The organism is Nitrosomonas sp. Nm132 (genome assembly GCF_900100485.1).
Classification (GTDB): domain Bacteria; phylum Pseudomonadota; class Gammaproteobacteria; order Burkholderiales; family Nitrosomonadaceae; genus Nitrosomonas.
Window position 1 is genome coordinate 173,015 of the sequence record NZ_FNDH01000001.1, and the last position, 43,955, is coordinate 216,969.

At 44.9% G+C, this 43,955-nt stretch carries 36 protein-coding genes and 3 pseudogenes (1 of these 39 cut by a window edge); 14 read left to right on the forward strand and 25 right to left on the reverse strand.

The genetic code is table 11. From position 1 onward, the window contains the following. Positions 1-645: pseudogene (locus tag BLP80_RS00730) on the forward strand (IS630 family transposase) (it extends 239 nt beyond the left edge of the window). A 25-nt stretch (positions 646-670) separates the two neighbouring features. On the opposite strand, the gene BLP80_RS00735 reads toward BLP80_RS00730, so the two are convergent. From BLP80_RS00735 to BLP80_RS00755, 5 genes and pseudogenes are all read right to left on the reverse strand, one after another. Further along, on the reverse strand, positions 671-1,429 hold the full coding sequence (locus BLP80_RS00735) for an ankyrin repeat domain-containing protein (RefSeq protein WP_090539140.1): 759 nt from the start codon (positions 1,427-1,429) through the stop codon (positions 671-673). A 96-nt stretch (positions 1,430-1,525) separates the two neighbouring features. Beyond that, a complete protein-coding gene (locus tag BLP80_RS00740) occupies positions 1,526-2,647 on the reverse strand; it encodes a deoxyguanosinetriphosphate triphosphohydrolase (RefSeq protein WP_090539141.1) in 1,122 nt (373 codons plus the stop codon). Beyond that, the gene (gene aroB, locus BLP80_RS16035; protein ID WP_256324898.1) at positions 2,640-3,740 is read right to left on the reverse strand and encodes a 3-dehydroquinate synthase; all 1,101 of its coding nucleotides are present in this window, start codon (positions 3,738-3,740) and stop codon (positions 2,640-2,642) included. The genes BLP80_RS00740 and aroB overlap by 8 nt, the downstream gene beginning before the upstream one ends. 51 nt (positions 3,741-3,791) lie before the next feature. After that, positions 3,792-4,433: a shikimate kinase gene (locus BLP80_RS16040; protein ID WP_371128794.1), complete on the reverse strand. Its 642-nt coding sequence runs from the start codon at positions 4,431-4,433 to the stop codon at positions 3,792-3,794. 37 nt (positions 4,434-4,470) lie between these two features. Then, positions 4,471-4,661: pseudogene (locus tag BLP80_RS00755) on the reverse strand (efflux RND transporter permease subunit); the annotation flags it as partial. A 296-nt stretch (positions 4,662-4,957) separates the two neighbouring features. Here BLP80_RS00755 and iscR point away from each other — a divergent pair. The 8 genes from iscR to BLP80_RS00795 are packed head-to-tail and all read left to right on the forward strand — an operon-like array spanning position 4,958 to position 11,705. Then, positions 4,958-5,425, forward strand: coding sequence for a Fe-S cluster assembly transcriptional regulator IscR (gene iscR / locus BLP80_RS00760; protein WP_090539146.1), 468 nt, complete (start codon positions 4,958-4,960; stop codon positions 5,423-5,425). Positions 5,426-5,458: 33 nt separating this feature from the next. Next, a complete protein-coding gene (locus tag BLP80_RS00765; protein ID WP_090539149.1) occupies positions 5,459-5,812 on the forward strand; it encodes a HesB/IscA family protein in 354 nt (117 codons plus the stop codon). A gap of 2 nt (positions 5,813-5,814) precedes the next feature. Further along, positions 5,815-7,251: a Fe-S cluster assembly protein SufB gene (sufB, locus tag BLP80_RS00770; RefSeq protein WP_090539151.1), complete on the forward strand. Its 1,437-nt coding sequence runs from the start codon at positions 5,815-5,817 to the stop codon at positions 7,249-7,251. Next, entirely contained in the window at positions 7,248-8,045 is a 798-nt protein-coding gene (gene sufC / locus BLP80_RS00775; protein WP_090539153.1) for a Fe-S cluster assembly ATPase SufC, read from the forward strand. The genes sufB and sufC overlap by 4 nt, the downstream gene beginning before the upstream one ends. After that, positions 8,042-9,343, forward strand: coding sequence for a Fe-S cluster assembly protein SufD (gene sufD, locus BLP80_RS00780; protein ID WP_090539155.1), 1,302 nt, complete (start codon positions 8,042-8,044; stop codon positions 9,341-9,343). The genes sufC and sufD overlap by 4 nt, the downstream gene beginning before the upstream one ends. Before the next feature lie 3 nt (positions 9,344-9,346). Further along, positions 9,347-10,609: a cysteine desulfurase gene (locus BLP80_RS00785; RefSeq protein ID WP_090539157.1), complete on the forward strand. Its 1,263-nt coding sequence runs from the start codon at positions 9,347-9,349 to the stop codon at positions 10,607-10,609. Beyond that, positions 10,609-11,091, forward strand: coding sequence for a Fe-S cluster assembly sulfur transfer protein SufU (gene sufU / locus BLP80_RS00790; RefSeq protein ID WP_090539158.1), 483 nt, complete (start codon positions 10,609-10,611; stop codon positions 11,089-11,091). The genes BLP80_RS00785 and sufU overlap by 1 nt, the downstream gene beginning before the upstream one ends. A 53-nt stretch (positions 11,092-11,144) precedes the next feature. Continuing rightward, entirely contained in the window at positions 11,145-11,705 is a 561-nt protein-coding gene (locus tag BLP80_RS00795; protein WP_090539160.1) for a NifU family protein, read from the forward strand. 49 nt (positions 11,706-11,754) lie between these two features. Here BLP80_RS00795 and BLP80_RS00800 read toward each other — a convergent pair whose 3' ends face one another. Both BLP80_RS00800 and BLP80_RS00805 read right to left on the reverse strand, forming a co-directional pair. Beyond that, positions 11,755-12,783, reverse strand: a complete 1,029-nt coding sequence (locus tag BLP80_RS00800; RefSeq protein ID WP_090539162.1) for an NAD-dependent epimerase/dehydratase family protein — start codon at positions 12,781-12,783, stop codon at positions 11,755-11,757. A 39-nt stretch (positions 12,784-12,822) separates the two neighbouring features. Further along, positions 12,823-14,103, reverse strand: coding sequence for a nucleotide sugar dehydrogenase (locus tag BLP80_RS00805; protein ID WP_090539164.1), 1,281 nt, complete (start codon positions 14,101-14,103; stop codon positions 12,823-12,825). A 309-nt stretch (positions 14,104-14,412) separates the two neighbouring features. Between BLP80_RS00805 and prsT the strand changes: the two genes are divergently transcribed. Next, positions 14,413-17,202 carry an XrtA/PEP-CTERM system TPR-repeat protein PrsT gene (gene prsT / locus BLP80_RS00810; protein ID WP_090539166.1) on the forward strand — a complete coding sequence of 930 codons (2,790 nt, stop codon included), beginning with the start codon at positions 14,413-14,415 and terminating at the stop codon, positions 17,200-17,202. Positions 17,203-17,343: 141 nt separating this feature from the next. Here the strand turns inward: prsT and BLP80_RS15495 are convergent, their stop codons facing one another. After that, positions 17,344-17,622 (reverse strand): hypothetical protein, encoded by a 279-nt coding sequence (locus BLP80_RS15495; RefSeq protein ID WP_176754219.1) that lies wholly within the window; start codon positions 17,620-17,622, stop codon positions 17,344-17,346. A gap of 901 nt (positions 17,623-18,523) precedes the next feature. Between BLP80_RS15495 and BLP80_RS16045 the strand changes: the two genes are divergently transcribed. Next, positions 18,524-19,006 (forward strand): tetratricopeptide repeat protein, encoded by a 483-nt coding sequence (locus BLP80_RS16045; RefSeq protein ID WP_256324899.1) that lies wholly within the window; start codon positions 18,524-18,526, stop codon positions 19,004-19,006. 54 nt (positions 19,007-19,060) lie between these two features. On the opposite strand, the gene BLP80_RS00825 is transcribed toward BLP80_RS16045, so the two are convergent. The 8 genes from BLP80_RS00825 to BLP80_RS00860 all read right to left on the reverse strand — a co-directional run bounded on the left by BLP80_RS00825 (position 19,061) and on the right by BLP80_RS00860 (position 30,941). Then, positions 19,061-20,443 carry an NAD(P)(+) transhydrogenase (Re/Si-specific) subunit beta gene (locus BLP80_RS00825; RefSeq protein ID WP_090539171.1) on the reverse strand — a complete coding sequence of 461 codons (1,383 nt, stop codon included), beginning with the start codon at positions 20,441-20,443 and terminating at the stop codon, positions 19,061-19,063. Beyond that, positions 20,444-20,752 carry an NAD(P) transhydrogenase subunit alpha part 2 gene (locus tag BLP80_RS00830; protein WP_090539173.1) on the reverse strand — a complete coding sequence of 103 codons (309 nt, stop codon included), beginning with the start codon at positions 20,750-20,752 and terminating at the stop codon, positions 20,444-20,446. It abuts the gene before it with no gap. Positions 20,753-20,825: 73 nt separating this feature from the next. Continuing rightward, positions 20,826-21,953 carry a Re/Si-specific NAD(P)(+) transhydrogenase subunit alpha gene (locus tag BLP80_RS00835; RefSeq protein WP_090539175.1) on the reverse strand — a complete coding sequence of 376 codons (1,128 nt, stop codon included), beginning with the start codon at positions 21,951-21,953 and terminating at the stop codon, positions 20,826-20,828. Positions 21,954-22,155: 202 nt separating this feature from the next. Further along, positions 22,156-25,692: an FAD-dependent oxidoreductase gene (locus tag BLP80_RS00840; RefSeq protein ID WP_090539177.1), complete on the reverse strand. Its 3,537-nt coding sequence runs from the start codon at positions 25,690-25,692 to the stop codon at positions 22,156-22,158. Positions 25,693-25,821: 129 nt separating this feature from the next. Beyond that, positions 25,822-27,093, reverse strand: coding sequence for a sulfate adenylyltransferase subunit CysN (cysN, locus tag BLP80_RS00845; protein ID WP_090539230.1), 1,272 nt, complete (start codon positions 27,091-27,093; stop codon positions 25,822-25,824). A 66-nt stretch (positions 27,094-27,159) separates the two neighbouring features. Further along, positions 27,160-28,065 carry a sulfate adenylyltransferase subunit CysD gene (gene cysD / locus BLP80_RS00850; RefSeq protein ID WP_090539179.1) on the reverse strand — a complete coding sequence of 302 codons (906 nt, stop codon included), beginning with the start codon at positions 28,063-28,065 and terminating at the stop codon, positions 27,160-27,162. A 48-nt stretch (positions 28,066-28,113) separates the two neighbouring features. Further along, positions 28,114-28,818 carry a phosphoadenylyl-sulfate reductase gene (locus BLP80_RS00855; protein ID WP_090539181.1) on the reverse strand — a complete coding sequence of 235 codons (705 nt, stop codon included), beginning with the start codon at positions 28,816-28,818 and terminating at the stop codon, positions 28,114-28,116. A gap of 26 nt (positions 28,819-28,844) precedes the next feature. Further along, complete coding sequence (locus BLP80_RS00860) at positions 28,845-30,941, reverse strand: nitrite/sulfite reductase (protein WP_090539183.1); 2,097 nt, start codon at positions 30,939-30,941, stop codon at positions 28,845-28,847. A gap of 358 nt (positions 30,942-31,299) precedes the next feature. Between BLP80_RS00860 and cysB the strand changes: the two genes are divergently transcribed. Beyond that, positions 31,300-32,259, forward strand: a complete 960-nt coding sequence (gene cysB, locus BLP80_RS00865; protein WP_090539185.1) for an HTH-type transcriptional regulator CysB — start codon at positions 31,300-31,302, stop codon at positions 32,257-32,259. Positions 32,260-32,316: 57 nt separating this feature from the next. Here the strand turns inward: cysB and BLP80_RS00870 are convergent, their stop codons facing one another. Together BLP80_RS00870 and BLP80_RS00875 are read right to left on the reverse strand one after the other, a co-directional pair. Beyond that, the gene (locus tag BLP80_RS00870) at positions 32,317-33,609 is read right to left on the reverse strand and encodes a c-type cytochrome (RefSeq protein WP_090539187.1); all 1,293 of its coding nucleotides are present in this window, start codon (positions 33,607-33,609) and stop codon (positions 32,317-32,319) included. Beyond that, the gene (locus tag BLP80_RS00875) at positions 33,606-34,325 is read right to left on the reverse strand and encodes a c-type cytochrome (RefSeq protein WP_090539232.1); all 720 of its coding nucleotides are present in this window, start codon (positions 34,323-34,325) and stop codon (positions 33,606-33,608) included. Before BLP80_RS00875 ends, BLP80_RS00870 begins: the two co-directional genes overlap by 4 nt. A gap of 53 nt (positions 34,326-34,378) precedes the next feature. Between BLP80_RS00875 and BLP80_RS00880 the strand changes: the two genes are divergently transcribed. Continuing rightward, on the forward strand, positions 34,379-34,882 hold the full coding sequence (locus BLP80_RS00880) for a DUF3293 domain-containing protein (protein ID WP_090539189.1): 504 nt from the start codon (positions 34,379-34,381) through the stop codon (positions 34,880-34,882). 7 nt (positions 34,883-34,889) lie between these two features. Here BLP80_RS00880 and ftsH read toward each other — a convergent pair whose 3' ends face one another. Continuing rightward, positions 34,890-36,710: an ATP-dependent zinc metalloprotease FtsH gene (ftsH, locus tag BLP80_RS00885; RefSeq protein WP_090539234.1), complete on the reverse strand. Its 1,821-nt coding sequence runs from the start codon at positions 36,708-36,710 to the stop codon at positions 34,890-34,892. A 760-nt stretch (positions 36,711-37,470) separates the two neighbouring features. Between ftsH and BLP80_RS00890 the strand changes: the two genes are divergently transcribed. Then, positions 37,471-38,790, forward strand: coding sequence for a hypothetical protein (locus BLP80_RS00890; RefSeq protein WP_090539191.1), 1,320 nt, complete (start codon positions 37,471-37,473; stop codon positions 38,788-38,790). 130 nt (positions 38,791-38,920) lie between these two features. Here BLP80_RS00890 and BLP80_RS00895 read toward each other — a convergent pair whose 3' ends face one another. From BLP80_RS00895 to BLP80_RS16540, 6 genes and pseudogenes are all read right to left on the reverse strand, one after another. After that, positions 38,921-39,913 carry a 2-hydroxyacid dehydrogenase gene (locus tag BLP80_RS00895; protein ID WP_090539193.1) on the reverse strand — a complete coding sequence of 331 codons (993 nt, stop codon included), beginning with the start codon at positions 39,911-39,913 and terminating at the stop codon, positions 38,921-38,923. 176 nt (positions 39,914-40,089) lie between these two features. Further along, a pseudogene (locus BLP80_RS16050) lies at positions 40,090-40,481 on the reverse strand (IS481 family transposase); the annotation flags it as partial. Between the two features lie 240 nt (positions 40,482-40,721). Further along, positions 40,722-41,234, reverse strand: coding sequence for a hypothetical protein (locus BLP80_RS00905; protein ID WP_143002201.1), 513 nt, complete (start codon positions 41,232-41,234; stop codon positions 40,722-40,724). A 66-nt stretch (positions 41,235-41,300) separates the two neighbouring features. Further along, positions 41,301-43,322 carry a CopD family protein gene (locus BLP80_RS00910; RefSeq protein ID WP_090539199.1) on the reverse strand — a complete coding sequence of 674 codons (2,022 nt, stop codon included), beginning with the start codon at positions 43,320-43,322 and terminating at the stop codon, positions 41,301-41,303. Then, positions 43,315-43,728, reverse strand: coding sequence for a copper resistance CopC family protein (locus tag BLP80_RS00915; protein WP_090539201.1), 414 nt, complete (start codon positions 43,726-43,728; stop codon positions 43,315-43,317). The genes BLP80_RS00910 and BLP80_RS00915 overlap by 8 nt, the downstream gene beginning before the upstream one ends. Positions 43,729-43,835: 107 nt before the next feature. Continuing rightward, positions 43,836-43,955 (reverse strand): LPXTG cell wall anchor domain-containing protein (locus tag BLP80_RS16540; protein WP_143002202.1); only part of this gene is annotated, 120 nt, incomplete at its 5' end.

Genomic DNA, 43,955 nt, shown 5'->3' on the forward strand with positions numbered 1-43,955 from the left:
ATACCTTTCACCGCCCCAAGGAGCCGGAGATTCTAGCGGATGCTAAGGCTTGGGTAGTCAGCCTCGCCTGCACCAAGCCAAAGGATCATGGTTTGGCAGCTGAATTGTGGACTCTGTCAGCGCTGATGAGAAGCCCGGCGTGCAAGCGATCGGCCTGACTACCCCAGACCTTCCATCCGTACCCGGCAGGGAAACATCATTGGCGCGAGATTACGCATATGTTCGCTTGGTACCCTGTCCATCCTGGCGGCGCTCGATTTGCATACGGGGGAAATCATCGCCAACGTGGAGTCGAAGCACCGCAGCCGCGAGTTTATTGATCTGCTCAAGCGTTTGGACGCTCATTACCCTGCTGATGACGTTATTCGTGTGGTGCTCGACAATCACTCAGCTCATATTTCCAAGGAAACGATGGCTTATTTGGCGAGCCGTCCGGGGCGTTTCGAATATGTTCATACACCCAAACATGGTTCATGGCTGAATCTTATAGAGTGTGCCTTTTCCAAGACGACTCGTACCTTTCTTCGCCATATTCGGGTCTCGTCAAAGGAAGAACTCAAAGAGCGAATCCTCAAAGGTATTGCGGAGTTTAACGAAATACCGGCTTCATTACGTTGGAGAAAGTTCGATTTGGGGCTTGTTTAATTTGCAATTGTTTTAACGGAACGATCTACTGGTTAGCACCTGCTTTCTGCAGAAGATCAATGGCACCCTTATGATCGTATTTTTTTGCCAGCAATAATGCGGTTGCACCATTTTCTGCCTTAGCATTAATTTCCGCACCCACAGCAAGTAGTGTCATTATTGCTCCCTGATGACCATTTTGTGCGGCCAGCATTAATGCAGTCGCACCATTTCTTGCTTTACTATTCACATGGGCGTTTGCTTGCAGCAAATACTGAATCACGATTTGGTTACCCATTTGTGATGCCAACATGAGCGCTGTAACACCTTTATCTGTCGCTGCATTAACATCAGCATTCATCTCGAGCAATAAGCGCACGATCTCCATGTGATTTCTTTGGGATGCCAGCATCAATGCGGTCATCCCATCGTCAGTAACCGCATTTATATCCGCACCAGCAGCAAGTAACGTTCGTACGACACCTGAACGATCATCTTGTGCCGCCAGCATGAGTACAGTCCGGCCTTGGTCTGCCTTCAAATTTGCGTTCACTCCGGAAGCAAGCAGAAGCTTGACGACACTTTCGTGGCCATTCTGCACCGACTTAACCAATGCCGTCTCTCTATCGCGCATCTCGTGACTTTTCTCAGATTGAGCAAGCAGTTCTTTAACTTGAGATAAGCTACCGCGCGCAGCTGCATTGATCAGATCGCTATTCTCTAAGCTAGCCAATGCATGATTTGAAAGATGCAGCAATCCTATCAGCGCGCATAACGTATATAAGCTATTCTTTGACCAGGGCATTTTTTTGTTTCTCCTTCTCTATATTGAATTCACCCAACGCAGGAACCGAGATCAGTTTTCTAGAATCCTCTGTCACCTACCCAAAAAAAATGACTTTCAATTTTCATTAATGGCAAACAGTCGCTGGTATTCCTTTATTGCAAAACGATCAGTCATGCCTGCGATATAGTCAGCAATAGCCTGATGTCCATATTGAGAAAATTTAATCTGATATGCTACAGGAAGCAGCCGAATATCTGAGTTAAACGCATTGAATAACATTTTAATCGTATTTTGCGCTTTATTACTCATGCGTATTACTTGAAAATGCCGATAAAGATTCTCACGCAAAAAGCTTTTTAATTCCTGCTGCTCCTGCTTTATTATTTCGCTGAATCCAATCAGGCATGGTGCTGATCGCACTGCATCCGGGTCATCTGGCCGCATATTTTCGATATTGATTTTACTTTGTAGCGTTAAATCTATAGCGAGACTATTAATCATGCCACGAATCGTTTCATGAATTAAACGTCGACCGACAATATCGGGGTAGTTTTTTTTCGCCTGGCGCAAATGTCTGGAAAATATCTCCACCTCTTCCAGTTGAACCAAGGTTATCAGGCCAGAACGTAATCCATCGTCCACGTCATGATTATTATACGCAATCTCATCGGCAAGATTGGCAAGCTGCGCTTCCAGAGAAGGTCTTTGGTTGATTAGAAAACGTGCCCCCACTTCACCCAGTTTCTTGGCATTTTTCCTGGAAGCATGCTTGAGAATGCCTTCACGGGTTTCAAAACATAAATTCAAACCATCGAAAGCACCATAACGTTCTTCAAGCACATCAACCACCCTTAAAGACTGCAGATTATGCTCAAAGCCACCATATTCCTTCATGCAATCATTCAAAGCATCCTGCCCTGCGTGGCCAAAAGGCGTGTGCCCCAAATCATGAGCCAGCGCTATCGCTTCAACCAAATCCTCATTCAGCTGTAAATTTCGTGCAATAGAACGTCCAATTTGGGCCACTTCCAGACTATGTGTCAAGCGCGTGCGAAACAAATCTCCTTCATGGTTAACGAACACCTGCGTTTTATACTCGAGTCGCCGGAAAGCTGTTGAATGAATCACGCGATCACGATCACGCTGAAATTCACTTCGACCTGAAGGAGCTGCTTCTTTGATGAGACGTCCGCGCGAATTGGTAGATGATACTGCGTAAGGTGCCAAATCACTCATTTGCCATGCAAGTTAGCAATGTCTCTGTCAGGGTCAATGCGGGCACATCATGACTCATGATCGCCTCACCAATACGCTTTAGCAGAATAAAACGCACTCTCCCTCCCTCTACTTTTTTATCAAGCTTCATCAAGCTCAAGTAATCATCTGGAGAAAGTTTAGGCGCAATGATTGGCAGCCCTGCCATTTGAAATACTCCGCATATGCGCTCGAAATCACTTTCACTGATAAACTCCAGCTGTTTTGACAGCGCTGCCGCCATGATGGTGCCAGCAGCAACCGCTTCCCCGTGCAACCACACACCGTAGCCCATGGCGTTTTCAATTGCATGGCCAAAAGTATGGCCAAGATTGAGTAATGACCGCACGCCACTTTCATGCTCATCAGCGGCAACGATCTCTGCTTTAATCTCGCAACTGCGGCGAATCGCTTTACCCAGAATGTCGGCATCGCGCGCAATCAGCCTGGTCATGTTTTGTTCCAACCATGTAAAAAAATGAGCATCGCGTATTAAACCGTATTTGATCACTTCAGCAATCCCGGCTCGCAGCTCTCTGTCAGGTAGGGTGTTAAGCGTAGCGCTATCCGTCAACACCACTCGGGGTTGATAAAACGCACCTATCATATTCTTACCCAGCGGATGGTTAATGCCTGTCTTACCACCCACCGAAGAATCTACTTGCGCGAGTAATGTAGTGGGAATCTGGATAAAAGGCACACCTCGCAAATAGGCTGCTGCCGCAAACCCCGTCAGATCACCGATCACCCCGCCTCCTAATGCAATGAGCGTAGTTTTTCGCTCACAACGCTGCTCCAGCAAAGCATCAAAAATTAAATTTAATGTTTGCCAATTTTTATGATCCTCACCATCAGGCAGAATAATTGCATTCGAGATGACATCATGCCTCTCGAGCGCAGTACGCAGTCTATCCAGATAAAAAGGGGCCACAGTGGTATTGGTCACAATCGCAACCCGTTTTTGTGGCAAATGGGGCAATAATAAATCCACCCGCTCTAATATCCCATTACCAATGTGGATGGGATAGCTTCGATCCTGTTCAGCAGAAAATAACGCTACTTTAACAGTTTGCATATGATTCATATGAAGTAATTAATCTCAGAGAAAAACTTGGTCAACTGGAATTTATAATTTATCTGATTGATAAACCGCTCCTGTACTTTTTTTCCGATTTACCACCTCAGCCCGGATCTTCTTTAGTTTGAAGAAGAGCAGTTTCCGGGCTAGCCTCTGTACCAGTGAGCGCACCCCTTGTTTTCCGCTATCGACAATAATATGTGCCGTCTCGCGGTACAAGGCATCGCGTTGTGCATGCAACTCTGTTAATCTGGCATGCAGGCCCCCAGCCTGAAGTAACGGCCTGTTTTTATCAGAACGCGTCCTGCGCTGCAATTCATTCACGGACGCACTCAAATAAACCACGATACCATGCTGTTTTAGCAAGGCACGATTGCCAGCACTCAACACTGCCCCTCCACCGGTAGCCAGCACAATATTCTCTGCTTGCACCAGTTCTTGTAGCACCTCTGTTTCACGCCTACGAAACCCAGCTTCCCCTTCAATTTCAAAAATCAAAGGAATCTTAACGCCGGTACGCTGCTGAATTTCATGATCCGAATCGACAAACGTTTTACCCATGTAATTTGCCAGCATTTTACCAATGGTCGTTTTCCCGGCACCCATCATCCCTACAAGAATAACATTTCCCTGTAAGAACTTTACATCATGATTTTTTTTGGCTGTCTTGATTAATTGCATAAGAACCATTGTATCGGAAATATTTCCACCTACGCAGGGATTCCGGTCAGTCCATAAAAAATTTTTCCCATTTCTTCTTTACGGATGACTGATGCCGATTTCCAGCGAGCCAGGAAAAAAATAACGGAACAAAAATAGGCGCAACAAAAGCAGCCAGTATCATTCCACCGATCACCCCTGCCCCATCGATTGCCGTGCAGCTGAGCCCGCCCCAGACACGATCACCAGAGGAATAACCCGAATATTTCATAAATTCGCGTGATGATCACGCAGGATTTTGATTAATAGGAAAGTTTTGAGAAAGAGGGGGGGGTAGTGATTCATACACCCGACTGAGCAAAATCTTTCTTATTAATCAAAAGACAAGTGAGGGCACGTGCCAATTTATGAAATATTCGGGATAACGTGGGGAAGTTGTGCGGGCGCCTTATTATTAACCATTATTATAGTTGACTAGTTCAGTCAGGTATTATATAGTTGACAAAATTGATCAAGTATTACTTATAAACTTTAATTGTACTAAGGAATCTGGTATGAGACTGACAACGAAAGGACGATTCGCAGTGACAGCACTTTTGGATCTTGCGATGCAGCATAGCAACGGGCCCGTCACACTTGCCGATATCAGTCAGCGCCAAAAAATTTCACTGTCATATCTTGAGCAATTGTTTGCAAAATTACGCCAACGTGAACTCGTTGACAGTGTGCGGGGCCCCGGCGGCGGTTATTGCTTAGCTAAGAGTCTAGATCAAGTATCTATAGCGGATATTATTCTTGCTGTCGATGAACCGATCGACAATACGCGATGTGGCGGCAAAGAAAATTGCCTGAATGATGGCAAGTGCATGACTCATGATCTATGGGCAGAGCTCAATGACATTATTTTCAATTATCTTGGTGGCGTAACATTAAAGCGATTGGTTGAGGAGCAAAAACAACGCGAGCAACAACGTGAGCAAGCTGTTGTCAAATTATACGATTTGCGCGAAGCAGCATTTTAGTTTTACTAATTTATAGAGTTATAGAGAGAAATCATGGCGATCACATTGACCGAGCGCGCAGCCAAACAAATCCAGCAACAACTGGCAAAACGCGGTAAGGGATTAGCCTTACGGGTAGGTATAAAAAAATCCGGATGCTCCGGCTTTACTTATATTTTTGATTATGCTGATGAGATGCAAGAAAACGACCAGCTCTTTGAGTCGTATGACGCAAGGATCATCGTGAAACACGATAATCTATCTTATTTCGATGGATCGGAAATCGATTTCGTCAAAGAAGGTCTAAATAGCACATTCAAATTTAATAATCCCAATATTGAAAATGCATGTGGCTGTGGTGAGAGCTTCAGTCTCAAATCATCTGAAGAGTCTAAGGAAAATATATAAAAATGAGTGCTGTACTACAAAATCTTGTAAACCAGCCATACAGGCATGGTTTCGTCACAGAAATAGAATCTGATATTGCACCCAAAGGACTTAACGAAGAAATCATCCGATTGATCTCATCTAAAAAAAATGAGCCTGAATGGCTGCTTGCATTCCGGCTGCAGGCTTATGAAAAATGGCTCAGCATGACGGAGCCGCGATGGCAAAATGTCAAGTATCCAGAAATTGACTTTCAATCAATTAGCTATTACTCGGCACCCAAGCCAAAAAAGAAACTAGCCAGCATGGATGAGGTAGATCCCGAGCTGCTACGTACCTTTGAGAAGTTGGGCGTGCCCATGCATGAACGAGCGGCTCTTGCAGGCGTAGCCGTCGATGTAATTTTTGATAGTGTATCCGTTGCAACGACTTATAAAGAAAAGCTCGCTGAAGTGGGGATTATTTTTTGCTCGATTTCAGAAGCTGTACACACCCATCCAGAACTAGTTAAACAATACCTCGGAACTGTCGTGCCGACTGGCGACAATTTCTATGCAGCTCTTAATTCGGCGGTATTTACCGATGGTTCATTTTGCTTCATCCCCAAAGGTGTCAAATGCCCAATGGATTTGTCGACTTATTTTCGGATCAACACTGAAGGATCGGGGCAATTCGAACGCACACTGATCATTGCTGAAGAAGGCGCTTCTGTTTCCTATCTTGAAGGATGCACCGCACCCCGATTTGATACCAATCAATTGCATGCTGCCGTCGTTGAACTGATTGCACTGGATAATGCCGAAATCAAATACTCGACTGTTCAAAACTGGTATGCAGGTGATGAAAAAGGCGTTGGGGGTATTTATAATTTTGTTACTAAACGTGGCCTGGCAAAAGGAGTTAATTCACGTATCTCTTGGACCCAGGTTGAAACAGGCTCGGCGATTACCTGGAAATATCCTTCCTGCATTTTACGTGGTGACAATTCAGTTGGAGAATTCTATTCGGTTGCTGTCACCAACAATTATCAGCAGGCCGATACGGGCACAAAAATGATTCATATCGGAAGAAATACGCGCAGCACCATTGTCAGCAAAAGTATTTCAGCAGGACATTCCAATAGTAGTTATCGTGGATTGGTAAGAGTTGCACCTACTGCCGAGAATGCTCGTAATTACTCACAATGTGATTCGATGCTCATTGGCGATCAATGCGGCGCCAATACTTTTCCTTATATCCAGGTCAATAACAATAGCGCTAAAGTCGAGCATGAAGCATCCACATCAAAGATTGGCGAAGATCAGCTTTTCTATTTCTTACAGCGCGGCATTGGTGCTGAAGAAGCTGTATCAATGATTATCAATGGATTCTGTAAAGAAGTTTTTCAGCAGTTACCTATGGAGTTTGCGGTTGAAGCAACGAAACTACTCAGTTTTAAATTGGAAGGAAGTGTCGGATGATTGATCAGAACAGTAAAACACTCCTTGAGGTGCGAGGCTTACATGCAAATGTAAGCGGCATTGAGATCCTTAAAGGTGTCGATCTCACAGTCAGAAGTGGGGAAATACATGCAATCATGGGGATCAATGGATCTGGCAAAAGCACATTTGCCAAAATTCTCGCTGGCCACCCTGCTTACGAAGTCACTGCGGGCACTATTATCTTCAACGATCGAAATCTCTTTGATCTTGACCCAGAAGAACGGGCTCGTGCCGGCGTGTTCCTGGCATTTCAATATCCAATTGAAATACCAGGCGTCGCTAATAATCAATTCTTGCGGTTAGCATACAACACGGTTCAATCCCAACGTGGCAAAGAAGAGCTTGATCCTCTTGAATTTGATGATTTTGTGCGAGAAAAAATGAAATTGCTCGAAATGAGCCCAGATTTTCTGGATCGTAGCGTCAATGAGGGATTCTCGGGTGGAGAGAAAAAACGTAATGAAATTTTACAAATGGCATTGCTCGAACCGAAGCTCGCCATTTTGGATGAAACTGATTCGGGGCTTGATATTGATGCGCTCAGGATTGTTGCCAATGGCGTGAACCAGCTTACTAATAAAGATAACGCAACCATTCTGGTTACGCATTACCAGCGCCTGCTTGATTATATTGTGCCTGATTATGTACACGTGATGGAATCTGGGCGGATCATCAAAACAAGCGGTAAAGAACTTGCCAAGGAACTGGAAGCACATGGCTATGATTGGATAAATGCCGATGACGGCTGCAGTACAACAGGAGTACGGGCATGAATACAATGATCAGCAATGGTTATCTTGAAAACCTCATTCGATCATGGCAGAAACCAGCAGCAGCTTCATTATCCTGGTTTGATCAACTGCGTGCAAACGCAATGGATAACGTCAATACGCTCAGGATGCCAACAACTCACGATGAAGAATGGCGTTTTACTGACATTTCGCCCCTTAGTCGCCTGCCTTATCCAGCAGCATATGCTGCACCACAACTGCAATCTTCAGACATTAAACATTGCTATCTCGCAGAAGCTATCTGTCGCCTGGTATTTGTAGACGGTCAATATGCACCTGATCTATCGAATATTTCTAATAATGCAGGTGCTATTATTGGCAATTTATCATCGCTCGTTGCTGCTCATGGCGACACGATCGCTCGCTATCTTGGTCAACTGGCAGAATTTCAGAATGATGTTTTTACAGCATTAAATACTGCCTTTCTTCATGATAGCGCCTGCATCATTATCCCGCAGAACGTGTCAGTAACTACTCCGATTCATTTATTATTCATTACCACACAAAAAGAAATCACCAGCTACCCGCGATGCCTGTTAATTGCCGAATCTGGGAGCAATGCAACGGTTGTTGAGGATTATGTCACCACTGAAGAAGCTGCTTATGTTACTAACTCAGTTGTTGAAATGAATCTTGCTGATACAGCGCATGTCAGCCATATTCGCATACAGCGTGATAACCAGCAGGCCTTCCATATTGGAAATTGCACAGTATCCCTTGCCCAGGCAAGTCAGTATTATTCGGTCAGTATAACGTTGGGAGCTTATATTTCCCGTTATAACCTGAATGTAACATTGGCGGGTGAAGGTGCTGAGTGTACAACAGATGGTTTGGTACTGATTTCTGGGCGACAACTTGCCGATACACATACGTTTATTGATCATGTGAAACCACATGGCAAGAGCCGCCAGCTACATAAATGTATCGTCGATGGTATGGCGCATGGCGTATTTAATGGAAAAATCATGGTGCGCCCACATGCCCAGTTAACGGATTCATCGCAATTAAGCCGCAATCTCCTACTGACTAATAAAGCTCGTATCGACACTAAGCCACAACTTGAAATATTTACTGACGATGTCAAATGCGCGCATGGCGCTACAGTGGGTCAACTCGACAAAGAAGAAATTTTCTACCTAAAGAGTCGCGGCCTCTCTGATTTGACCGCGCGTAATTTGCTAACTTATGCATTTGGTGGTGAGGTTATTGATCGTATTTCAATCTCTTCACTCAAAAGAGAACTCGAAGAAATCGTACTTGCAAGAACACAAATATCCTGAAACATGAAAATTGTTGATGCTTTATTAGACACGAATACTTACCCGACTTCAGGGTTAGCAGCACGATATCGTGCTGATTTTCCCATTCTCAATCTCAAAGTAAACGATAAGCCACTCGTTTATCTGGATAACGCCGCATCGAGTCAAATGCCTCAGTCGGTCATTGATCGTCTAGTGCGATATCAAACAACCCAGCATGCAAATATCCATCGTGCAGTGCATTACCTTTCTGAAGTAGCCACGCTGGAATATGAAGCAGCACGACGTACACTGCAGCACTTCATCAATGCTCGTGAAGAAAGAGAAATCATCTTTACCAGTGGTACGACAGATGCCATTAATCTTGTTATGCATGGCTACGGTCGCAAATTCATCAAGAATGGAGATGAAATCATTCTGACAAACCTAGAACATCACTCAAATATCGTTCCATGGCAAATGCTAGCAGAAGAAAAAGGTGCAACAATCCGTGTCGTGCCTATCAATGACGCAGGCGAGTTATTAGTTGATGAATATGAAAAACTATTCAATTCAAGAACCCGTTTTGTTGCGATAACACATGTATCAAATGCGCTGGGCACAATCAATCCAATTAAAAATATGATTGCTTTCGCACACAAGCAAGGTGTACCGGTTTTGATTGATGGCGCACAAGCTGCTCCCCATCTAAAAATCGATGTACAAGATCTTGATTGTGATTTCTATGCCTTCTCTGCTCACAAATTATGCGGCCCAACAGGAATCGGCATCCTCTATGGCAAAGCCGAGTTGCTGGAATCAATGCAGCCCTTTAAAGGAGGAGGTGATATGATTTCCTCAGTAACTTTTGAGAAAACAACCTATAACATCCTTCCGTATAAATTTGAGGCAGGCACTCCTCCTATTGCCGCCGCAATCGGCTTCGGTGCCGCAATAGATTACCTATCGAAGATTGGGCTGGATGCAATTGCAGCTTATGAGCATGATCTGCTCACTTACGCAACCGAGCAGATCGAGACTATTCCCGGTGTTCATATTATTGGTCATACACGTACGAAAGTTGCTGTCTTATCATTTACCATTGATGGTGTTCACCCTCATGATGTGGGAACACTGCTTAATCAAGAAGGAATCGCTATACGCACGGGTCACCATTGTGCACAACCCATTATGCAGCGCTTCAGAATACCTGCTACATCACGTGCTTCATTTGCTTTTTATAATACCAAAAAAGAGGCTGATGCCTTGGTAGCAAGTATTCACTCTGTACAAAAGGTTTTTTCATAATGAATCTAAAATCAATTTATCAGGAAGTTATCCTCGATCATAATCGTAAGCCACGTAACTATGGCACGCTTGACAATGCAAACCATCACGCTGTAGGACACAATCCTCTTTGTGGTGATCGTATCGATCTTGCGCTTCACATGGAAGAGGAACACATTGATCGTATTGCATTTCATGGAGAATCTTGTGCAATATGCAAAGCCTCCGCTTCAATGATGACAACTGTTGTCAAAGGGAAGTCACGAATAGAGGCAGAAACAGTGATCAAAGAATTTCGAGAGATGGTGATTGGCAATCTTGATCTTTCGGGACCTCACCACCTGGGAAGACTTGCTGTATTTGCTGGCGTACGTGATTTACCCACGCGAGTCAAATGTGCAATTCTGCCGTGGCATACCTTGCAAGCCGCACTGAATTCTGTCGCCAGCATCTCAACTGAAACGGCCGACGATTCAATTCAGGCCGCCACGGGTCATGCCTAACCAGAAAACGAGTTATATAGCATGAACAGCACTATACAAATAACTAAAACAAAATGCCAAAAATAGCTGAAATAGAGGGCACACCTAACCCAAATGCATTAAAGTTTGTTCTGAAAGAACCCCTTACTTGGGGCATAAGTCATTCATATGACGGTGCCGAGCAGGCAAAAGATGATCCACTAGCATCAGCCTTATTCGAAATAGATCATGTTACCAACGTGTTTTATGTCGACCGGTGGATCACTATCACTCAAGATGGTGAGGCTGACTGGCAAGATCTCGCACGTGCTGTTGCCGACCCGATCCGTGCAGCACCTGCAGCCAATGCTCAGTCCGCTGAGACAGTAGCAGCAGCAAATGAAATATTGGCTGGCTTAAACCCAGAAGACCAAAAGCGACTTGAGCGCATCAATATATTGCTGGATGAGGAAGTGCGTCCTTACTTACAAAATGATGGCGGAGATCTTCATATCCTAGGTCTTGAGGGAAATGTTTTAAAGATCCATTATCAAGGCGCATGTGGTACTTGCCCCAGCTCCATTTCCGGAACACTTAGAGGTATTGAGCGGCTTCTGAGAACAATAGAGCCAGATATTGAACTTATTTCTGCATAAGATATCTTTTTCCCGCACTACCCCCCACTAAAACCATAAGCAGACCTATTTATGAGAGATGCAATACATACCAATCCATCGCTTCTCTGAGTCCTTGATCAATACGATGCGTTGGTTCATAACCCAGGAATTCGTGCGCTTTAGAAATATCCGCTTGGGAATGACGAACATCTCCCTTACGAAAAGCAATATAGGTGGGTTGATGATTATGTAAATGCGGAAATTTATCGATGAGTAATTCACACATCATCGTATAAAGCTGGTTTAGACTGGTACGCTCATTAAGTGCGATATTGTAGACTTGATTGATCGCTTTGGGTTCATTGGTCAAAGCAGCCAGCAAATTAGCTTGAATCACATTTTCTATAAAACAAAAATCTCGGCTAGTTTCACCATCACCATTAACATAAAGCTCTTTATTTCTGATCAATGCAGCAATCCATTGGGGAATCACTGCTGCATAAGCACCATTGGGATCTTGTTTTGGGCCAAAGATATTAAAATAACGGAGTCCTATTGATTGGGTACCATAACAGCGGTTGAACACATCAGCATAAAGCTCATTCACATATTTAGTTACTGCGTAGGGGGAGAGTGGTTGACCAATAATCGACTCCACTTTGGGTAAATTTGGATGATCACCGTACGTGGAACTCGACGCAGCATAAACAAAACGTTTAATGCCTGTATCACGTGAGGCCACTAGCATATTTAGAAAACCTGAAATATTATTTTCATTGGATAGAATCGGATTTTCAATTGAACGTGGCACAGATCCCAAGGCAGCATGATGCAAAACAAAATCGATATCCCTGCAAGCCTCTAGACAATCTTGTAAACGACGAATATCTCCCTGAATAAACTTGAAATTTAGCCAGGCATTTTGTCCCACTGCCGCCTTTACCTGATCAAGATTATGCTGATAACCCGTTGAAAAATTGTCTAATCCAACTACTTTCTGATTTAGTCTAAGCAAGGCTTCCAGTAAATTGGAACCAATAAAGCCGGCAACACCTGTAATGAGCCAGCAGTATGGATTATTTTTTAAAGTTTGCTGAATCTGCTGGTAATTTGTCATATTTTAATAATAGCGTATTATCTCTGGTGTCATAAAAAATTAGAGCCGCCAGACACTCAATCCTGCTTTGCGTAATAGACTTTCATCAAACTGAGATTTAACATCGATAAAACAACCATATTCCACAATTTTCGATTGAATCTCGCTCAATGGCTTCTGGATAAAATCCTGATGTGATACTGCAACAATCATCGCATGGGCTTGCGGCAAACTTTCCCATGACTGAAGCTCAACATCATATTCGTGTTGTGCATCCTTCGTATCAGCTACCGGATCATGAACAAATACATCAACCCCATAATCGCGAAGCTCAGAAATGACATCGGCTACTTTGGAATTTCTCAGATCAGGACAGTTTTCCTTGAAAGTCAATCCAAGCACAATAACCTTAGCTCCCTTCACATTAAAGCCTGCCTTGATGATTTGCTTAATTGTCTGCTCTGCAACGAATTTAGCCATATTGTCATTGATACGACGACCTGCCAAAATGACCTGAGGCATATACCCCATCATCTCAGCTTTGTGCGTAAGATAGTAAGGATCGACACCTATACAATGCCCTCCTACCAAACCAGGTCGGAAAGGAAGGAAATTCCACTTGGTTCCTGCTGCCCGAAGAATTTCCAACGTATCGATTCCCAGCTTGTCAAAAATAATCGCGAGTTCATTCATCAGTGCGATATTCAGATCACGCTGCGTGTTCTCAATTACTTTGGCAGCCTCAGCAACCTTAATACTGGACGCGCGATAAACACCTGCAATGACCACTGATTCATAAAGTTTCGCAATTTTCTCCAGGGTATCCGGGGTATCTCCAGAAACAACTTTAGTAATTGTCGTAAGCGTACGCTGTTTATCCCCAGGATTGATACGCTCTGGAGAATATCCTACAAAAAAACTTTTTTTCCATTGCATCCCAGAAAACTTCTCTAGAACAGGGATACACACCTCTTCTGTTGCCCCCGGATAGACTGTAGACTCATAAATGATTGTTGCGCCTTGTTTCATGTTTTTTCCGACAGTTTCACTTGCGCTCACGAGCGCGGAAAAATCAGGCTGATGAGCAGGATCAACTGGCGTTGGGACCGCAACGATAATATAGTCTGCTTGAGATAATTCCGCAGGATTAGAAGTCACTACCAATTGATTGGCTGCCTGAAAATCTGATGCTAAAACTTCACCTGTTGGGTCAGTATGACGTTTGTAGTTCTCAATCTTGCTTGCAGAAAGATCAAACCCGATAGTATGTCGCTCTTTTCCAAACTCAACAGCAAGCGGCAATCCCACATATCCTAATCCGACAACAGCTACTGTACTCATAGATATTCCCTTTTACATATATCCTCAATATTTATATTGGAACTGAAAAAGCGTTCAATCAATTGAAAGCTCTTTTCATTGAAAGCTACCCACCAACCACCAGATAGATAATAAAAGAGTATCATGCCAGATGCTGAGGCTAGTTTGTATCAGCATATTAAATAGCCGCTAATTCAACGAATTCAATTTTTATTAAGATGTGTTATAACTAATATTATAAGAATGAATCAATAATCAAAATCAATCCATGGATGAAATATTTCCAAACAGAGCCGGCTAATAGTAATAGCATTAAGGGGTTAATGGAAAATGAATACTTTGTATAAAAGTACCACGAAAAAGAAATTAACAACAGTTCTTGTTTCAATCACTCTTATCATAATAACCGTTACTGCATGCGGAAAAGCCAAAGATATTGAAACGCTCATTGCGGAAGCAAAGCAATATCAGCAAAAAGGAGATGACAAAGCAGCGATTATTCAATTAAAGAATGCGCTGCAGCGGAATCCGGATAACCAAGAAGCACGTTACCTTTTAGGTACGCTATACATCCAAACCGGTGATGCGCAATCTGCCGAGAAAGAGCTGAGCAGGGCAATGAGTCTAGGAATGGATCCCGTCGAAGTGCTTCCTGAATTAGGCCAAGCCTTGCTAAGTCTTGGTCAGTTCCAACAGCTGTTAGATAAAACTGAAACACTTCCTGAAAACATCAATTTCGCAGAAATATTAACATTACGGGGGAATGCCTCTCTTGCTCTAGGAAAAGCTGAAGATGCCAAAGCATTATTTGAACAAGCACTCAAAGACAAACCCGAGTTTCCCGATGCCCTCATTGGTCTTGCGAAATTTTCATTGGTAAAAAGAGATATTGAATCAGCTACGCGCTATACAGAACAAGCAGTTACCAGCAATCCTGAAAATAGCGATGCCTGGTTTTTTAAAGGCGATCTTCTTCGCGCAGCGGGTAAAGTTGATATGGCCTCAGCCGCCTACGATCAAGCAATCAAATTAAAACCTGACCATGTAGCTGCCCATATCAATCGCGCTTCTATTGCAATTGAAACAAGGAAATTTGATGCTGCCCGGGCGGATCTAGAAGCAGCACGCAGAATAGCACCTGGAAATCTGTATACCGTCTATACCCAGGCATTGCTTGACTTCAGCGAAGGCAAACATGCTGTCGCTTTAGAGGCTGCTCAGAAAATAATGAGTGCAGCTCCTAATCATATGCCCAGCGTGTTACTAGCAGGTGCGGCCCACTTTTCATTGGGATCATTATTGCAAGCTGAGCAATATGTCAAGCAATATCTAAAGGCAAATCCCAATAATCTTTATGCCATAAAACTGATGGCATCCATTCTACTGAAAAACCGTCAAGCAAAGCAGGCAATAGAAGTATTGACTCCGGCACTAAATGTAGTTCAGCAAGATTCCCAATTGCTCGCCTTAGCCGGGGAAAGTTATATGCAGGCTCGAGACTTTACCAAAGCAACTCAGTATTTTGAAAAAGCAAATTCCCTTGCACCCGATAATGCAGCACTTCATACCGCATTAGCTATGAGCAAGCTAGGACAGGGTGACAGAAAGAGCGCAATTGTAGAACTGCAAGCTGCAACTGATCTGGATACCCGATCTCCCCGAGCAGGTGTTTTGTTAGTAATGACCCATCTTCAAGCCGGTGAATTCGACAAAGCGCTGTCGACAGTTGAAGCTCTTGAGAAAGAGCAGCCCGACAATCCTCTTTTTCACAATCTGAAAGGTGGCATCTATCTCAGTAAAAAAGATTTGAGCAAAGCGCGCACTAGTTTTGATAAAGCACTTTCTTTGCAACCAGATTATTTCCCAGCAATCTCAAACCTTGCCAGGCTTGACCTGCAAGAGAATAAACCTGATGTTGCCAAGAAACGCTTTGAGGATATTCTGAAAAAAGACAAGAACCATATGCAAGCCATGAGCGCGCTGGCAGATATTGCACTTTCGCAAGGAAAAAACAGTGAAGCAACAGGTTGGTTAGAACGCGCTAGCAATGAGAATCCCGATGAACTTCAACCTGCTTTGCAGTTGGGAGCCCATTATTTACGCATCGGTGAAAATAAAAAATCGCTCGATCTTGCCAAAAAGCTTCAAGGATCCCACTCAGAAAACCTAAGCATCATAGAATTACTAGCACACGCTCAGTTAGCTAATGATAACAAGACTGCTGCTTTAGAAAGTTATCAAAAACTGGCTGCCAGATTGCCTGATTCTGCAGCTGCACAATTCCGCTTGGCTTCCGTTCATGAAGCGATGCATAACTCAAAAGCAGCCTCAGACGCCCTAAAAAAAGCATTAACCTTGAAGCCGGATTATTTAGAAGCAAAATTGGCACAAGCCAGACTCGAGATTCAAAATAACAACTTGGAACAAGCCCTCAAAATTTCGAAGGAGATTCAGAAGCAACACGCAAACTCACCAGCTGGTTATGAACTGGAAGGCGATTTATTAATGAGGCAGAAAAAACCTGCACAGGCATTGAGTACCTATGAGAAAGCGTTCTCCCTTAACAAGAACAGCCAATTAATAATCAAGCAATCTACGGCGCTCAGTCAGAGCGGCAAGGAAAAGCAAGCAGATACCCGCATAACCAAGTGGCTAGAAGAAAACCCAACCGACTCATCCACCCGCCTATATCTTGCTGGAATTTATCTTGCAAAAAAACAATACGATTCGGCCATCAAGCAATATCATATTATTCTGGAGGAACACCCCAATGATGTGCCAACACTGAATAATCTGGCTTGGGCCTACCAGCAAAAGAAAGAACCTGCAGCAATTGAATATGCCGAAAAGGCTTATCAGCAGGCACCGGACAGTCCTGCAATATTGGACACACTTGGATGGATACTTGTTGAACAGGGTAAAACTGATCGAGCACTGCCACTCTTGCAGAAGGCTGCCTCCCTTGCACCAGATGCTATCGTAATTCGTTATCATTTTGCAGTTGGATTGTTCAAATCTGGAGATAAAACAAATGCACGCAAGGAACTTGAGCAATTATTGGCCACCGGAAAATCTTTTCCAGGAATTAATGATGCCAAAGAATTACTGAAAGAATTGTAATTTCGTACGTACCAACTCCCTAATCTCAGGTATTCAGTTTTAATGCTCTTGAACAGAGATCAGACGAATGATACAGCCTTGTAGATCCCTTATCCAGGCAGTATTAGAAATAGGAAATTATCACTCGTTTTACAGGAAAACTCAGATGGTATGGATGTCCGATACTCGCAAAGAGTATGCCCGTGACTGATGGCTACGCAAGCGATATGATAGATACGGAATGGAAAAAAATAGCACCTCATTTGCCGCCGTGTGCAGAAACAGGGTATCCACGCACAACATGCTTTCATTCCATGGGTAAATGCCGCTTTCTACCGCTGCAATCAGATTGCCAGTGGGACATGCTCTCCAAGGATTTTCCACCTTAGCAAATGGTTTACGGTTACTTTCGGAACTAGCGGCAACAGGACATGGAAGCATATTTATGACGGTTATACCTTGCCGTCCACGATCGAGATTGGGAGGAAAGCCCGGCGCTGGCCATTATCGACGCGCAATTCGTAAGAACCGGCCAGAATGCGCATGACAATGTTGGGTTTGATGTCAGAAAGAACATCAAGCGTCGCACAAGTGGCGTATTGTTTAGTACCACAGTGTAGTGGTGTAATATATAGTCAGCTACGGAGGAAATATTTATGGGACAGATTTTACACGGAAACGCCCGCACGATGGAGGCAGCCCATCGAACGATACAGCATCGTCAAAAGTGTCTGAAGGTTGCGGTGTTCCGCAAACACAAGCTGCTACCGCTAAACAATTGCTTATATGCGTGCAACCCGCAATCCCCATCTGCCCCGGTCAGTCTTATATCATCGCCACGACCATTCTGCACCTTCTTCTTGCTTCGCGCTGCCCTCCGAAAAACCACACTCTCCATGCGGCTCGCCCAACTTAAGCTTCTAAGTTGAGTCATCTTATTTTTTATAAAATTTATCAATTGCTTGCAATAATAAGTCTTGCTAGACGAGCGATTTCCATATAAAAATTATCTTTTTTAAAAATACTCGCAGCCATGAATAATCAATGTCCCGAATGCGGCAGTGATCATGCTCACAGATCTCGCCTCAGACCAGGAGAACGCACTGCATTAAATTGGTTCCTGGTACCATTACGCTGCCGAGATTGCAAGGCACGCTTTTGGAGAAAAAATCCATACCTTATAGCGGCTCTACTCTTTTGTAGCGGCCTATTATTAACTGCTTTAGTTTGGATAATGGTTCCATCCGACGAGATTATCGCGAGCAACGAACATCATGATTTAGCCCGGACTACCCCTCTCGGAACAAAAAGAGTTCAACCCCGACCAAAACCTGATTCGAATATGCTGAATGAAGTTAAAGTTATATCGGAAGCAACTAAAGATCAGTCTACTACAATTCCCAACACGGGGCCTAATTCGTTTGCGCCAAATTCAAACGATAATCGCCTCTATACCGCTCATCTCTATCTTGAGAAAGCAATCAAAGGTAGTGCTGATGCGCAGTACCAGCTTGGTTCACTCTATCTGACGGGAAAAGGAACGTTACAAGATTTCGAAGAAGCTGCAAAGTGGTTTACGTCAGCAGCAGAGCAGAATCATGCACTTGCGCAATATGAACTAGGCTTACTCTACCACAATGGTTTAGGCGTTAATCCTGACAATGAAAAAAGCTATGTGTGGTTAAACTTGGCTGCGGCTGCCGGCATTGAGCAAGCTGTCGCAGCCCGAGATAAAATAATGAGATCACTTACTGCGAAACAGCTAACCCAAGCCCAGAAAACAGCACGCGAATGGTTAGCGAATCAGAAAAATAATTCCAATTAATTTTTTGTGAGCGCCACATGAAAGAAGCATAGGAAAATAAGAATCTCATACGTATTACACCACCGCTTTGACCATATCCTCTACAACCTTCTTGGCATCACCAAACACCATCATTGTCTTGTCCATGTAGAATAAGTCATTGTCAAGACCAGCATAGCCAGCAGCCATACTACGCTTGACAACTATCACCGTGCGGGCCTTGTGCGCCTCCAGAATAGGCATCCCATAGATAGGACTGCCTGGAACATTTGCAGCTGGATTGACCACGTCATTTGCACCTAAAACAAGCACTACATCAGTATTAGGAAAATCGCTGTTAATTTCTTCCATCTCCAAAACCTGCTCATAGGGTATTTCGGCTTCAGCAAGTAGCACATTCATATGCCCCGGCATACGACCCGCTACGGGGTGAATGGCAAAACGAACATTGACACCTTTTCGATGCAGTACTTCTGCAAGCTCTTTGACCGAATGTTGTGCACGAGCTACGGCCAAGCCATAACCTGGAATAATAATAACGCTATCTGCATTACCCATCAAAAATGCTGCGTCGTCTGCACTACCGCTTCGATAGGTTTTCTGTGTTCCATCACTCGCGCCTTGGGCACCGCCTTCGCTACCAAAACCACCCAGTATGACAGAGAGAAAGGGACGATTCATGGCCTTGCACATGATATATGACAGAATTGCCCCCGAGCTGCCCACCAACGAGCCAGCAATAATGAGCATTGGGTTGCCAAGTGAAAAGCCGATACCTGCTGCTGCCCAGCCAGAATAGGAATTCAGCATGGAAATCACTACCGGCATGTCAGCTCCCCCGATAGGAATGATAATGAGGAATCCGAGCAGAAATGCGATAGCTGTCATGGCAATAAATGCTGTCCAATTGGTTATTTCGCTGAAAAAGAACCATAAGCCAAAACCAATCATAACGATTGCCAGCAGCAAATTGATCATGTGCTGTCCAGTGAACACAACGGGAGCTCCGCTCATGCGACCAGACAACTTGAGGAAGGCAATGACTGAGCCAGACCAGGTCATGGCACCAATAAACGTTCCCAAAAACAATTCCAGCTTGCTACCAGCTGGCAATACTTCAGACAGGCCGAATGAAACAGGATTATTGACGGCAGCAATGGCTATAAATACCGCAGCCAAACCAACCAATGAGTGCATGAAAGCAACCAATTCCGGCATGGCTGTCATCTGAACTCGTTGCGCCACAATAGAGCCTACAATCGCACCTATAGCAATACACCCCAGTATCAATGCCCAATTCTCGGTAATGGTCAGAGTAGTGCCAACGGCAATCGTCATTCCAACCATTCCAAAGAAATTACCGCGCCGAGCGGAAAGAGGTGAACTAAGCCCTTTCAGGGCCAAAATGAAAAAAACCGCCGCAACCAGATAAGCGAGAGCAATCAAATCAGCAGACATTTAAGCGCTTCCTTTTTTATCTTTTTTTCTAAACATTTCTAACATACGCTGGGTGACGAGAAATCCACCGAATACGTTGATGGAAGCAAGGATTACTGCTGCAGCCCCTAACCAGGCGCCCCAATCCGATTCAGCTGGGCCTGCAGCCAACATTGCGCCTACTAAAATAATACTTGAAATGGCATTAGTCACTGACATCAGCGGTGTATGCAAAGCTGGTGTCACATTCCATACCACGTGATAGCCAACAAAAACCGCCAATACGAATACAGTAAGATGAATTATCGTTGGATCAATTTCACCAATCATGTTTGTTCCTCTTGAATTCATTAACTTTTATAGAATCTGAAGCGCACACTAAAGCAACTCTTCACTTTCTGTTTTATATTTTTTTGATCACTTCTCCACCCGAACAAACCAATGTTCCGGCAATAATCTCATCCTCCCAGTTTATTTTGAGTTCGCCATTATTTGAATCAAGCATCAAATTAAGGAAATTCATAAGATTACGTGCATAGAGTGCGCTTGCATCTGCAGCCACTAAACCAGGAAGATTAGCAATACCAATGAGATGAACACCATGTTTTACCACGGTTTTATTCAACTCAGACAGGGGACAGTTCCCACCCGCTTCCACCGCCATATCTACAATTACCGAGCCAGGCTTCATCGCCTGAACCGTTTCTTCTCGGATCAAAACTGGGGCCGGACGCCCAGGTATCAATGCAGTTGTAATGACAATATCCGCTGCGGCAGCTCTTGCATGAACTAATTCTCCTTGCCGGCGTTTGTAATCCTCCGACATTTCAGTTGCATAGCCGCCAGCTGTTTCAGCCTTCGCTTTTTCTTCCTCAGTCAGGGGAACCTCCACAAATTTTGCACCAAGGCTTTCGACCTGCTCTTTAACTGCCGGACGGACATCAAATGCTTCAATCACTGCGCCCAGCCTTTTGGCTGTCGCAATCGCCTGCAAACCTGCTACCCCCGCTCCCAGCACTAATACTCTAGCAGCTTTAACCGTACCAGCTGCTGTCATCAGCATGGGAAAGAATTTCTGATAAACATTAGCGGCCATAATGACCGCCTTATATCCGCCAATATTTGCCTGAGAAGACAGCACATCCATACTTTGTGCACGAGAGATACGCGGCAATTTCTCCATGGAAAATGCAGTCAGGCCATGTCTAGCGAGTACCTCGATCCCTTCCATCTGATGAGGTGACAGCAAGCCAATCAAAACTGCATCCTTGCGTATCAAAGCTAGCTCATCCGTTCCTGGACCGCGCACTTTAAGTACAATCTGTGATTGACTATATAATTGTGAAACATCATCAACGATAGTTGCACCCGCTTCTTGGTATGCAGCATCAGGAATACTCGCACCAGCACCTGCGCCAGACTGAACAAGAACAGTATGAAAACCCTTGGCAGTATATTTCTTGACCGTTTCCGGCGTAGCTGCTACACGCGTTTCTCCCGCATAAATTTCTGCAGGTATGCCTATGTGCATCGACAATCTCCCTTATCCTTTATTCAAACTTGAAAATACCTAATGCTTTGCATCATTTTCCTCGAATGCGTGATTATAAATGAAACTAGATGCATGCATTACTCTGATTGATACAATCTTATAAAATGTTCAACCATTAAATCCATACTTCATACTCATTTGCACTCGAAACATGACTACGAAAAGCAATTTCTTTATTTATTCAATTTATATTTTTCAGACAACGATTGATCCATTGACTCGTCAATTTCTCCTGTGCACTGTTTTGTCGCAATCGCGACGCAAGACTACCAAAATCGACCCAATCCAACGGCTGATCCTGATTAAAGCACGAAAAGACATAAGTAATCTCTCCGGTTTTAGGATCTTTATGTGGTTGCAAGCACTGGGCGCAGATTTCCTTCATCATGCATTGCATCGGTGAATTAATGGATCCTATGGCAAAGTGATTTTCCTTCAAGTAAGGCTGAAGCTGGTGATGACGCGCAAAGCCCACTGCAGCCATCATCCGATCAGAACCAATCGCGATGATGCGATCAGCGTCTGCTAAGGGTATCGGTTGAACACCGAGTGTACCGCTGCCATAGGCAACCATGGCCTGAACAATATTCCCGACAAAACTAAAATCACCCGGCCTGGAGGGCTCAAACCCAGGCGCTTCATCACAACACCACACTACTGTATCTGCCGCTGACTCAATTTCAGCTACTTTGTAACGATCAACAAGTTTTTTGTAGCCTGCAAAATATAAAACGCGGGATCCTGCTGCGCGCGCCGCAGCGCCAATAGAAAATAATACCGCATTCCCGAGTCCCCCTCCTACCAGCACAACAGTCTCATCGTGAAAAATCTCGGTAGGTGTTCCAGTAGGCCCCATCAGCACAACTGGATCTTCAGGTTTGAGTAACGTGCATAAATTTGCAGACCCCCCCATCTCCAGTGCGATCAGCGAGACGCGCCCATTTGAAATATCTACCGATGCTCCTGTCAACGCTATACCTTCCATTGCTAATCGGGTATCCTCGATTGTCGTAGCAAGTGTTGCAAAATTCTGGAAGCGGTAAAACTGCCCAGGTTGAAAGTGTTTGGCAGCCATGGGAGCTTGCACAATTATTTCAATAATATTAGGTGTCAGCCTCTCCACCTTATGAACAATAGGCTTCAATTGATGATTCATTTCAGCAAAAAACTGCGAGACTGATTGAGTCGAAGAAGGCGTAATATGATCAAGCACCCGACTGACAATTGGATATCCCTGTTTAGCGCTAGCCATGGCTTTTACCACATTTCCTGAATATGACGGATGTAAATCGCCAAAGAAGCTGATAAAACGCCCATCTTCACAACGACTCAGCAATACTGCTGGTGTTTCTGGCTTAGGATTACCTTTCGGCAGACTCACAGGATTTCCCTGCTCATCACAGGCAGAAAAATAACGCCCGCTCAGCTTGAAATATTTCTCATCTTCTCTGGCAAGCACAGTATTCGGATGGGTTCCTGCAGCGACCAGAATTGCCCGGGCTGGTAACTCAACTTCTCGAGTTTTTTGCCATTGTCCTGCTTCATCCAATGCTTGGACAGAAAATCTGATCGATTTTATATGCTCCCACTCGTCTACATCCACCCGCAGAGGTGTCAGTCCTTCAGCAAACCAAATACCTTCCTCCAGCGCTTTCTCGACTTCCTCATGGTTCAGCGTATAAGAAGGACTCTCTATCAAGCGCTTACGATAAGCTATCGTAGCCCCCCCCCACGATTGCAACAGCTTCAGAATATCAGGCTCACGACCTTCCTGTACCGCCTGAGCACGCTCTGCACGAATCGCTCGAGCATGTGTTAAAAATTCTTCTGCAATTTCCCGCTCCTCTTCGTCCCAAGAATGACGAACCTTAGCTTCACCCTGCTCTGAAACAAGTATTTCGTAGCGCTTCAGGAATTTCTCGACTTGTACCGGATAATAAGCCAGCGCTTCGGTAGCTGTATCAATTGCAGTCAGCCCGCCACCAATTACGACAGCAGGTAAACGTAGCTGCATGTTGGCAATAGAATCAGCCTGTGCTGCACCTGATAACTGGAGTGCCATCAAAAAATCAGAAGCAGCGCGCACTCCTCGTGCTAAACCATTCGGTAAATCAAGAATTGTTGGACGCCCTGCACCAGCAGCCAATGCGATGTGATCAAAGCCCAAAGCCAATGCATCATCCGCCGTCAAAGTGCCGCCGAAGCGCACACTACCAAAGAGCGCAAACTCTGCTCGCCGCTCCAGCAAGAGACGGATTAATTTAAGAAAATTCTTATCCCAACGTACGGTAATACCGTATTCCGCCACGCCACCAAAACCTCCCGCCATGCGTTCATTCAAATCTACGCGCAACATGTCCGTATCTCGAATAGCAGAAAAGGGAACGCGCTGACCATGTAGATTGACACCGGAAATCTCTGCTGGCAACGGCTCAATTTTGAGACCATCAATACCCACCACAGTATGGCCATCATTCATTAAATGGTGTGCCAAGGTATATCCGGCGGGTCCCATGCCTACAACCAATATTTTCTTGCCTGTCGATGGCTTAGGTAAGGGCCTATGTAAATCAAGTGGATTCCAGCGTGTAAGCAGGCTGTATATCTCAAATCCCCAGGGCAATTCAAGCACATCTTTGAGCGTACGGGTTTCTGCTTGAGGAATATCGACCGGATCCTGCTTCTGATATATGCAGGATTTCATGCAGTCATTACAGATACGATGCCCCGTCCCTGCGCACATGGGATTATCCAGTATAATCATCGCCAGACTGCCGACCGCTACACCCTGCGACTTGAGCTTGTGAAATTCCGAGATTCGCTCTTCCAGCGGACAGCCTGCCAGCAAAGCACCCAACTCGCTTTTCTTGAAAGAAGGTGGTTCTTCTGGATTTCTAGCTTTTAGTATAAATCCTTTTGAGCAGGAATCCTTTCCCTGTTCATGGCACCAGATACAATAATTGGTTTCATCCAATGCACCCACTAAATCAGTTCCTTCATCAGTCAATGAAAAACCTTCTCGGTGGCGCAAATGATCGAGACGATGAACGGTAAATCCTGCATGGTCATCAGTCGACAGTGACAATAAGTGAAAATAATCGAGTTTTGCTGGAGACTTGAATAACACTCCCTGCTGGGTGTGTGTTTGTCCCGAAGTTGTGCGTAATGCCCATGCAGCATAGTGCAGCGCATCATTCAAACGTGCTGTATTGCTGGCTTCATCCTCCATCCACTGCGCGACATGGGTTGCAAACACTAACTCTGAAAAAGGTTCGCCAAATTCAGCTTCCAGTTTTTGTTCTAAGGTAATGCCATCTATCGTTTGCAATACTTCATCGCTTACCTTAGTTTTTGCACGACGCTGCACAAATTGCCGCTTACAAAAATAAAGTGGGGCAAGTTCATGATGGCGTGCTGCAAGCGCACGCACCTGATTCTCAATACCAAAGAGCTGTGCAATAAAATCTTCCAACCAGGGAGCAAGCTCAATCAGAAAAGCAGATTCATCTTTAGGCGCCAACTCATCTGGATACCGGCGGGCATGATCCAGACGGGCACGTAATCCAGCCTCCCCCTCCCGCAGAAAATCTAGAAATGCCTCATCCAGCTTTACCAAACCATCACGGTTATATAAATCTGCAAAAGTCACGCCAAATTTAAGGCTGGGAGAAACAACCTCTGTTGAGAGACTGTTAAGCGTTGATGCTGAATTTGTCATAGTTTTTTTGTTTGGTATTATCTGTATGGAAATAAAGGTACCGCGTCAAATCTGACGCTGGTACCGTTCTTCGCGATATTGGGATTCTGTATAGGGTGTAAGAAAATGAGAACTACTCTGATAATCGATCTAACAGATCATACCGGCTGCAACCGTATTATTACTTGTCTCATCAATCATAATAAAACTGCCCGTAGCGCGATTGGATGCATAGTCATCGCACACCAATGGCTGCTGGACTTTCATCACAACTCGCGCAATATCATTCATTTTCAAGGAATCTGTCGTCTCATGATTTAGCGTATTGACGTCTACACGATAATCAATCTGGCTAACCACTCCCTTAACCATTCGAGTCGTGTGCTTAACGATATATTTGCGTCTAGGATCAAGTGACTGTTCTGACAACCAGCACAGCATTGCTGTAAACTCTTTCTTGATCTTTGGTTGCTCTTCAGTTTTTACCAGCATGTCTCCCCGGGAGATATCTAGATGATCTTCGATAGTCAGTGTGACAGATTGCGGTGCGAAGGCATCATCAAAGGAATCTTGATACAGGAGAATTTCCTTGATACGTGAGGTTAATCCTGAAGGTAGAATCGTCACGGCATCACCTACACGAATAGAACCTGATTCAACGCGTCCCATATATCCCCGAAAATCGTGCAATGCTTCCGTTTGCGGACGACAAACCCATTGCACTGGAAAACGGAAATCATCCGTATTGATATCGTGTTCAATATCAATATCTTCCAGTAAATCTATCAATGCCCTACCTTCATACCAAGCAAGCTTGTCACCCCTCTCCACCACCATATCCCCGACTAAAGCAGACATAGGAATATATTCGATATTACGCAAGCGAAGTCCTTGCGCAAAAGTAGCAAAATCATTGCAGATGCGCTCAAACACCTCACGTGAATAATCCACCAGATCCATTTTATTAACTGCTACGACCAAATGGGGAATACCTACCAGACTAGCTAAATAGGCATGACGACGAGACTGGGTAAGCACACCCTTGCGCGCATCGATCAGAATAATGGCTAGATTGGCAGTGGAAGCCCCTGTTACCATATTCCGAGTATACTGCTCATGGCCGGGTGTATCCGCAATGATGAATTTACGTTTGGGAGTTGCAAAATAACGATAAGCTACATCAATCGTAATACCTTGCTCCCGCTCCGCTTGCAGGCCATCGGTAAGCAGCGAGAGGTCCACGCTTTGCATTCCACGCTTATTTGAGGTGCGTGCAATGGAGCTCAATTGATCCTCAAAAATGGATTTTGAGTCATGTAACAAACGTCCTATCAAGGTACTTTTTCCGTCATCTACACTTCCTGCAGCAATAAAGCGCAATAATTCAGCACGATCAAGCCCGATATTCCCAACTACCGACATTTTAGAGCCTTCTGATAATTGATTCTTAAAGTTGAAATAATCCATATCTTCCAAAAAAAGATGCTTTTAGAAATACCCTTCTTTCTTGCGTAATTCCATTGAGGCATCTGAAGTTTGATCATCCATACGTGTCGCACCACGCTCAGTAATGCGTGTCATTGCCGTCTCAGCAATAATTTCACTCACATTTTTGGCTTGTGAAGCAACCGGGCATGTACAGCTCATATCTCCAACTGTACGGAAGCGCACCATTATTTTTTCGACTTGCTCACCCTCTTTGGGTTGTACTAGATACGATACCGGCAATAAGCCCGCATCACGTGGAATAACCTCTCGCCAATGAGCAAAATAAATGGAAGGTACTTCCAGTTCCTCCCGCGCAATATACTCCCACACATCCAGCTCAGTCCAGTTGCTGATCGGAAACACACGGATGTTCTCTCCTGGATGGGTCCGCGTGTTGTAAAGACTCCATAGCTCTGGCCGCTGATTTTTTGGATCCCATTGACCAAATTCATCACGGAATGAAAAAATGCGCTCTTTAGCACGTGCTTTTTCCTCATCACGACGAGCTCCACCAATACAGGCATCAAAACCAAATTCAGCAATAGCATCCAATAATGTGATGGACTGAAATGGGTTCCGGCTTTGGTTTTGTGATCGCAGCACTACCTTACCTCTCTTGATAGAATCTTCCATACTGCGCACAATCAGTCGTTCACCCAACTCCATGGCGCGGTGATCGCGAAATTCAATCACTTCAGGAAAATTATGCTCCGTATCAATATGCAGCAAAGGAAAAGGGAAACGCCCTGGCCGAAAAGCCTTTTCTGCCAATCGCAATAACACAACTGAGTCTTTTCCCCCAGAGAACAATAATGCAGGATTAGCGCATTCAGCTGCCACCTCTCGCATGATATGAATTGCTTCACTCTCGAGAGCATCCAGATGGGTAAAGGTTTGATTACTCATTCTCTTCTTTCTTTTAGCTTCTAAAAATAATCTTAGTGAAATCTATCTCTATTTTACCGACTTAACTTTATTTATATGCAGTCCACACTCTTTACTTTCAGGGTTCTCCCACCACCAGCGCCCAGATCGAACGTCTTCTCCAGGGGTGACCGCACGCGTACAAGGAGCGCAGCCAATACTCGGATAAAAACGATCATGTAACTTGTTGTAGGGCACATCATGCTGCTTAAGATACTCCCATACTTCGGCATTGCTCCATTCACACAGTGGATTAAACTTTTGCATGTTATTCTCAGCATCAAACGAGGATATTGCCAAACTGTCTCGAGTAACTGCTTGTTCGCGACGCATCCCTGTGATCCAGGCACGCTTACCCGACAATGCACGACGCAGCGGCTCGACTTTCCGAATGTAACAGCAGCGCTTGCGTAGCTCAACACTTTGATAGAACCCATTAGGGCCATTTTGCGCAACATAACTTTCCACTGCAGCCGCATCAGGAAAATACACCTGAATAGAAAGACCATAACGATCTCTCACCACCTGCATCAAATCATAGGTTTCTTGAGGTAACCGGCCTGTATCCAGCGTAAACACGGCAATATCCGAATAGTAACGCGCAATCAAGTCGGTCAACACCATGTCTTCAGCACCAAAACTGCTGGCAAATACAGCAGGCGCATATTCCTGCTGTATCTTTGCGAGCAAAACGTGTAATTGCTCGACCTTCTGCGCTACATCACATTGGCTCATCAATTTCCTATTTGTCACAAGACGTCTTATAGGACCGTAGCTGACTGCGAAGCTTTCTGAATTTGCAATGACTGGACAACGTTTTGCGGTAGTGAACCCGTCAAGTCGAGCTGACTATTAAAGCCAGTACAGAACTCAGCCACATCGAGTGTCCATGCATCCAATTCTGCATACCATTCGGTCAGTAATGCATCAGTCAACTCATTGGCAGGGTGCGCAAAATCTTGAGCAAGCTTAGCCAATGTTTTAGCCAGATTAGGCTTAGCTGGTAATACGCGTTGCAACTCTTCCGCCTGTTCTACCAGATCATCACATTTCCGACCACCGACCAATTGGACCACTCCTTGACCAATCAGACGTACAATCTCTTCTGCACACTTAACCGAGTCCTCAAATTTGCGCTGAAACTTAAGTGCATTACGGTAATTGCGCTCGTTTGCAGCATCGAAGAAAGCCGTACCAATTTGTAATTGTTTTGCGCCAGCACACTCTCCGCCACCAAACTGGAATACTCTGAAATCATCACCTTGACCATGATCACGTAGTACCGAGTGCACATCCTCTTGCTTAACCTCCACGATATCAGCCAGAAGTTCAGCAAAATAACCCTGACCTACCCGTCGCGTCCAGTTAAAAAATGTTTCTCCCGCTTCACGGTCTGTAGCATACGCTGATCTTACTCGCTCCACTGCGACTTCAACGCGTGCACTCGGCACTGACGGACCTTTAAAAGCCAAACCACCATTGGCCATGCCATTGCCACCGAAATACATCTGATAGTGAGGTATCAACTTACCGTACATGCGCTTGCCTTCACCATAAATCCCAATATCACCACTTTCCGGTTGAGCGCAGCCATTGTGGCAGCCTGAGACACGGATACGCAAGTCATCGTTCCCTCCCCATAATTTACCTCCGAGAGTCGGACTGGAAGTGATTCCCAAGCGACATGTGGAAGTTCCTGGGCAAGCCACTACATTATCGCCCGCCTTAGGTAAACCTAAGCCAAGGACTGCTAATGCAGACTGAATAGCCGCAATATTCTCTTGTGGCACATTAACTAGCATCAGATTCTGATCCTGGGTGGTACGGATCTCGCTCAAGCCATACTGCTCCAGTATCCCAGCGATTCCTCGCATCTGCGCTACGGTCAACTGTCCGAGTCGCACACTGACCGGTACCACAAATAGCCCTGACTGCTTTTGCGCAAATAGTGCGCGGGGCGCACCAGGACCAGGTACTTCACTATCCACACCGCCAGTCCATACACCTTTGGGATAATCCTGATCAGCCAGCGCTTCCTTGACACGCACAAGCTCTTCACGATATTTCTCAATAAACCCGTCAACGCCGAATTTATCGACCAGAAACTTGATACGTGATTTAGCGCGCTTAGCTCGATCAGAATACTTATTGTGCAACGTGAGCACAGCTTCTATCACCAACAACAAGTCTTTTTCTTCGATGAACGGCTCAACCACAATTGCCTCATGAGGTTTATGTCCCAGCCCCCCGGCTACCAGCACTTTGAAACCAAAGCGCGTTCCTTGCCTGACTGCAACCACACCCAGATCATGGATCATACCCTGCGCGCAGTCCGATTCACAACCTGAAAAACTGATTTTGAATTTGCGCGGCATCAACTGATTCAAAGGCTTACGCAGAAAATGCCTGACAACTCCTTTGAGATGCTCACTGATGTCGGTATGCTCACGTGAACAGACTCCCGCCAGGGGGCAAGCCGTTACATTACGTATCGTGTTCCCGCACGCTTCACGGGTTGTCAGCTTACCTTTTGCCAGATGACGCATCACAGCCGGTGTATCCGTTAGTGGCACATAGTGCAATTGAATATCCTGCCGAGTAGTAATATGTGCTTCACCATGCTGCGCATATTCTTCCAGCGCATCAGCAATCGCATTTAGCTGCACCGGTATCAGCCGCCCACCAGGGATCTTGATACGCACCATATTGACACCTTCCTGACGCTGCCCATAAATCCCCATTTGCAGCCGGGTAGCGGTAAAGCGATCGACATCCATACGCTGCGCACGAAAATCCTGCAATGATTGATCGTATGCGTCGATTTCCTCATCATTCGCGAGATCGGTTAAATAATCCATCCTCTTTCTTCTCTCCGTAGTTTTTTTACCACACCAGCTTTCAGCCAATGAGGATAAAAATATTAACAATTTTATTGCTATTTTATCCGATATCTACCTGCTGGCGTTAGTTGTTATCAATACCCTTACCCTTCAGAAAGGAAGATAGTGTCAAACAGATAAGCACCAAGCCACTTTTATGTTATTTGCCACCCCGCACAACTGGTGTTTCACTTGCGAAATGTTGATCCTCTATGCACATATATGCACTTACTTACAAGATCACCTGCTTAAAAAAGCGTATCATAGCTGCACTGTTATATATCTCAAAATAATATTAAATTAGATTAATATAACTTTTTATTATAAATAACACTTCATGAAACTACAACAACTACGCTACTTATGTGAAATTGCCAATCAAAATCTGAATTTGTCCAAAACAGCCGAGAGTCTGCATACATCACAGCCAGGAATCAGTCGGCAAATTCAGCTTCTTGAGGAAGAGTTAGGCGTGGATATTTTTGTTCGCAATGGCAAGCGTATTGTGAAAATAACTCCGCCAGGACAGGCCATTATCGAAATTGCTGAAAGAATGCTCAGAGACGCAGAAAACCTGAAGCAAATTGGCCAGGAATTCAGCGACAAGGCGAGCGGCACGCTGGTGATTGCTACGACCCATACACAGGCACGTTATGCGCTTCCTCCTGTCATCAAACGCTTTGCCGAACGTTATCCCAAGGTCAAACTCATTCTGCGCCAGGGCAGCCCCACCCAGATCTCGACTTTAGTTTCATCAGGTGAAGCTGATCTCGCGATTGCCACAGAAGCAATTGAGCTATTTCAAGAACTCGTCATGCTTCCCTGCTACCAATGGAATCGCAGTATCATTGCCCCCCCCAAACATCCCCTACTCAAGCAACATCCTCTGACCTTGGAAGCGATCGCTCAATACCCTATCATTACCTACGATTTCGCATTTACCGGTCGCTCAAAAATCAATCAGGCGTTTGAATCCAAAGGGTTGGCTCCGAATGTGGTGCTTACTGCAATCGATGCTGACGTAATCAAAACCTATGTGGAGCTTGGTTTAGGTATTGGCATACTGGCGAAAATGGCTTTCGATCCGCAACGCGACAAACATCTCCGCGCAATTGACGCCGATCATCTGTTTGAATCCAGCACAACCCGAATCGGCATCAGTCGTAACAGCTATATTCGCTGTTATGTCTATGACTTCATCGAAATGTTTGCTCCCCACCTCGACCAGGCGACGGTTAAAGCCGCCATGAAAATTAAGCATAAAATACCTGTGCAAGATTCACACGAGACAATTTAATAGATGAATGCTGCAACGCAGTCATTTTTCTCATGCAGGCAATTAATCAGTGCTTCCTTAATGGCCATTCCCTCTACTCAGATCAATATCAATGGCTGACACCAAACCGCCACGATTTCCCCATGCATTCCTGATGAAAGACACTACCTGAGCGACCTCTTCATCACGAATGATCTGCTGAAATGGTGGCATGCCGTAAGGCCTAGGATTTGCTGCGGTAGTAGGCGGATACCCTCCATTCAGCACACTGCGAATGACGTTAGTGGGTATTGTCATGGTCACACTGCGATTACCCGCCAGCGCAGGATAAATGCCTGGCGCGCCCTGACCCGATGTGCCGTGACATTCCTGGCAGTGTTTTTTATACAGCTTCTCGCCCTGCGCCAAGTACTGCCGAACATTTCTCGGCATTTCCGGATAACTCATTCTAGGCTGCGCCTCACTCTCGGGTAACGATTGCAGATAAACTGCCATAGCGCGCATGTCACCCTGTGACAAATACTGCAAGCTTTGCCTGACAACGGTTCCCATCGGCCCCGACGTCGTTGCGCCACGGGATATGCCAGACAAAAGCAACTCAACGATCTCTTCAAGAGACCAGTCCCTACTTCCTGCTTCCTGCTGGGAAGTCAGAGATGGTGCGTACCAGTTTGACCCCATAATTTGCCCGCCACCTACCGTATCGTCCTGACTAGCACCCAGCACATTCCTAGCAGTATGACAGGCATTGCAATGGCCCAGTCCTTGCACCAGATACGCACCCCGATTCCATTCCTCGCTCTTGGTTTGATCCGGCTCATACGTTCCCTGTTTGAAAAAGAGTGTCCGCCAGATATACAAGAGCGGTCTATAGTTATAGGGAAAGCGGATTTCATGAGGTGGGTTGTATTGGGAAACAGGCGGCACCGACTGAAGATAGGCAAAAATAAGGTTTGCGTCTTCACGTGTCACCTTGGTATATTCCGTAAAAGGAAAAGCAGGATAGAGGAGTCTGCCATCACGTGACTTGCCCTCATGCATCGCTTTCCAGAAATCTTCTTCACTCCAGAGGCCGATGCCTGTTTCTTTATCCGACGTGATATTAGGTGTAACAAACGTTCCAAATGACGTAGACAATCGACGTCCCCCGGAAAATGGCTGCCCTCCTTTGGCTGTATGGCACCCCAAACAATTCCCGACACGCGCGAGATATTCACCCAGCGCCTGTCGTTGCTCAGATGAGCCTGATTTTTCTGAAGATGCGTTAACTGGCAGAGCATTCGAGGCTAACAACATGACCAGCAAATATCCGAGCAATAAAAGGCTACGCTTCCATTCCCCAGCAATATGAAAAATCGCGCCTGGTTTCATTGAATCCCTCCATTTTCCAAGACGATACTCCTGCAGCGATGCGCCAATTCCTGAGAGAGTGTGCCGGCTGGGCTTGGTTTTCCCGAAACAGGCTGAGCTGCCAGCCACATCGCAATCGCATTAGTTTCGTCATCAGTCAGTTTCTTGGCAATTTCAGACATACAATCAGAGAGCTGACCTCGCATCAATCCGCCATTGCGCCAACTTCCAAATTGAGCCGTAATGTAAGCATGAGGCAAGCCCAGCAAACCTGGGATAAAAGGCTCCGCACCCATCAGAGCTTCTCCATGGCATGCGCTACAAGCTGGGATATCACGCTTGGAATCTCCTGAACGAATAAGATTCTCTGCCAGTTTCATTTCTGATGGCAGCATGGCAACTGGCTCTGGCGATGGATAAGGTAAATTTAAAGTAGAAAAATACCGAGCGATTTCCAGCATGTACTCATCCGACATATTCTCAAGCAAAATGGCCATCGGCTGATAATAACGTCGGCCATCCCTGAAATGACGTAGCTGGTTAAAGAGATATCCTTCCAGCTTACCCGCAATACGAGGATAATAAGCATCTCTACCACGCCTGTCCTCTGGGCCATGGCAAATCGTGCATGCCTTAACACGTTCGGCAAGCGTATCAGGAACACTGACCAACGGTGTTTCTGCAGCACTTGCCAAGCAAGCAAAAAAAAGCAATATGATTAAAATAGAATGCTTCATGTAGCAATCATTTTTATTAATAAAGGTAGTCTGTCGTCGGATCATTTTCTCCAATGAAATTTCACGCACAAGCTTCTCTCCCGCATGGTTTGTCTCAATACAACAATACAATTATTCTGGACGAAAGTCTAAAGCAATCCGCAATTCCAGCCAAACTCATCCAATGCTATGTCGCAGCCCACTACCAGGTAAGGATAGGCCCAGACACGCTGACATTGCATATTGACCAGCATTGCGAACCCTTATCAAAGCCGATGCAAGAATATGGTACGCAGTGCGCCCTCTATATCACCGCCTACAATCCGCACAGCCAATCTCAACCTATAGAGACAAATCTTACAGCTAGCAAGCAATTATGCGATCTATTATCCAGCCATTCCAGCCATATTTTTGCAGGCAAAAGTCTGGACCCGGCAGGCAAGTGGCCAGCAGAACCAAGCTTTCTGGCATTAGGTATCGATCTTGCCACCTCCAAGGCGCTCGGTAGACAATTTGATCAGAACGCCATCGTATGGATTGATTTTGATGCAATTCCCAGACTGGTTTTGTTACGTTAAAACGCCACTAACTTGACACCTCCTGAACGATCGCCTGTTTCAATGCCGTTATCTGAGGCTGATTGAGCGTCTCAGTTTTAAGTAACTCATCAGCAGTCTGGTCCAGAAGCGCACGATTTTTGCGAAGGATGCTGATTGCGCGTTCAAGCGCCTGATCTACGAGAGCACGCACAGCCGTATCGATCTTGTTGGCGGTATCCTCGCTGTACTCACGGCTCTGCGGCATAGGAAAGCCCTGCTGCAAGAAAGCCGAGCGCTCACGATCATATGCCACATTTCCCAGCGCATCACTCATGCCATAGCGCAATACCATAGCGCGCGCCATATCGGTCGCACGCACCAGATCATCCGATGCCCCGGTGGATACCTCATTGAATATCACCTGCTCGGCTGCCCGCCCACCGAGCAACACGGCCATTTTGTTTTCCAATTCCACCCGAGTCATCAGATAGCGATCTTCAGTCGGGCGTTGGATGGTGTAACCCAGCGCGCCCACTCCCCGGGGTATGATCGACACCTTGTGCACTTCATCCGTACCGGGCAACGCCAGTGCCACCATGGCATGTCCCAGCTCATGAAATGCCACAATCTTACGTTCATTTGGATTAAGCAGGCGATTACGCTTTTCAAGACCGGCAACAATCCGTTCTATCGCATTATTAAAATCATCCATCGTCACGGAAGCCGCCTTGCGTCGAGTGGCCAGCAAAGCGGCCTCATTGATCAAATTGGCTAGATCCGCGCCAGTAAATCCAGGGGTAAGTGCGGCAATCTGCTCCGGCTTCACATCCGTATTCAACTTCACTTTCTTCAGATGAACCGCTAGAATCTGTTCGCGCCCGATCTTGTCTGGGCGGTCCACCAGCACCTGACGGTCAAAGCGCCCGGCACGCAGCAATGCAGCATCAAGGATTTCCGGACGATTCGTCGCAGCTAGCAATACGATTCCGCTTGAAGGATCAAACCCGTCGAGCTCTGCCAACAACTGATTCAGTGTTTGCTCCTTTTCGTCATGCCCCCCCCATGCATAAGCACCGCGCGCGCGCCCCAATGAATCGAGCTCATCGATAAAAATGATAGCTGGCGCCATTTTCCGTGCTTGCTCGAAAAGATCACGCACTCTGGCTGCACCCACCCCGACAAACATCTCGACAAACTCTGCTCCAGAGATCGAAAAAAACGGCACCCCCGCTTCACCTGCCACCGCTCGGGCCAGCAATGTCTTACCAGTTCCGGGCGGCCCCACCAGCAGAACTCCCTTGGGCACTCTTCCACCCAGCCGGCTATAGTCGGTTGGGTTCTTCAGAAAATTAATAATTTCGATGAGTTCTTCCTTGGCTTCATCGACCCCCGCCACATCAGCAAAGGTCACCGTGGTTTCTTTCTCGACATACACTTTGGCACGGCTCTTGCCAATCGACATCAAGCCACTGCTCATGCCCCCCCCCATACGGCGTATGATAAACAGCCAGATGCCAACAAACACCAACATTGGCACAATCCAGGATAGCAAATCGCGCAACCAAGTGCTCTTGATAATCCCAGTATAAGTCACTTCATATTTGTCAAGGATCTCTGCGAGTCCAGGCTCAACCCGTGTCGTGACAAACTCTTTAATCTCATCAGCACCGGTTTCTTTTAGCTTGCCATAAATTTGGTTTTCTGTAATGGCTACCTCCGCAACCTTACCTTGTTCCAACAGCACCTGGAATCGGCTATAAGGAATCGGCTCAATCCGGGTATATTGCGTATAAAGATTCTGCAAAAACATCATGGCAAGAATAGCAATGACGATGTACCAGAAATTGAACTGCACTCTCTTGTCCATTAAATTATTATCCATAAGACACTCCTTTCCTCATTGAGAAAATGATTAAGAAATCATAAGAATCAGCTAAATAAGTTACAGGTCAGATTACTCCCAATCCATATATCTATGATCTTATCTTATGAGAATCAATCTTATCCATGCTTTTCAGAATGGAAAATACAAATCATGAGAAATAACGCTCGCTATCTGTAATAGCATGATGCGTTTAAGTTTGCCTCAATCTCTCCTAAGAAGTTAATTTTCTTGGATTATACCTAGGTATCTGGCACGGTTTATTATGCTAAAAATCAATTAATTATAAAAAATGAAAGAACCACCGGAAGTTTATCCTAATAGTTGTTATTTTGACGTCATGGATTGCGTCATTCTGCAATCTAATTCAAGCTATCACTCCGCGTATGTCAGCTCCAGCACCGAGAGCGCCCCACCTAACTCTTACTGATTCATCTTACAAGTCAATAGTTCACTGGCTGAGATTAGGCAACTTGCTATCTGGCCCCGAAGGTTCAACCGCCTCTCAGATACTTCAATTTAAACTAAAGTTCTTAAAAATTCGTGTCGATAATAAAGCTTGCGGGAAAAAGTCTCCTTCCCTTTAAATCCCCATGAGTCCCCCTGCTCTTTATATTTTTTAAGTAAGAAGCTCATCAGCGCCGGATTGTGAGAAGCAAGCAAAATAAGACAACTGAAGAGACGGCGAGGGAAAGAATTTGAGAAAAATTACGAATGTATATTAATTAATATGGAGATAAGTTAAATGACAACAATACTTATAGGTGATCTCAGCGGAGGTTTTAGCCTTACTAGGAATAAAAGTGGCAAAAATCAAACATTGATTGGCACGGATAATGATTCCATCAACATAATTTTTGGTGATGCTGTATTCATGTACGATCGCTCCAATGGGGGCCATGACACGTTGCAGGGGGGTGACAATAGCAGTGGAAACCTTATTAACGGCCTAGTTGGCGATGCCGCTGAAATGTTTGATTCCTCTAAAGGTGGCAATGACACTTTGCAGGGCGGTGACAACAGTGGTGGAATTCTTATTAACGGTCTAGCCGGTGACGCGACCATGATGCACGACTCCTCCACAGGCGGCAATGACACTTTGCAGGGCGGTAACAACAGTGGCAAGATTCTTATTAATGGTCTATTCGGTGATGCTGCTCTGATGCTGGAATCTTCTAAAGGTGGCAATGACAAGTTGCAGGGCGGTAACAACGATGGTGGAATTCTTGTTGAGGGGCTAGCCGGTGACGCCGCTATGATGCTGGATTCTTCTAAAGGTGGCAATGACACGTTGCAGGGCGGTAACAACGACGGTGGAATTCTTGTTGAGGGGTTAGCCGGTGACGCTGCCATGATGTTAGGTTCTTCTAAAGGTGGCAATGACACGTTGCGGGGTGGCATCAACAGTGACGGGACTCTTGTTAATGTTCTTGTCGGCGATGCGGTTAATATGTTCGATCATTCTAAAGGCGGTAATGACACGTTATGGGGAAGTAACAACGATGGCACTGGAATTGTCATTAATCATCTCTACGGTGATGCTAGAAACATGAGCGATTCTGTCGAAGCCGGCAATGATCGTCTGATCAGTGGCAGCAACGCAACAGATCACATGTATGGCGATGCCAAAAATCTCATATCGAATGACACCGATATCTCTGACTTCACTGCTTCAGTTGTTGATACATTTGGAGTCAATCAAATTAACGCTTTCCTGCAATCAGGTGGAAGCGAATTTGAGTTCGACAGTCTCAATGACATTGTGAACAACTTACGTAACATTTTCGATAGTAATGACGATTCGATTTTAACCAGCCCCACAGCTGGTGGGGCTGATATCTTCGTCTTCAATGGTCACTTTGGAAACGATTTCATTTACGATTTTCGCCAATCGGATAGAGACAAAATCGAACTCAGTATAACTGGCGTAGATTCCTTCGACGATCTCGATATCAATGACGATGGAAGTGATACGACAATTACAGCCGAAGGGCATGGCACAGTCACCCTGGTAGGGCTTACCGGCGTAAATTTAGCGGCAGAAAACTTTATTTTTTCATCCTAATTTTACTCACAAATACTGGGATTAGATCCAATCTGGCAGATATCTGGTCAACTTGATAACTGTCAGAGCGGATTTTTGATTTTCTAACAATACACTTTAAGCTCGGCTTGCTTATTTTCGTTGTGATCCCTCAGACCGTAATTTGATTGCTACACTGTCCAAGTTTCTGAAATTCTGTGATGTTTGTCAGTGTGGTGTGTGCAATCTTTTCCAATGCATTTCGTGTGAAGAAGGCCTGATGGCCAGTTATAACAACGTTTGGGAAAGTGAGTAATCGTGCAAATATGTCGTCCTGGAGAACTATATTGGACAAATCTTCAAAAAACAGCCCTTCTTCTTCTTCATATACGTCAAGACCCAGATAACCGATCTTACCCGATTTCAATCCATTGACCACAGCGAGCGTATCAATTACAGCACCACGGCTCGTGTTAATGAGCATCACACCTGTCTTCATCTTGTGGACTGTCTGCGTATCAATAATGTGATGTGTCTGCGGTGTCAATGGACAATGCAAGGTAAGAATGTCTGCCAAGGCGAATATATCATCAAGCTCAACATATTGGATTCCAATCTGCTTGCTGTCCGGATGAGGTGTAAGATCATAGCCTACGACTTGGCAACCAAAGCCACTCATAATTTTAGCAACCTCGAACCCTATCTTGCCGGTGCCAATAATGCCAACGGTCAAGCCATGCAAATCAAAGCCTAATAGGCCATCCAATGCAAAATTACCTTCCCGCACCCGGTTATACGCACGATGTATCTGGCGATTGAGCGTCAGGATCAAAGCAACAGTATGTTCGGCGACAGCGTGAGGCGAATAAGCTGGAACCCGAACCACCAAGATCTGGTGTGCTTGTGCTGCTCTCAGATCAACATTGTTGAATCCAGCACACCGTAAAGCAATAATGGCGGTTCCACCTAGTGCTAGTGCTTGCAGCACCGGTGCATCGAGTTGATCGTTGACAAAGATACATACGGCCGGAAAGCCATTTGCTAAAGCTACTGTCGCCTGGCTCAGATGAGTTTCAAAAAAAACCAGCTCATGCTGATGCTCTTCATTTGCTTTTTCCAGAAAGAAATGATCATAAGGTTTTACACTGAACACCGCAATTCTCATGGATACTTTCCTGGCAACTGTGTTTCCCTCGCCCACTTGGAATTAGTCATGCAAAATAGCGTGTGCATTATGTTGAAATTAAAGTCTATCATGTGCACTAGCTCAGATAAAATCATACAGTTACCGAAATTGACTGGGTATCTATCAAATTAGATTGGGTTTCAAGTTTTGCTATTCTAAATTTCTTTCCCGCTAAGTGAAGTCTCCATGGGAATTTTCCCATTGCAGATTTTACCCTGCTGAGTTCTCTCATTTATTATTGTAATAATCGAAGCAGCTGCCCAGTTTTTTGTAAGGCTTCCAGATCATGGTAGCGCTTTTTACGAAATGTCACCTGATAGAATTCCTGCAAAATAGTTTTATGAAAATATTCACAAATACTGTTGGTTTGGAGCGACATTGCCTGAGTTTTTGTATGATCAATATCATTGATTGGAAGAATATAGGTGACAGTCATGCTGCTCTACTCGCCCACAACACTCTGTGCCCTATCGATCAAGATATGCAACATAGGCATAGGCAAACCATGTGCTTCATAGAAGGACTGGATCTTGTTGATCAGATCACTGAGAAATCAAGGATTATGAAGACGACACATCATAAAAGACCAATAAAATACTTTATATATCTCTACTATTGCTTGGGTCGGAATAGAATACTTTAAATGTATAAAACCTCTACACAACCCTAAAAATTTTGCCGTGGTGGCGGAGAAAAAATAAAAGGGATAGATCTATAAAAGATCATCCCTTTTTGTACTCATACTTTACTTTTATAAATTCATAACGCTCTAAATCATTTTTTCTGTTTATTCATGATCGCTACCGGCTGCATCTGCATCTGCTTCATCACCATGATCATGGTGATGATGATGATGATGGTGGTGGTGATCTTGGTCTTCCTTCTCTCCTTTAGGTGCTTGAGGCATAAATTGTGCGCCTTGGGTTTCATGCTCCGGAATAGCTACAAATACAGCAACTGAAGTCTCGGGCGTAACTTGAAAGTCTCCCTTTCCTTTCATTATATTGGCATAAACCGGCTCCAATGTAACGGATTTCCTCTCTCCATCCTTCCCTACCTGAATATTTGCTTTTCCTTGACCACCGCTCGTTGAAACTGGCTTATCTCCATGATCTGTAATATACAGTGTCAATTCACCATCCTTAGCTACTAACTCTAAATGAAAAGGACCAGCCACACGAAGCTGACCACCGTGAGGCGCTTCAACTGTAGCCAAATATTCATCAGTATGAGCCAAAGCAAAATGTGACATCATCACCATTGCGCTCAATAAAACAGAAGTAACGATTAGTCTTCTCACTCATTCTCTCCTAGATTATTAATTAAAATAAGGATAATCGAAGCTATTGCAATTTTACAACATTAATTAGTGCACATGATCACTGGGTGGTGGAAGAATCATCTTTTCACTATTGAGCTGCACTAGCTGCTGTTTTAGAGTATTTATATCGGCCCACCCACTCTCATCCACATTAGGTATCCATCTTGCACGCAAGTACCCAAAACGATCTATCAAAAACTCAGAATGCTCCGGGAGGACCCCCTCACCAAGGATATCCGGATGAGTAAGTGTTCTTCGATATAGAATATAACTATTTTTGATCTCCTGAGCCCCCTCCGTAACGACAGGAAAAGGTATATCCCTTACAATATTCATGACTTCCTGTTGATCAAGATCATTCATTGGGACAGCCAGAATAAATGTATTGAGTTCACGCAGTCTATCATAGGCTGCTTTCAGTTCTTGTAAACGATCTTGCGATTTTGGCCATGTAAAGAACACTAGCATCACATTCTTTTCCTGACGAAAATCCTTCAGATAACCGCTAGAACCGTCATCTGCAAAATACGAGAAAATAGGTGGACCAATAGATGGTTTCTCAGGAACAACCCTCGGACTCAGCAGACGCGCCTGATAGCCACGTGACATGGCATGCAAATAATTGACGACATCCCAGCGGTCCTCTTCTGATAAATTACTAGAAAAACCAGGCATACCTGTTTCTGCAATTCCATACGTTAGCCAATGGAAAAAATCACCGGCGGTATGCCTCGCGGTATGTGGTTCTGTCAGCAAATCAGCAGGTGGTTTTGGCAGCGTCTTAGCAAGTATTCCATTACCTTGACCTTGCGGACCATGGCAGGACGTACAGTTCTGAGAGAAAAACACCGATCCATTAGAAATGGAAATAGCATCAAAAGGAACAGGTGTACTTTGATAAGTTTCCGGATAAGCATCCACTGCCAAGGGAGGCAAGGCTATTGCAAGAGAAGCCATGGTCAAAGCAGCCGGAATTCCCGCCCGTTTTTTAATTTCCCATTTATTTTTAATACCTAACCACACTGAACCAGCCGCCATTATCAATAATGCCACACCACTCCAGAATAAAAGCTGAACATTTGGCTCACCCCAGGTTGCATCAATTGAAAATCTGAAAGAATAAGGCCAGTTCTCTACCATGGCATGCTTTGCAGGCTTGGTGTTAGCCAAAATAGTCGCAAATAATACCAATAAAATGGCAAGTATAAATTCAATACTTACCCATTTCCTCAGTCGTTGGCTACCACCTTGGATCCGCTCGATATTATTAGCCTGCGTGAACGCAGGCAGCCATCTGGAACGCGCCCGATATGCAATAATCAGAATGATCGCCAATAGTGTAAGTTTTATGTTCAATACCCAACCATACGAACTGGCAACCAGCGCATGATAATCCTTCTCTACCATCCGATCAGCAATGATAAGTCCCGTAGCCATCATAATCACCATTACCGGCAAAGCTATCGTCGAAAATTTCTTCAAACTCTCGGCGCTCAACAAATCCAATGGTTTGTCTGGATCTTTCTTACTGAATACTATTAATAGAAAAGCAGGTAAAGCCCCAAACCAGACACCTGCTAAAAGAATATGCAACGCATAAGTAAATACTGGCATTACGGGCGCCTCCTCTGCTGCAGAATGACTTACCATGGAACCCGCAATCAGTGGCAATGAAGCTGCCACTGCACATAAAATGTAATGCCACCTTACCCTATAGACCTGCCTGACGTATAGAATAATTCCTAGCAAAACTAACGCGAATAGTGTGCGAGCCGCCCACATCTGTCCCATGCGAGTCTGTTGCACTACCTCCAGCCAAGCATCAGGCCGCCAGGCATTAGCTGCAATCCCGGTCGCTTCGCCTGTCGTTGTTGCCAGAATGATCAGCAGTCCAATTAGAATGATACCACCTAGCCATGGTAATCCACGCTCCAATCGGATTGCCCAAGAACTCTCGAATACAGCTTTCTGTTGTCCAGCTATAGCAAGAAAAATACAGCTACCAAAAATTATTAGATTGGCTACCAGCTGGGACCAACGCGCAAATGCAGCAACGATCTCAATCATCTTTTTTTACTTTATTCGCAACTGTGAAATTGTATTCAGAGTCAACTACATGACCATCTACGGAAAGTACCCGAAACTTTACGGTGTATCGTCCTGATTGCATTTCTGGTAATTCCAATACAATAGACTTTGGATCCTCTGAATGAATCTTTACCTTACTATCTGTAATAGACTTTTTATCTTCATTAAGTACCGAAAGAGACGCATACGCAGGCTCTACTTCTTCATTGAACCAGAGACGAACTTGCGCAGGTGCTGTAGAAAGTACTGCTCGACGAGCGGGTTCAGCCTTAACCAAAGCAGCATGTGCTAATACTTGGCTGGCATGCATCAGAGTCATTACCGTTACTATTATAGTTAACGCTAAAAATCGCTTAAAAATTGGTACTGTCCATTTTATTTTCATTTTAAGTACTCCTTTCTATTAGTTCTGACAACTCGAACAACCTAATATTTATTAGATTATCGAATGTAAGCGTAGTTCTAATTTCACTACTGCCACTACTACAAAAACTAAGCAGCTTCTGTTTTATTCTTTTTACTGCGCATGAAGAAGAAAGCACCAGCAGCGGCCAGCACGATAGCACCTATGATATAAGGTAGATTCGATTTTCCACCGGCTCCTACTGCGAA

Coding starts and splice junctions, on each gene's coding strand:
- sufC (WP_090539153.1), top strand. CDS start 7,248: ATGATTGATCAGAACAGTAAAACACTCCTTGAGGTGCGAGGCTTACAT.
- prsT (WP_090539166.1), top strand. CDS start 14,413: ATGAATACTTTGTATAAAAGTACCACGAAAAAGAAATTAACAACAGTT.
- BLP80_RS00840 (WP_090539177.1), bottom strand. CDS start 25,692: ATGACAAATTCAGCATCAACGCTTAACAGTCTCTCAACAGAGGTTGTT.
- BLP80_RS00880 (WP_090539189.1), top strand. CDS start 34,379: ATGAAATTTCACGCACAAGCTTCTCTCCCGCATGGTTTGTCTCAATAC.
- iscR (WP_090539146.1), top strand. CDS start 4,958: ATGAGACTGACAACGAAAGGACGATTCGCAGTGACAGCACTTTTGGAT.
- BLP80_RS00835 (WP_090539175.1), bottom strand. CDS start 21,953: ATGCACATAGGCATACCTGCAGAAATTTATGCGGGAGAAACGCGTGTA.
- BLP80_RS00910 (WP_090539199.1), bottom strand. CDS start 43,322: ATGATTGAGATCGTTGCTGCATTTGCGCGTTGGTCCCAGCTGGTAGCC.
- sufD (WP_090539155.1), top strand. CDS start 8,042: ATGAATACAATGATCAGCAATGGTTATCTTGAAAACCTCATTCGATCA.
- BLP80_RS16040 (WP_371128794.1), bottom strand. CDS start 4,433: ATGGTTCTTATGCAATTAATCAAGACAGCCAAAAAAAATCATGATGTA.
- ftsH (WP_090539234.1), bottom strand. CDS start 36,710: ATGGACAAGAGAGTGCAGTTCAATTTCTGGTACATCGTCATTGCTATT.
- cysN (WP_090539230.1), bottom strand. CDS start 27,093: ATGTCGGTAGTTGGGAATATCGGGCTTGATCGTGCTGAATTATTGCGC.
- cysB (WP_090539185.1), top strand. CDS start 31,300: ATGAAACTACAACAACTACGCTACTTATGTGAAATTGCCAATCAAAAT.
- BLP80_RS00785 (WP_090539157.1), top strand. CDS start 9,347: ATGAAAATTGTTGATGCTTTATTAGACACGAATACTTACCCGACTTCA.
- BLP80_RS00740 (WP_090539141.1), bottom strand. CDS start 2,647: ATGAGTGATTTGGCACCTTACGCAGTATCATCTACCAATTCGCGCGGA.
- sufB (WP_090539151.1), top strand. CDS start 5,815: ATGAGTGCTGTACTACAAAATCTTGTAAACCAGCCATACAGGCATGGT.
- BLP80_RS00825 (WP_090539171.1), bottom strand. CDS start 20,443: ATGTCTGCTGATTTGATTGCTCTCGCTTATCTGGTTGCGGCGGTTTTT.
- BLP80_RS00855 (WP_090539181.1), bottom strand. CDS start 28,818: ATGAGCCAATGTGATGTAGCGCAGAAGGTCGAGCAATTACACGTTTTG.
- BLP80_RS00800 (WP_090539162.1), bottom strand. CDS start 12,783: ATGACAAATTACCAGCAGATTCAGCAAACTTTAAAAAATAATCCATAC.
- BLP80_RS16045 (WP_256324899.1), top strand. CDS start 18,524: ATGCTGAATGAAGTTAAAGTTATATCGGAAGCAACTAAAGATCAGTCT.
- BLP80_RS00890 (WP_090539191.1), top strand. CDS start 37,471: ATGACAACAATACTTATAGGTGATCTCAGCGGAGGTTTTAGCCTTACT.
- cysD (WP_090539179.1), bottom strand. CDS start 28,065: ATGAGTAATCAAACCTTTACCCATCTGGATGCTCTCGAGAGTGAAGCA.
- BLP80_RS00735 (WP_090539140.1), bottom strand. CDS start 1,429: ATGCCCTGGTCAAAGAATAGCTTATATACGTTATGCGCGCTGATAGGA.
- BLP80_RS00830 (WP_090539173.1), bottom strand. CDS start 20,752: ATGATTGGTGAAATTGATCCAACGATAATTCATCTTACTGTATTCGTA.
- BLP80_RS00805 (WP_090539164.1), bottom strand. CDS start 14,103: ATGAGTACAGTAGCTGTTGTCGGATTAGGATATGTGGGATTGCCGCTT.
- BLP80_RS00875 (WP_090539232.1), bottom strand. CDS start 34,325: ATGAAGCATTCTATTTTAATCATATTGCTTTTTTTTGCTTGCTTGGCA.
- BLP80_RS00870 (WP_090539187.1), bottom strand. CDS start 33,609: ATGAAACCAGGCGCGATTTTTCATATTGCTGGGGAATGGAAGCGTAGC.
- BLP80_RS15495 (WP_176754219.1), bottom strand. CDS start 17,622: ATGCTTCCATGTCCTGTTGCCGCTAGTTCCGAAAGTAACCGTAAACCA.
- BLP80_RS00860 (WP_090539183.1), bottom strand. CDS start 30,941: ATGGATTATTTAACCGATCTCGCGAATGATGAGGAAATCGACGCATAC.
- BLP80_RS00765 (WP_090539149.1), top strand. CDS start 5,459: ATGGCGATCACATTGACCGAGCGCGCAGCCAAACAAATCCAGCAACAA.
- sufU (WP_090539158.1), top strand. CDS start 10,609: ATGAATCTAAAATCAATTTATCAGGAAGTTATCCTCGATCATAATCGT.
- BLP80_RS00915 (WP_090539201.1), bottom strand. CDS start 43,728: ATGAAAATAAAATGGACAGTACCAATTTTTAAGCGATTTTTAGCGTTA.
- aroB (WP_256324898.1), bottom strand. CDS start 3,740: ATGCAAACTGTTAAAGTAGCGTTATTTTCTGCTGAACAGGATCGAAGC.
- BLP80_RS00795 (WP_090539160.1), top strand. CDS start 11,145: ATGCCAAAAATAGCTGAAATAGAGGGCACACCTAACCCAAATGCATTA.
- BLP80_RS00895 (WP_090539193.1), bottom strand. CDS start 39,913: ATGAGAATTGCGGTGTTCAGTGTAAAACCTTATGATCATTTCTTTCTG.